We start from the raw sequence: 54413 nt of genomic DNA, 5'->3' as shown, positions 1-54413 counted from the left end.
CGACCCCATATGGCTCTGGGCGGCTTGACGCCCCGAGCCTTCGCCAACCAAGCTGTCACTGCCCGAGAACTTGCATAGGCCGTGGACCACAAACGGGGTCAACTCCAGACCGACGATGCACTAACTTCGAACTTGGGCCACCGCATGGGGGCAGGCCAAAGGAAGCGTTTAGGCCCCACAAACGGACAGGGAAGCCCTACATCAATGGGAACGAGCCAAAGGGGTACATGCAACGTATAAAGCGATCCCGAACCCGACCCCTACGGTTCAGGCGTAGCGTTGTACGGGACTTGCGCAACCGGATCCGGTTCGCATTGGTGGGCCTGCTAATTTTGGTGGGTTTGCACGTCGTTTCGATGATGGTGTTTGAACACCTCAGCCTAGGAGAAGCAATCTGGCTGACCTTTACGACGATCACGACGACCGGCTACGGCGACTTCTCAGCAAAGACGGCAGCGGGTCGCGCCTCCACCATCGTGCTGATCTACCTAAGCGGCATCTTCCTGCTAACACAGGCGGCAAGCGCCTTCTTCGAGTTCAGGATCCTCCGGCGGGAGCGCAAGCGACGCGGTGAGTGGAGATGGGACATGCAAAACCACATCGTCTTCGTGAATGCTCCGGCCGACGAGCCTGGCGACTACCTGCGACGTCTTCTCGACCAACTTCACCGCTCGCATGCTCATTTCGCGACCGTGCCTGCATTAATCCTGACAGAGGCATTCCCGGATGGGCTTCCCCCCGACCTGGAGGATGACCCGCTTATCGTCCAACTGAAGGGGCGGTTCGATGATCCGGCTGCCCTGGAGGCAGCGGGCGTGGATCAGGCACAGGTCCTCGTCGTTCTAGCTGAGAACGAAGGCGACCGTCTCTCGGATAGCCGCACGTTCGACATCATCCACCGACTGCGTGAACGTGGCGTCACAGCCCGCATCATCGCCGAGTGCGTGGATGATGTGAACCGGGAGCGCCTTACGCGCGCCGGTGCTTCAGCCATCGTTAGGCCGCTGCGTGGCTATCCCGAGATGATCGTTCGTGCGATCGTTGCACCTGGGACGGAGTGGATCATCGAACGTCTGTTCTCTAGCGAGGGAGACGAGTGCCTTCGCTTCGACGTGGCGGTATACGGGCTCACTTGGTCCCAGGTGGTTGCCTCAGTGCTGGAGGCGAACTTCGGGACACCAGTCGGCTACGTAGATGCGGAGAGTCAGTTGCATAGCAACCCTCCCCCACAAACGCCGATCGTAGCAACGGCTCTGTTCATCCTCGTAGACGAAACGCAAAAGCCAACGAACAGCACCCTTCAAAGGCTGCTCCACTAAATTGGATGATCAATCTAGACCTACGAGTAGAAAAAACTATCTGAGGCAAAGTCCACAATATTGTGGCTCGGCTTCCGCCGGCAGTCTAAGACTTTAAAATCGGTAGGTTCCTACCTCTACCGGCTCGCCTCCTTCGCGATGCCGGCCAAACCCTGTTCGTAGACGCCCTCGATGTCGGCCTTCGCCTCCGCATCGGTCATCCCTGCTGCATCAAAAGTAGAGGTCCAGGTCACGATCGACCCACTGCCATTGGGATGCACGGCGATCGTCGCATTGTAGGCCTTCACGGGTAGCGGCCCTCTGACGTAGGCGTAGCTGTAGGTCATCGTCTTTTCGTTCCGGCTCGTCTCGACCTCGACAATGGTCCCCAGGTTGCCGGCTGCGACGAGACTCCGGGTTGCGACCGCCCTGACTTCGTCGCTGTCGTCGTTCGATAGGGTGCAGCTCTCGACCATCGAATGCCATTTCTCAATGGCGCAAAAGTCACCCACGAGCGCCCAGACAGCTGCAGACGAAGTTTGGATCTCAACGCTGCGGGAGACCTCCAACGCGAAGCCAGGACCAGTGTGTGCGGTCAGGGCCACCAGGAACCCGATCAGCCTGACAACTGCTCGCTTCATTTTGTGTCTACCCCCACGAAGCGACAAACCTCAGCCGTCCGGCGTGTAAGCTGCGGTGCCTAGTTCATGGAACGGTAGGGAGAAGCCAGCACGACCCGGATTTTACGGGCGGGAGTTGTCTCGGAGGTAGCCACCTGCTGCGACGACTGCGTGGCTGCAAGGGTTGAGGCGGGGATCGTGATGGAGCTGGTGCCCGAGTAAACCGTAACCTGTCGATCCTCGGCGGAAGCGGGGACGAGCGAAGCGAACACAGTGGCAACGGTGAGAGAGAGAACCAGGGAAATCTTCATGACGGTGGCCCGAGACGGAGCGAAATATTGCTTCCATAATGGTCAAGCTACGTCCCTGTTCCAAAAATAATGGCCTGCCTGTCAGCGGAACCTTCCTGAGGCCAGCTATGCGGCCTGAATTCAGCGGCGGTTAGCGAATGGGGACCTAGCGCGACCTCCTCCCAGCAGTTTTTGAAACTTCCCGGAAGCCTTCTCCGTAAGGAGCGGCATGTGCCCATTCTCAGGGTAAAGGCGCGACGGCATCGCCTCGACGCTCTCGTAGTTATGCGCGCTACGTTCACAAGCGGAATTATCTATTTATTTCAGGAACTTACGGAATGATTTTCTACTTTTATGAAGATCCCTAATACGGTTCTTCTAGGAGACGGAAAATGAGAAAGACCACCCTCGCGCTTGCCGCCATGACCATTCTTAGTGGGCTCGCGCTCGGTGCAGGCTCGGCATCAGCTGCTCCTCTGGCTGCCAACGGCCTTCAGTCTGAAACCGGCGTCACCCAGGTCCGCATGATGCGGAATGAGCGGATGATGATGAAGAAGCGCATGATGCGGAAGCAGATGATGAAGCGCCGTATGATGAAAAGCCGGATGATGAACCGCGGTATGTGATTCTAAGGGAAGCTCGGAATAGGGCTTCCCACCTTCGCCTACCAACGATGCGGGGTGGGAAGACTTCGTCTGCTCACCACCTCGCTTTTGATGAAACGGCCTACAGACCTTCGGCATGCAGCCCCCTTCACATCCAAGCCCTGGAGCTTTGTATGGTCCACGCTCGCGCTCTAAGCTTGATAGCCTGTCTAATGACTGTTGCTATCTCACCAGTGAATGCCGCTACGAAGAAGGTCCGGATCCCGAACCAGTACGACGGTTCATGGAGCATTGTGGCTTCGACAGCCGAAGGGCCATGCTCAGCGACCACGACCTATCGAGTTCGGATTATGAACAGCGATGCCTCGGTCCCAGGAGAGGATATCGACGTCGACGGCGGTGTATCGGCTGTCGGAGCTGTGCAGGCCACGATCACGCAGGGCTCGAATAGAGTGCCGATTTCGGGCAAGCTCACCCTTCGGGGCAACGGCAGCGGGACGTGGCGCACAAGCGGTGGCCTAATCGAATGCAGCGGTAGCTGGATGGCTAAGCGCACAGGGTAAGGTCGTTTCCTCTTCAACGGGATCCCGTTTCTTTCCAGGGCCATAGCGTGACGGGCGCCTCTGACGCGTCACGCTTAGACGTATCAAGCTCACTCCACCGGCACTCACGCATACGGCCCGCGGAACAGGTCTCCCATGGCCTTCCTGCGGAACAGGGTCCGCCAGCGCCTCCGCTGATGCTCTGGACGATCGTAAATCATGTGGCAGCGCTGGCAGAAGGCCGCGAGGTTCGAGCCGGCATTGTTCGCGGTGTCGTGGTCCCGGTGGGCGGTCGCCAGGACCACCCGCGTGGTGCGGACCGTCCCGAGCACGTCGTTGTCGCCTACGGCCAGGCAGACGATCCGCCCTGCTCCATTCCGCCAGGTTCCCGCGTCAGCGTCCCACCAACGCCCGTCGCCAAGGTGATAGACCGTCCGGCCGTGCGGACGCCGGCAGACCTCACAGCGCCCCCCTGCCCTACGGAAGCGGATCACCGCCGAGAGCTGAGGCCAGTCGATGGGGTAGAAGAAGCGATGCTCGCGCCGGATGGGCATGGCCGCAAAAGGCCATGGCTATAGAGGCGATTGCAAGCAGTTTGGGCCTGCTAGATGCTCGTTGCAGAACGGTCACACTGACGGATCCAGTGAGTTGGCCATCTTGTATACGAAGCCCCGGAGCGATAGCGGAGGAGCAAGAAAGCCAGCGAAAACAGTAGTTTAGCATTATTATAAACTACGGCTCACCGTGTCGGTGGCCTCTGTTGGCTTGCATATTCAAGGCACCGACATGCAGATCACTCACTCTAAGGATTCCCGGCGTTTGCGCAGTGCTGTCGCGAGGATTGCGCTGACAGGCGTGTCTCTCGCCACTCTCATCGTGAGCGCTGCGGCTCAGGAAGCGGCTACATCGCCTCGTGGTGCTGCAAGCTCCTCAGCCCAGGCGAGTGTTCAGCTTCAAGAGCTTAGCGTTGAGGGAACGGGGCGGCCTGGAGGCGTGGGTGTTGGGGGAGGTGCAGTTGCACGGGCTGTCGAGAGTCCGACAGGCCCGGTTCCTGGCTACGTAGCTACCCGTTCGGCGACCGCCACGAAAACCAACACTCCGCTGATCGAAACACCCCAATCGATCACAGTCGTTGGACGGGAGCAGATCGATGCGCAGAAGGCGCAGACCCTAACCCAGGCGACGCAGTACACTGCGGGCGTCTATTCCGGCACCTTCGGCGCAGATACCCGCGTCGACTACTTCTCCCTGCGCGGTTTTATCGCCAGTGATTACGGCATCTACCGCGATGGTCTCCAGGTGCTGAACTACGGCTTCGGCACCTTTAAGGTTGAAACCTTTGGCCTTGAACGGATCGAGGTACTGCGTGGGCCGGCAGCGGTGCTGTTCGGCGCCGGCAACCCCGGCGGCATCATCAACCAGATCACCAAGCGTCCGACTACACAGCCCTTCGGCTACGTCGAAGTTGGTGGCGGTTCGTTCGGGCAAGTCTATGGCGCCTTCGACATCGGAGGGCCGGCCGATGATTCCGGTCACTGGTTCTACCGTCTTACTGGCTTCGGTAAGCAGGGCGGCACCCAGGTGGACGGCGCCCCGGATGATCGCGTCTACATCGCGCCTGCTTTGACCTACCGGCCAAACGGCGGCACGTCACTCACGTTCCTGACGAGCTACCAGCGGGACTCGACTGCTGTTACAGCGAACTTTCTGCCCTACTACGGCACAGTACGGCCGAATGTGAATGGCCTCCGGATCCAGCGGTCGCTGAACGTTGGCGACCCTGCGATCAACACCTTCCAGCGCGAGCAAGTCTTCGCTGGTTACGAATTCGAGCACGCTATCGATCAGACTTGGACGATCCGGCAGAACCTCCGCTACTCGTTCAGCGACGCATTTCAAAATTCGTATCTTAATCAATTGGGCTATGCCGATCCCGCCACCCAGACAACACTCTCCCGCTACCAATTTTTGACTAGCTCTAAAGTCGGAATATTCCAGGTCGATAACCAAGCCGAAGCGCGGTTCTTCGATGGCTACTTCGCTCACGATTTGCTGCTTGGGGTGGACTACAAGCGTTATGATCTGCACGACAACCAGGGTACAAATTTCGCCGCTGGCTATGCGGTGCCTGGCCTGAGCTTCACCAATCCAATCTACGGCCAAGTCATTGGAAGGCCGTCACCTTACCTCGTCAACGCTGATACCTTCCAACAGATTGGTATCTATGCTCAGGACCAGATTAAGCTCACTGACCGGCTGACCCTGGTGCTCGGTGGCCGGCAGGATTTCGCCGAAAACGTGGTGCGCGATCGGCTCAACCCCGGCAACAGCAGCCAGCGCAGCGACGAGGCTTTCAGCGGCCGTGCCGCCGTGATCTATAACTTTATCGACGGGCTCGCACCATACGTCAGCTACTCGACCTCGTTCCAACCGCAGATCGGTTCAGATGCTAGCGGCCGCAGCTATGTTCCCGAGTACGGCGAACAGGTTGAGGTTGGCGTTAAGTTCGAGCCGATCGGCTACGGCTTCTTCTTGACCGCTGCGGCTTTCGACCTCGTACGCCAGAACGTGCTGCAACCAGTTCCAGGTACATTCTTCAGCGCTCCCCTCGGCGAAGTTCGCTCGCGCGGTGTTGAGGTTCAGGCTGTTGCCAACCTCGCAGAGGGATTAAACCTCGTTGGTGCCTTCACCGCTTACGACCTTCAGACCATCAAGGGCAACGCTGACCAAGTCGGCCTTACGCCGACCCGCATCCCTGAAGTTCTGGCCTCGGTGTTCGCCGACTACACGATACCGATCGGAGATTGGCGTGGCTTTGGTTTCGGCGGTGGTGTCCGTTATATTGGGCGCTCTTTCGCAGACGTTGCCAACACTTTGACGGTGCCGGAATATGTCCTGTTCGACGCACAGGTGCATTATTCGTGGGATAAATGGCGCGCCGCAGTCAACGTGACTAATATTGCAGACCGGCGTTATGTTAGTTCCTGTATCTCTGGAAATGAGTGCTTCTACGGTGATGCACGCCGCGTACTAGCAAGCCTTGCGTACAAGTGGTAATTAATTTTACGTAAATTAGAGAGGGCGGCCATTCGATTGGCGGCCCTTTTTATTTATCTAATATATACATTGTTCGATCGGATAGCTTTGTGCGATTTGTTCGGCGCCAGCGTTCGTCAATCTTTTTCCCGTGTCGAGCAGGTCGAGACAATGTCATTGCCAGTGGATCAAGGGCATGGGCCTCTTCAATCCATCCCTCTTCCGCTAGTGCTAAGAGCATCTCTGTCCAAAAAGGACGGTGCCGCCAGTTGCGGAATGCCTGGCTTATTGTTCCCGACCTACCATACCTTTTAGGGCAATCTTTCCACGCATAGTTGCTCAGTAACACATGCAATATGCCGGACATAACGCTTCGTACATCAGTGTTATTGAGCGATTTTTCTGGAAAATGCTTAGATACTATATGCCCTTGAGCATCACTTAGCCAAAAATCTTCGTAGGTCATCGATATCTGATCTAGTTTTGCAGCACGTAGGTTGGGCACCGAAATCAGACCCTATGTCTATGCGGTCTACATCTTATGATCATTGATACCTTACAACTCCTCGAGCGCTAGAGGAACCCGCTCCCCGAGTGATCCTTGAAGGCGTTCGCTCTGCGGATGTAGCCTAGCACCGTCCGTGGATCGCGGTGGCCCGACTGATCCATGATGCGAGCTAGATCCGCGCCCCGCTCGGCCGCCGTCGTGATGTAGCCAGCGCGGAGGCTATGCACCTCAAAAGTCGAGGCATCGAGCCCGGCCGCTTCGATGTAGCGTTTCAGGATGTCCGCAACGGCCTGCGTCGTCAGACGCGGAGCGATGGCGGATTTTTCGGTGCCGGGCACCTTTTGTTCTCCAGTGAGCGAAAATCGCTCACCCTGAGAAACATTCTAGTCCGGAATATTATGGGCAGCGCCCACATTTGGACCCCGCACCCTCCCCGACCGCGAGACCGGCCGGAACACCGGCCCTTCCGTGATCCCGGCCGAGTCCAGCCAATCCCGCACCAGGGCGACCGGCTTCACGAACCGCCCGAAAGGAATCGCCTTCTCGACGCCCTTGCCCTCTTGGTCCGTCTTCGAGCGCCGAACTAGCACCCGCAGGCCCTCGGCATCCTCGCGGAGATCCGCCACGTCGAGGGCGACCAGCTCGGAGCGACGGAACGCGCCAGCGAAGCCCAACGCCAGTAGCGCCTTGTCCCGCTTGCCTGCCAGTCCCGGCGGGACATTCATCAGCATGGCCGTGAGAATGTCGACGGTCGCCGCGGCCTTGGGCGTCACCGCCATGTCGCCCCGCCGCCGGATGCCCTTCATCACGGCGTGGACCGCCTCGTCCTCAGTCGGATCGTCCACACCCGCCAATTTGTGCGCATAACGGATCGCGGCGAGGCGCCGGCCAATCGTCGACGTGGCCCGGCCCGTTTCGGCCTCGTGGCTCAGGAACGCCGCCACCGCCTGCGCCGTGGCCGGCAGTGACCGGAACCCGTACCCAGCGCATCCACGACTGAAACACGCGCGCATCCGTGGTGTAGGCCCTCACCGTCGAGCTGGCCTTGCTCGCGCGCTGGTAGGTTTGGACGATAGACGCGAGTTCTGCCGGCAGAGTTTCCGCGCGGGGTGGCGAGTGGTGCTCCGACAGGATGTCTTCAGCGTCGGAAACGACCTTAACGCTGAATGCCGGGGATTCAGGCCTCATCATCACGCCCGAAGTTCTTGTCGTTGCGGGTCAGGCGACCAGCTCGCACGTCAATGACGGCATCCTCAATCCTGCGATACTCCGTGAGGAGCTGCTGGAGATCTCCCTTCGCGGGGACAGGCGCAGATAGCTCCCCCACAACCCCGTCCCATGCCTCGATCGCATCGTCGGTTTCACCATCAAGGCGGTCGCGGTCGACGTCAGACAGGTCTGCCGGTGCGCCCATTCCTAATGCCGTCGATATGTAGGCTGTGATCTCCTCACGCTTCTCGGCGAGAGCCTTCAATGCCTCTGCGTCCGTCATCCGCTTCACCTTCGTTTGATCCTATCGAACGCGCCGTACGTCATAGGCAACATCTAACTATGAAATTTTCGAGAATAACCTTTATCGAAAGTAATGCGCATTCACATCGCACACAACCATGAAACGCGTATTGCCTGCATCCCTGCATCCCTTATTTACGGTTCGGCGGGTTCGCGCTTTCCCGTTCGTCAGCGTTGCCTTAACCACGGCAGGCAGGATGCCGCCAAGCCTCGACACCGCGCGCCAGGGAACCCGGAATGCATGTGATCCTCGTGGCGACGCAGAAGGGCGGTTCGGGCAAGTCCACCCTCGCCGCTCACTTCGGCGCCCTCGCCCAGCTCGCCGGCCCCACGCTCCTCATCGACGCGGACCCGCAGGGCTCCTTGTCGTTCTGGTACAAGCGCCGCGAGGCCGAGACGCCCCTACTCGCGAAGGCAGACGGCAACACCATCGCCGCCACCCTGGACGCGGCCGAGGCGGACGGGATTGAATGGGCCGTGATCGACAGCCCGCCCCACAATGCCGCGCTCACCGCCTCGATGATGTCCCGCGCCACCGTGACCGTCGTCCCCGTCCGGCCCGGCCCGTTCGACCTCGATGCAGTCGCCGCTACGCTGGCAATGGCACGGAGCCTCAAAGCCCCCATCGCCTGCATCATCAACGCGGCTCCGCCGATTACCCGGGGAGAGACCGAGACCACGATCGTCGCCGAGGCCCGCGCCATCCTCGTCGGGATGGGCGCCCCGGTCCTGCCCGACCAAGTGTCTCAGCGCGCTAGCCTGTCTCACGCCCTCATCAGCGGCCAGTCCGTCAGCGAGTACGACCCCGACAGCCGGGCAGCCGCTGAGATCGGCGTCATGTGGTTGGCCGTGTCCTCCCTCGCCCGTGAGTTCCCGCGCCGGACGTAGAGTCAGCCGAGATTTCGGCATACCCGGCAACCCCGCATCCCTTCACACCGCTAACCCTGAAAGCCGCGATTTATGGCACCTCAGAAGCGCCCTGCCCTCTCATCCATGGTCGAGCAGAAGTCCCGACCGGCCGAGCCCCAGGCCGAGGCATTGGCTACCGCCCCGCGCGAGGTGGCTCCGGCACCCTCGACCCCTAGCGACCTCAAGACGATGCAGGTTCGCGTCAACCGCGCCGGCTGGCTGGAAATGACCCGCCTCGCCCAGGATCTCGACAAGCCCCTAGAGACGCTGATGGTCGAGGCGTTCAACGACATCCTCGTGAAGCACAGCAAGCCGCCTGTCGCCAAGCGTCGGCAGCCGATCAAGAAGTGAACCCACTGCAACGCGGAAGCCCGGCACTCCTGAGAGCAGGAGGACCGGGCTTGCGGATTGCAGCGTTGCAGGGTTTCAGCGGACGCGGTAAGGAGCCTTGCAGGAGAGGCGGGAAGCCTCAAGGTCGTCGCAGGCTTTGAGCCCCCGTGCGAGCCAGCGAGAGAACCCCGCCTCGTCGCCGCGAGCCTTGGCCCGCTCTAGCCCGGCCGAGATCCGGCGCAGGCGCCAGAGGTTCAGCCGGAGACGCAGGATTGCCGGGATTGAGGGCGCCGGTACGCGCGGGCGAATGGCGGGCGTCACCGGCAGGAAATCGAGATGCAGCGAGCGGGCGAGGTCGTTGGCACGAGCGAGGACCGCGGCGTCCGTGATGCCGTCGTGCTGGATGTGCCAGCGCAGATGCCGGAGGAGCGTAAGGGAGCCGAACCGGGTCGCGCAGGGCGTCACCAGCAGACGGTCGAGGGCGGCGATCATCTCGGCTAGGGCACCGGCCACGCGAGCCTCGGGAGCGGCCTGCCAGACGGACCAAGCCTCGTCGTGGGCGTCGATGGCAGCCAGCACCGGGTCGGCGTGGAAGGGGACGCGCTCGACAACGGTCGTCGGGACGAGGGAGACGGAGAAATCAGGGATCTGGGCATAGGACATCGTTCGAGCTCCAAAGGGCGCGTTGCAGGGTTTCAGGCTTGAAGGGGTGCCGGCTTACCCGCTGGAAGGGATGCAGGCTGCTAGGCGGTCGCTTGGGCCATGGCGACGCTGCGGAGGCGGGCCGCGTTGTGACGGGCGGCAACCTCGTCCGCGCGCTCGCTGTAGGAGGTGGGGAGACCGACGCGGACACGGGGCTCGATGGCGTCAGCGGCCTTCAGCGCCTCGACGCCGAGACCGGCAAGGCGAACCGTCTCGCGAGCCTCAGCCCATGCCCGCTTGAGAGCCCAGGTGAAGCAGTCGCGGCCGATCGAAAGGAAGGGCACCTGCGGATAGGCGTAGGAGGCGCGGAAGATGGCCCAGGCGCGGGCCAGGACACCGCGACGGAGGACGGCAGGCATCGGAGCCACGGGGGTGCCGGCCGGGACGACGAGGCGGCGAGCAGCGGCGGCGCAGCCCCAGGCCCAACGGAGAGCACGAGAGAGAGCGGCGCCCCAGGTCAGGGCCTGGTCGTTCTGGCGGTACTTACGAGCCTCGCCAATGGCGTAGGACATGATGGTCGGGACGTTGAAGGTGGAGCCGGTGACGAGACCACGATCCATGCCGACCTTGGCGCTGCCGGCTTCGCGCTTGGCGTCGTTCTCAGCCTGAATGGCAGCGATGAACTCAGCCTTGGTCGGGCCAGAGTTGCGGATGTCGCTGAGGACCATGGACCAGGAGATAGTGCGGTAGTGGAAGGGCATGGTTTAACCATTACCCTATGGTCTAGCGATAGGATAAGGGTTCAATGGGGGGCGTCAATAGACCTATGGGTGAGCCATTGAATTTAGTTCGAGGCTGGGCTATGTTCTGGCATGGAGAGATGCCGCCTCAATGCCTGACAAGCCAATCCGTCTGACGCCCCGCCTTTGCCGAGCGGGCCGCGCCATGCTGGGGTGGCGGCAAGCCGACCTCGCTGAAGCATCGACGATCCCCAACCCCAACATCGAAGCGTTCGAGGCCAAGCCCGAGACGGCGAAGATGATGGGCGCCAACATGAGGGCGCTGGTCGAGGCATTCGAGAAGGCCGGGCTGGAGTTCATTCCCGCGAACGGTGGCGGCGCTGGCATTCGGTTCAGGGACAACACGTCTGCCGACCCGGCGTTGGGCGCTCCTTAAAAGGGGCCGCATTTTTTAAGCGGAATGGGGGCGGCCGAAGGGAAACGCCCTCCGACTCGCGTGCCCTACAAGCCCCTTTTCTTGGACGCGAAGGCGGATCTAAGCCGCGGGCGGGGGCGCGTACCGACAACCGCCGACATCTGCAATGTCGCGCAGTCTTTGGGCTGTCGTCTTCCAGGATTTCTCGGGATTGCCGTTGTAATCAGCCAAGCTATGTGCCGGGTTGGCTGGAATATCTCCATCAGCATCGAGTGCGTCAGCTTCACATTCGATAGAGTGTGCAGCAAAATCCTCGACCTTGAGGCCATAAACGCAAGCGGATTTCTTCTTCATATGTTGCGTGTAATGATCGAATGCAGCCTGAGGGGACGTCAGACTAGCTCGATCGGTTGACATTTTACCCGCATCGCCCGAGTTGGGCTTAAAAGCCCGACTTCCGAGGATGCCGTTCTGATAGAACTCTGGGTGCACTTGGCGTAAAAGGAGTTCTTCCCCTGAAAGCTTATCACCCATCTTTCGAAAACCGCCCTATCCTGCCGTCCAACTGATCCCAGAAAGCTTGATCACTAATCTGGAAAAGCGTGGGTTCAATGGAGTCTGGCCCACCGCGCTCGGTAGCGAACCACTCAACGGCATTCGCCGGCATCATTTCGAGAGCGTGGTTCCACCCGTCTCTATGAAACTCGAAGGTCAATCCGCCCTCTTCGGTCGGGAAGATGCCAAGCCGCAGCTTCGCGATGTCGGGCCGCCTATGCAACACCGCGCGAGCGGTTTTAATTGCTCCTTGAGATATGGCTTCACCATCCCCGTCGAGCCACCCTTTTTCCAACTTTCTCAGTTCGGCAATGCGAGTCATTGCATCTCTAAACTCTTGGTCATCGCTCGCGTCAACAATTGTAACATCGAGGCATTCCTGTACAGCGCGAAACTTGTCGCTCACGTCGAGTACGATCATTAGATCGAACTGAACATCTGACCCCAAGTTCCCATCGTAATGTTCGAGGACGATTTCACTCGGAATCGTAAGAATTATTCTGCCGAGTTCATTTGTGTCAAGCGCAATAAAGCCATCCGACGAAGTGGTGACTAATGTTCCAGACCCAGCATATCTTTGTGTATAGGTCTCTCCAACCTTGGTAAGCAAGTTTTTCCGTCGATCAAAATCAACGTAGATTACCTCGCCCCGGTTGTCATTCTGACCCTTTAATTCGATTTTTTCGCCTGGGCGAAGCGCAGACCCGAACCGGTTGAGCGCATGGAGTTGATCTCGCGGCAGGACGTTTGGGAATCTACCCTGCGCAGCGCCGCTGAACAGGAGGGCCGTTTCCGCGTATGCCTGCTCCAGAAGTGTGCCTATCTCATTGGCTAACTCAGGCGAACCGCGGGCAGCAGCGTCACGGTCCCACTTGATTTGCGGCCCGGCACTTTCGTCGGTTATGCCGACGAGGTCGAAGAGAAGGCTGTGGTTGAAGCCTCGTGGAAGCCGCAGGCGACCGGGGTTTTCCCTTAGCCACTGCTCTTTAGCCCGCGCGATAATCAAGTCGCGAAACGCGAACAGGTCTGGGAGCACGTCGAGCGGAAGGTGCCCCCCGTCGAAGCGGGCTCCCACATATCTCAGTTCGAAGGTGTCACTCCCATCAGGCATAGGTTTTCCTTAGAACCCTCACGCTCTGGGCGCTAGGGCAAGGGGCGGTCGCGATTGTCGCCCGTAGCAATATGCTCAGCTTCCCTTTCAATCTCGTTGAAGCACTGGCTGAGACCCTCCACAGAGAGTGGCCGGCGCCCCAGTCCCAATGTGGGCCTTCGCATCTACATCCTGTTTGTCCGCCCGCTAACCGATGCGGACCATCCTCTCCGTCGAGCTAAGTTGCGTACCGGCTCAGCGTGAGATGGACGACCCGCCCCGCCGCCCCCGTGAACCGAGGATGAGCACGCCTTCTGGCGCGCAACTTAAAAGCCGATCAAACGAGACCTTGGGCTGCCTTGAGCGTTGCGTCTGCGCGGCGCATTGGGTGGGTCGCCCTTAGGAGTCCGAAATGGGCATTTTCCAAGATCTCGTCGAAAGCGTCACGGCCTATATGGGCGACAAGACGCTTATGCAGGCGGCCGTGTCGGCGGCCTCGAACGTGGTTGTGGCCGACAGCGAGGTGGATGAGGGGGAGGTCGAGGTCGCCCTCGCGGCCATGCGCGCCAATCCGATCATTGAAAAGGGCTACGACACGCTGATGCTGGAAGCAGAGCTGTTCGACGGGATCGCGAGGGCTCGGACCCGCGTCGGACGGGCGGACAACCTGAGCCGCGTGGCCGCCATCGCGGACCGATCCCTCGAACAGCGGAACGGGGTATTCCTCATCGCTGCCGATGCCGCAGACCATGAGGGAATCAGCGAAGTCGAGCATAAATCACTCGAAGAGATCGCCGCCGCATTGGTGGTCGACAAGGGATCACTGCTCCAGCAGACTCGCGTGAAGCCGTCCATCGCATCGTAACGAAGCCGGAAGATTTGGATCTAATGGATCTATTCAGCCAGAGAACCAATAGCGAACTTATAGGGAAACAGGTTTTCCGCGGAAACGCGACTGGGGCGAATATCGGAAATTATCTTACAAGCCGCTGAACCAAGCTGCTTTTCGGCGATTAAGCTCGTTCGCGGGTAGATGGGCTACTCGTCAGCGAACCGGCGCCGCAGCCGTCAGTTTTTTGTATGAACAAGTCGCTCCAGACACGGCATTTCCTTAGCGGAGCTGGGTGGCCGTCGCCCTTTATGGTCGGGGTAGATTGTGCGGTATCGGAGGCCTTTCCTCTGGTAGAGGGTGAGATCCCCGAACGTATTGCAATGGCTTTACAGGCCTTGGAAGCGGCTATGGGCGAAAGGCTTTCACCGCAGCGTGTGCCCAGCGGCACTGCCAGAAATGCAGCGCATTGGCATCTAAAGACACGATGGCTGCAATGACTAGCGAGGCGTTCCTGCCGCATAGTGTCCGCCATGGACTTCTGCATCCCATTGAGATCGGCATCCGACCATAGGCGATAAGTGGACGATCCTCCCCGCCGGCCTCGTGACCAGATCGGGGCGGCGGGACTGCTGCGGACAGCTTTCCAGTCCACACCTTGGCGCAATCCGCGTATATATTTTGCATGCTCGCTCAACTTTCGAGGAGGGCTGTCGATGCCGGAGCCACTCACGCGCTTCTACGCTTACGTGCTGTACCGCCTCGCCAAGCGCGATGTCGTTTCGGCGGACCGTGCTGCGGCCAGCGGTGACGGCGATCGATCTGCTCAGCTCGTCGCCAGAGCCGATGCACGGCTCAAGCGGGCCTGCGGATTGAATGGGTGGCCGTGTCACCGACGCGCAACGTCGCCAGCGAGCCATTCCTCGACCTGAGCAGCGGCGCGAACGGGCAAGGCCTTAGCGGTCTCGAATCCAGAGAGAACAGTTCGAATGGCGCATGCGTTCAAGTTCGGCATCGAGGAGGAGATGTTCCTCGCCAGCGCACGGTCGCGCGGCGCGCCGACTCGCTCCGTCGAGCGCTTCCACAAGGAGGTGGCCAAGCGGTTTGATAGCGTCGAGCGCGAACTGCTTCAGAACCAGATCGAAATTTGCACCAAGCCCTCGGAACGTTTCGAGGAAGCTCGTAGCGTTTTGTCAGGGCTACGGACCGGCCTGGCGGAGATAGGTCTGAAGCACGGATTGCTCGTTTTCGCTGCTGGCACGCACCCCACAGCTCTCTGGCCGGCACAACAGGAAACCGCGAAATCCCGCTACGTCGATATGATGGACGACCTCCAGATCGTCGGTCGCCGCTCGGTGGTGTGCGGCCTCCATATCCACGTCGAGGTCCCCCGCCCGGAGGCGCGGGTGGATCTCATGAACCGCCTGCTGCCATTCCTGCCGGTTCTGCTGGCCCTATCCACGTCCTCGCCGTTCTGGGAGAAGCGCCGGACCGGCCTCGCCGGCTATCGGATGCGGGCCTATGCTGAGCTGCCGCGCACCGGCCTGCCCGAACGCTTCGACGATGCTGCCGATTACGACCGCTACGTCGAAGGCATGACGACATCGGGGGCGGTGAAGGATGCCACCTATTTCTGGTGGCACATCCGTCCCTCGATCCGGTTCCCGACTTTGGAATTGCGCGTGGCTGACAGTTGCACCCGCCTCGACGACACGCTTGCCATCGCCGCGCTCTATCGCTGTCTCGTGCGCCTCGTCGATCACAGGCCTGACATCCATGCCGGGCTGACCGGGGCGTCCCGCGGGTTCGTCATGGAGAACCTGTGGCGGGCAGAGCGTTCCGGCATCCACGGCACGTTCATCGACGAGGCGACGCTGAAGGGCGTCCGCCTACCGAAGCTCGTCGACTCTCTCCTCGATCTCGTGGCCGAAGATGCCGCCGCCCTGGGTTGCGAAGCCGAGTGCCGCCATGCCCGCACGATTGCCCGCAAAGGATCCAGCGCCGACGGGCAGATCGAAGCCTATGAAGCCAGCTTGAAGGCGGGGCGAAGCGAGCGGCAGGCGCTGAGCGCGGTTATAGACTGGCTTGCTGCCGAAACAGTCAGCCCTATCGCTATCTAAGGAAGCCTGCTTCAAGTTTGCACGCTCAAGTTCACTGGAGCGACCCTAGGGAACGGCGTTAGGAACCTGCTAACTATCCAGGTTCAACCTGGGGGCCATGTCAAAACGTACCGTAAGAACAGCGAGAGGCGCCCTCTGGCTGGCATCCCTAGCTCTATGCTGCATCTGCGCCTTCCAACTGATGAAGATCCCGAAGACCGCCCCACAGCCGGCTGACCATGCCTCGCTGAGCCGTGACCCAGAGACAACGGGGGCGGTGGATCCACGACCTGTGAAGGTGTGCAAGCCGAGCATTTGTTGATGGCTCCTCCCACCATGTGTAGACCGATCACCAATCGTTAACCAAGACCCTGCATTAATGCCCTTGGCTCAACAGGCTCGTTCGATCGGCATCGAGGACTTCGACCACGGTTGCCCCATTTCCGAGGACAAGCTTGGGAGGATCTACCGCGCTCACGCGGACGCCATCCCCGACTTGGTTGCAGGCATCCCCGAGCGTACCCGGGCGCGATTGGCTGCCTTTCTCTACGCCCGAACCCATACCCGGGAACTTGGGACACGGGTCGCGGCGACATGCGATCAGGCAACCCTACACCATGTTGCTGGCGAGCTCGGGAAGGCGATCCATCGGCAGTCCTGTCAAGGGTACCGCGGTGGGCCCTATGGTAATGGAAGCCGCCTTTCAAGGAGAAGTGTCAGCCTAGCTCGATCATCGATAGTTAGAGATCAACACCCATGATTTGAGAGCATCGGTTTTAGCTTAGTTGGAAGTACCGCTTCACGGTTGAGCTACCCGCGCCATCTTTGTCATCGTCTTAAAGAAGGAGGGCGACTACCTCTAACCGATTGATGGACTGCTGTTATTTGCGCTGGCCCGTACTTGATTCCGCCCACCTGCCTTAGCCTCATAAAGCGCCTGATCCGCGGCCGCTATCAAAGTTGTTGGGTCAACGACGTTTGTTTCGAGAATATGAGCTAAACCACCACTGATGGTCAGCAAGGCATGAGGGTTCACCGCATGCGGAACTTTCCAGCCTAAGACAGACATGCGGATACGTTCAGCTACAACTATTGCACCAGCGGGATCCGTGTCTGGCAGTACCACCGCGAACTCTTCTCCGCCAATCCGACACGCAATATCATGGCTGCGGTCGATAGCGGCCTCGATTGAGCGGGCGATCAACTGTAGCGCTTCATCTCCTTTCTGATGTCCGTAACGGTCATTGAAGCCCTTAAAATAATCAGCATCTAGAATAAGCAATGAGAGCTGATGTTGATTTCGTACTGCTCGACGCCATTCCTTTGAAAGGGATATATCGAACTGCCTCCGGTTAAAAAGGCCCGTTAATGCATCCGTGGTAGCCAGTTTATTCAATTCGATATTGAGAGCCGCGGTAATCTGCTCAGCTTGCGTCCTATGGAAAAGCTCCCGGCCAAGTCGCCATATGAGCGCAATGATCGTTGCACTGAGGGCGAGTACGACAAACCCAAGCGCCAAAGCTTTCCACCACCATCCGGCGTAGATATCATGTAAGGGCAGCGCTACGCTCAGATAGAGCGGTAAATCCTGGATCTGCGTGAAGACGAAGAGCCTGTCACCTGTGCCGAGCATCGCAGGTCCGGTAAAGCTGCCGCTCTTCATCTCCACGATGCTCTCATAGCTTACGGTTTGGGATATGCTCGTGCCAATTTGTTTTGGTTCATAAGGCTCCCGCATTACAATCGTTCCACCAGGCCCAGATAGGGTAACTGTTCCTGGATTATTGACATCGACACTAGAGAAAAGGCTATGAAAATAGCTGAGATAGATGCCGCCTGTAACAACACCCTGAAAAGCGCCCTCGGCATTCGAGATCCGCCGGCTTAGTGTAAGCATCCATTGTCCACTGACTCGCGAAATCACCGGAGCGCTCACATGCAAGTTGTCGTCCGCATTGGCAGCGAAGTACTGAAAATATTCGCGATCGGCCACATTGATTGAGGTTGGACCAAGAGTCTGTGAATTCGCGATGACGTTCCCATTTTGATCTAGTACTAAGATGTACCCAAATCCTGGAGCAGTTGTGATACGATCGAAAAGCAGCATATGCCGTAATTGAGGAGCGGCATCCATGACCTCTGGGCGCTGAATGCCCTCAATCACGGTGCGAAGCGCAATGTTGTATAGATCAATATTGCGATCAATATCGCGGGATAGTACTTGCACCAGACTGCGTGAGGTAATCTCTGCTTTCCGTGCTGTGTCCCAGCGCATCTGCCAGAGCATGAGGGCAGAAATTGCGCATAAGCCAACCACTGACAGAATACCAAAAGCGCTTAGCCAAGCTGAGGAGCGGCTCCACTTCGACAGCTTTCCAATGGAAGCCATCTCTACCATTAAGATTGGTGGTCCTCGTGATTTTTGAGAAGAATTACCATTGTCATAATAGGGCTCTCTACTCTTTACGAGGAAATCTAAAATTTACTGTTGGCAGTTGGTTGTCTTCATTCTTGCTTTTAAATATGAAAGGAATGATAATTGCTAATCTGCTTGCTTCAGGAAGCCGCCCCAGGCGGTAGCCCAGTTGCAATGCCGAGAAATTTTCGGGCTGGCATAGGTTTGCCAAAGAGGTATCCCTGGGCTTCGCGGCACCCATAAGAAGCCAGCAATGCTGCCTGTCCGCCAGTCTCAATCCCTTCGGCAATAACCTCAAGGTCGAGACTGACCCCAAGGGCCAAAACCGCTTTGACGATCGCCGCATCGTCTGGATCAGTTTCGAGATCGCGGACGAATTCGCGGTCGATCTTAAGGCGCGTGAGTGGATAACGCTTCAGCAGACTCAGAGAGGCGAAGCCGGTGCCATAATCATCGAAAGCGATGCCGACGCCCATCTCTCGGATCTGGCGCAGCGGCGCTAAAATGCTTTCGTCGTGGCCTAGTACGGTGGTTTCGGTGATTTCCAGCTCAAGCTGCGTTGCACGAAGCCCGAAGGTGGTCAGCACATCCGCAATCTTCTCACATAATAAGGTGTCCCGCAGCTGTGCTGCGAACAGGTTTACGCCGATGCGGAGCGGAGTGCCTGACGTAGCCGCTTCAGCGGCAAAGGCACAGGCGGTACGTAAGATCCAGTCACCGACCGGGATCGCGATAGCGCTGCTTTCAAGTACCGGAAGGAAGATAGCAGGTGATAAGAGGCCCTGCTTCGGATGCCGCCACCTCAATAGGGCCTCAGCACCGACGATGCGATGATCCGGGAGCTGCACCTGAGGCTGGAAATAAAGTTCGAACTCTTCCCGTTCCAAGGCATTTCTGAGCTCTTCCTCGATCCGGTGGCGCTCGTCCGCGAGTTCACCAAGTTCGGACCGAAACAATCCATATTGCCTCCCGCCTGCAAGCTTGGCCTGCTGAAGAGCCAGCAAGGCCCCTTTCAGGATTGCGTCTGGCTCATCGAATTGTGATGTCTCGGAGCAGAGAACGATACCAACGCTAGCGCTAATGTGGCAGGCAATTCCTTGTATTGTAAAAGCCAAACTGAGACCTGCGAGGATACGATTGGCGATGGCCTCTGCTTGAACTAGATCATTGCTTCCGAGGACGAGGATGCCGAACTCGTCTCCTCCCAGGCGCGCTACGAATGCTTCTGGTCCCACGATATTGATGATCCGCTCACTGGCGGCAATGAGGATATTATCTCCGGCTGCCATTCCCATGGAACCGTTGATGGTCTTGAACTGGTCGAGACCGACTTTGAGAACGGTGTATTGGCCGGCCTGCTTCAGAGCATGCGCGATCTTCTCCAGAAAGCTTACCCGATTTGGCAGACCGGTCATCCGATCGAATTGCGTGAGGTACCGCAGATACTTCTGGCTCTGATGTCTCTCTGAGATATCTCGGATGATCGAACCGAACTCTGTCCGAGGACCATCCTGCCAGCGTGCGAGGGAGATCTCTACGGGGAACGACGTTCCGTCCTTTCTCAAACCGCTGATTTCAAAGGTTGTCCCGGCCAGGTCGCCTCCCCCCCCTGTTCGCAGGCGCTCGATCTCAGCGTGATAGGCTTGTCGATGCTTCGGAGGAACGATCAAATCGATATGACGGCCCATTGCCTCCCTGCGAGAGAAACCGAATAGGTGTTCGGCCGCTGCATTCCAGAACGTAATCACGCCGTTCTCATGGGAGCATGCGATTGCATCTGGGGTAGCAGCTGCCATCTTCATGGCAGCATTCTTCAGCACGTTCAGGCGCCGTTGCTCCAGATGATCCATGACGATTCTGCCGAGGCTTTGCAGAAGCTCCTTCTCATGGTCACTCAAGGATGGACGAGGTTTATCATCGATGATGCAGATTGAGCCGATCCTCTGCCCAGTTGGCGTGCGGAGGGGGGCTCCGGCATAGAAGCGGATGAAGGGCGAGCCGGTAACGAGTGGGTTGAGCCGAAATCGGACATCCGCCTGCGCATCTGGGATGACGAGTACCTCGTCACTTACGAGTCCATGTGCGCAAAATGAATTGGCGCGTGAAGTCTCACAGGCTTGAAAACCTAGGCGTGCCTTGAAGAACTGACGATCCTCTCCGACGAAAGAAACCAGGGCAGTCGGAACACGAAACAGGTCGGCGGCGAGCTTCGCCACATGGTCGAACTCAACCTCGGGAGGCGTGTCCATCACCTTGTAGCGTTTCAGGGCCTCCAGGCGCTGGGGCTCATTGAGTAGGACGGGATACTCGCGATGTGGCATGGCCGTCGCTGTTTTGAGGTGCGAAGAACAACGCGCTCAAAATACTACCAATTCGTTGTAAGCAAAAACGGATTTTGATGTCACGGCAAGTTTGACGCATTTCCGTACCCTAGAGGCTGTGATGGACCTTGGCGATCTGGGATCCAGATGAAGAGGCATGACCTCTTCGCGCCAAGCCTACCCGTCCGACGTTTCCGATGATGAATGGGCGCTGGTCGCGCCGTACCTGACGCTGCTGCGCGAGGATGCGGGGCAGCGTGAGTATTCGCTTCGCGAGGCATTCAACGGATTGCGCTACGTGGTGAAGACGGGGGCACCCTGGCGGTGGATGCCCCATGACCTCCCGCCCTGGGAAGCCGTCTACCAGCAGGCGCAGCGCTGGCTGGCGGCAGGCTGCTTCGAGCAACTCGCCGACGATCTGAGGGCGCTCCTGCGCCTGGCTTCCGGGCGTTCTCCTGAGCCGAGCGCGGCCATCCTCGACAGCCGAACCTTGCGCTCGACGCCCGAGAGCGGCGAGCGGGCCGGCTACGATGGGGCCAAGCGTAAGAAGGGCTCGAAGGTCCATCTGGCCGTCGACACCCTGGGCCATCTCCTGGCCCTGCACGTCACGCCCGCCGATGCCGACGACCGGGCCCAGGTCGGGCATCTGGCGCAAGCCGTGCAGGCCGCCACCGGGGATAGCGTCGATCTGGCTTATGTCGACCAGGGCTACACCGGTGAGAAGCCAGCCAAGGCCGCCCGCGAACACGGCATCGAACTGGAGGTCGTCAAACTCCCGGAGGCTAAGCGCGGCTTCGTCTTGCTGCCGCGCCGCTGGGTCGTGGAGCGTTCCTTCGCCTGGGCGACGCGCTTCCGCCGCCTCGTCAAGGACTACGAGCGCTATCCCAGCACACTCGCCGATCTCCACGTCGTCGCCTTCGTCTGCCTCATGCTCAAACACGCCGCTCAACTGGCCGGCGGTTCATAACAGCCTCTAGACGCTCCTGACTGGGCTCGTTGTTGCCTCACACTCGCTCGATGATTTGGATTGAGTCGGCTTTGAGCGTCATTCAGTGGCACTTCGGGGCGTGCTTGGCAGCCTGTGGACGATTGCAAGGCAATGCCTGGGTTGTCCTAAATTCTGGAGGCAGGGCCAAACAAATACCCCGCTCCAGCTTTCGCCGGGCAGGGCAAGGTATTCCGTCCATGAAGTTGAGAGAACTTGGCAGGGTATCGACAGTTCCTCGAATCCCACTGGGTCTGTCTTAAGCGTTGGGGACGGACTGCCCGTCCTGCATCCCGCTCAGCACGCAACTCCGCCAACTTCCACCGCAGCGCCTCGACCTCGGCATGGCGCTCCCCTGCATCCACCGCCAACTCGACGCACTGGGCTTGAACCTCCGCCAGCTGGGCACGCAACTCGGCGTTCTCGGTCGCCAGGACGAGCAGGAGCAGGGTGTTGGAAACGGCTGGCCTCCCATGGATCGAGCAGGCCGTGGGCGTCGCCGATGAGGGTTAGCGTTGACTTAACCCTCCCGCCCGGCCGACATGCCATGTCCGGCCGCGTATCGCCCAAGCGAGTCGTGAGCCGGCATCAGGAGAGATCACCGCCGCGAGATAGACCCTGAAACGACTACGGCCCCCCTGTCGCCAAACAGGAGGGCCGCGAAATCGAAAAGGCCTGTGGTGGCCGGTTGCAATCCCCCACAGGCCATATGACCCCCTCGGGAGTCAAGCGGGAACGCCAATTCCCGCATCGAGAAGTCGTGCCTTGTGCCTGCCGCGGCCCGAAAGGGTTGGGGACGATGTTTCACGCGACCATGGCCGCCGCCATCGACGGCGCGCGGACGCTTACGCAGATGGACGAGCTGTCCCGCCAGGTCTGGCAGGGACACGGGTCAGGCGCTTTGGCCGACGAGGAGGCCCAGGCGCTCGCCGAGCGGCTCCACGGGCGACGCAGCGCGATCCGTGAGGGCATCGTGCCCGTTGGCATCCCCGTAGGCCGTGCGAGCCTGTTCCCGCCGCGCAGGAGCGTCACCAGCCCCGATAAGGCTATGTCGCGGGACCGTCGCCGCCTCTTGGCCTGTTCCGGCCCCATGCCGCCCGCGTTGGCCTCGCGGTTCACTGGCCTGCCCCTATTCGGTGGCCCAGGTTCGAAGTTAGTGCATCGTCGGTCTGGAGTTGACCCCGTTTGTGGTCCACGGCCTATGCAAGTTCTCGGGCAGTGACAGCTTGGTTGGCGAAGGCTCGGGGCGTCAAGCCGCCCAGAGCCATATGGGGTCGATCTTCGTTGTAGTGGCACCTCCAGTCCTCGATGCGCTCACGGGCATCGGCCAGCGACAGGAACCACGAGGCGTTCAGGCATTCTGCTCGTAGACGGCCGTTGAACGACTCGATGTAAGCGTTGTCGGTCGGCTTGCCCGGTCGGGAGAAGTCGATCTCGACCCCGTTCAGGTAGGCCCACTGGTCGAGTATGCGCCCGGCGAACTCCGGTCCATTATCCACCCGGAGACTCTTGGGCCGACCTCGCAGCCGGACCAAGGCGTCCAGAGCCTCGGTCACCTGGAAGGCGCGGAAGTTGGCTCTCGGTGTCAGTGAGAGCGCCTCTCGCGTGTGGCAATCGACGACGGTCAGGATCCGGAACGGACGCCCGTCGAACAGGCGGTCGGACATGAAGTCCATGGCCCAGACCTCGTTGGGTCCAACGATCGCCGGTCGTCCCTGGCGATAACGCCAGGCTCGTTTGCGCTTGGGCAGCTTGGACCTGATCGACAGTCCCTCGTCGCGGTAGATCCGGTAGGTGCGCTTATGGTTCACCTCCCAGCCCTCCCGTCGTAACAGGATGTGCAGCCGCCGGTAGCCGTAGCGCACCCGTGCGGCAGCCAACTCCTTCAATCGCATCCGCAGCGCGACCTGAGGGTCCGAGCGCTTCCTGTAGCGCTGGGACGAGCAGCCGAAGCCGGTAGCCAGACAGGCCTGACGCTCGCTGATCCCATAGGCAACCTGCAGGTGACCAGCGACCTCACGGCGAACGGCGGGCCTCACCACTTTCGCTTGAGCACGTCCTGCAGCATCGAGCGGTCCAGCGTCAGGTCTGCGACCAACCGCTTGAGCTTGCCGTTCTCGTCCTCCAACTGCTTCAACCGCCGGATCTCAGGCACGCCCATGCCGACGAACTGCTTCTTCCAACGGTAAAACGTCGGCTCGGATACACCCATCTTCCGGCAGACCTCGTCCACCGTCGCACCATTCTCCGCCTGCCGCAGGGCAAAGGCGATCTGTTCATTCGTGAAGCGTTTGCGAGGCATGGCATCCACCCTCCTTCAGGGTTCAGGATGCCCGAAAAACTTGCGCTCAGCGCGGACCACTTTGCTGGGTCAGGGTCAGGTCTCGTGACGATGGTGGGGTGAGCGAGCGGCGCTGATCCGGTCGGTTCCGTTGGCCAGATGACGACCTCCGGTGCGGGCGGCTGGTAGCCGAGCGACGAGTGCGGGCGGATGCTGTTGTAGTGCCTGCGCCATTGCTCGATCACGACGCTGGCCTCCTTGAGGGTGTAGAACACCTCGCCGTTGAGGAGTTCATCCCGCAGCTTGGCGTTGAAGCTCTCGCAGTACCCGTTCTCCCACGGACTGCCCGGCTCGATGTAGGCGGTCTGCGAGCCAACCGCCGCGATCCAGTCCTGAACGGCCTTGGCGATGAACTCCGGACCATTGTCGGAGCGGATATGACTGGGCACTCCACGTAGGCTGAACAGGTCCGAGAGTACGTCGATCACGTCGAGGGCCTTCAGCTTGCGGGATACACGGATCGACAGGCACTCGCGCGTGAACTCATCGATCACGTTCAGCATTCGGTACTTCCTGCCGTTGTGTGTGCGGTGCTCGACGAAGTCGTAGGACCAGACATGGTCGGGACGCTCCGGCCGTAAGCGAAGGCAGGAGCCGTCGTGGGAAACATCAGCTCGGATGGCCGAGACAGCGACTTTTGAGAGTTTCAGGAGGAAATCCTTCTACTTGCATCAGCCCGAGACGTGTTTTCACACAGCCTCCACCCTTCTCGGACTCTGCCGCAATCAGCCGTAGGTGTCGGAAATACCGTCGGATATCCGACATGAACGGAGATAGGTTCGTTGTTTGGCGTGGATAGGTAGAAGTCGTCTCACCCCGCGGTGTAGATAGACGAACAGGACATACTCTAAGGCGCAGGTTGACGAACGCGGCAGGACGCACGCCAAGCCATCCTCTCAGGTGGAAGCTGCGACCGTGTCGGCCACCTTCGCCTTGCGCGCACCAAGTTCCTCAGGCCGGCCCGTGGTCGTATCTGCGGCCGTCTGATGTTCCATCTCGGCGTTCAACTCTGCCCCGAGCAGCACGATCGTGGTCGAGATCCAGATCCAGGTCATGAAGCCGATGATGGCGCCAAGAGAGCCGTAGGTTTCATTGTAGTTGCCGAAGCTCGACACGTACCACGAGAACAGCGCCGACACGACGACCCAGAGGAGGCCTGCGACAGCGCTCCCCCAGGTCACCCATCGCCATTTCGCAGCTTCCCGGCTTGGACCGTACCGGTACAGGAGGGCCAGACTGCCTAGGACAACAAAGAGCAGGATCGGCCACCGTGCCAAGGCGATGACCCACTCCATCGAGCCCAGATTTAAGAAAGCCAGCGCGGCCGGAACGACGACAATGCCAATGAGGGCTAGAACCACGAACAGAAGCGCCCCTGCCGTGAAGGTAAGGGAACGCAAGTTCAACCAGAAAAAATTTCGCTTTTCTTTCTCGTCGTAGACGATGTTGAGCGCGTCGAAGATGGCCTTCATACCGCCGTTGGCGCTCCAGATCGACACGAGTATGCCGAAGGCCGCCGTGAAGCCAAGCGTGCCGCCCCCCTTTGCGGCGATGCGCTTTACCTGCTCGCCGACAATGTCAAGGGCACCGCCCGGCATGACGCCCTGAAGGGCGGCCAATTGCTCATTGATGGTCGCGGGATCGGCAACGAGGCCATAAATCGAAACGAGCGCGCCGATGGCCGGAAACAGAGCCAGGATTGCGTAGAATGTGACACCCGCCGCGACCAACAGCACACGGTCGTTACCAAACTCCTGGAACAGGCGCTTGCCGATATCCAGCCAGCCCTTGGCGGGGATCTCGGATGGGTTCGCTGCCTTGCGACCTCGGTCAGCCTCGGTGTTCGCAACCTGGGCCGCACTCATCCCGCTATGGATTTTTGGACCGTCCTCGGCTCCAAGTTGGTTTGAACCGCCTTCGATTCGCGAACCAGATGCCCGACGCGGTAGGGCCACCAGCCCCAGAAGTGCGGTCCCCAAAAAAATGGTCCAGATCGCCGGCGAGGTCTGAGTCCGCGGTTGCGGCGTGGATGTTGGGATGCGGTCGGTCATCGGGTATCTCAGGAAGCAAGCTCAGTTAGTGAGCCTCGGCGTTGACCAACGTACGCACATCTGCGTCAACCTTACGACTCTTTACTGTCGCCGCGACACAGATATCGACTGCTGCGAATAGGGTCGGATCCAGACTGCACGATGTTAGAGCATGAGAGAGCGCCAGATCATCGCGAAACCGCTAAGGATCAGTGCTCCCAGGATCAATCTTGCAGACGCAGTCGTGCGGAATTTGCCTGACCGCGCGATGAAAATGCCAACGAGGAGGTTGAGAGCAACCACGAGGCAAACTTGCTCGACGGTCATGCAAGGCCCCTAGCACCTTCACCGGAACGCGATGGTCATGCGAGTAGGAGGGGCGATGTCGGCCCCTCCTGGATCTCGGTTCAGACCGGCTTGCGCGGCGTCGTCCCAGTCGGGGTACCCGTCGCATCCGTACGGCTCACAGTTCCACGTCCGTCCTCGACCTCGACTTCGGTGCGACGCACAGTGTCAGAGACGGTCTCGGTGCGCTGGGTCGCATCCTTACGGATACCAACTTCACCGACAACGCGAGCGTCCTTCGACACCACTGCCTGCTCACGCGTCTCGGTCGCTTCGATCACCTTCTCGGCGAACAGGGCTTCGTCCCCCGGCGCCACGGCACGATCGACAACGCGGCGATCGACGCTCACGGTCTCGTCGTGAAGGGTCACGTTCTCGCTGACGGCCTCCTCGACCGCGTAGGAGCGTACCCGCACTCGGCCGCTATCGACCATGCGCTTGCCGACGTTGAGGCGCTCCTCGACCACCGGGATGTAGTCGGTCCCCGTCTGAGCAGCACTGTGGGCGGCAACGGCCTCTGTGGCGCCTTCGGCCCGGGTGGCCGTAGCGCCAGCGGTCGATCCGACGGCACCGACAGTCGAGGAACCGGTTGCCCCCTCGTAACCGCTCCAGCCTTCCTTGCGCCAGCTTGCCTCGCGCTCATCGAGGTCGACGGAGCCGTGCTCTTCGAGAATATCGTAGGCCTTCTCGGTGTGCGCCTCATCGACGGTCACGCTCAGCATCGTGCCGCCGCGGCGGAGACCCTCGTTGTAAGCGTAGCGATCCTCCTCAGGCATGAAGAGATCCTTGAGCGAGCCCCAGAAGCCTTCGTCTGGCTTTGTGCCCGAGGTCGTGGTGGTCTGAGCGGTTTGAGTGCCCGACAGGATCTTGATCGATGCGGCAGGGATGCCCAGCGCCAGGAGCTTGTTCTGGGCAGCAGTGGCGTCGGTGTAGGTATCGTACATCGCAGTGATGGTCTGGCTCATGGCTTCGTCTCCGGAGTGGTGGGCAAGGGATCGTTCTGTTGGCCGTCCGGGCCGATACGCTCGACCACGGCGCGCTGCCGGCGCAGCATCACCGGAACCTCGACATCCTCGCCTGACGTCGTCTGGCGGACATGCACCTCCTCCTTGAGGACGAGGCGCTTCTCAACGACGAGGATCTCCTCCAGGACGGGAATGATGGTCACGCCATTCTCCGTTCGGATCTGTGGGACGGCCTCGCCCTCGGCGAGCGTCCGATTGAGCGGAACCCGGGTTACCCCGACCATGTCGCTGCGCAGGGTCTCGCGAAGGACCTGGTCGATGGTCTCGGTGCGGGTCGAGACCCGCACCCGTCCAGTCTCGACGGCGCGCTTATCGATGCGCGCAGTTTCTTCGATCAGGGGAAGGACGATTTCCTCGCCCAAGGCGACCTCCGCCGCATCGCTTGGGAGCGTACCAAGACCGTGGATCTCGGACGCGGCGGGGTCGCGGGTGCTCATGACCGACGTGCACCGAGCGTGTTCGGAGCCGTGCGGGTGATCGTCGGATCGACTGCCGAGCCGCGACCCGCGAAGAAGGCAGCCAAGGCTCCGAAGATCAGAGCCAGCGCCCCGAAGAGGGAAGCCTGAGACACACGACGCGCAGTTGCGTCGGCGATGTGCTTGGCCTGCTCCTTGGCCGTGGCAACCGTCTCCTTGAACTGCTGGGTGTACTGGGCAACCTGCGCCTTGGCCTGCTCGACCGAGATATTCTGAGCCTTGGCGAGAGCCTGGGCGGCCTTCTCCTGGGCAGCGGCCTGCTGGGCACCGTCACCGGTGACAGCTGCACGCATGGCGGTCACGGCGGCATCCTTAAGCGCAGCGGGATCGGAGCCGGTACCATTGCGGACGTTGGCCTCGATGCCGGAGAACGGGTCCGTGATCTTCGTAAGTGATGGCGCCGCTGCCTGAGCGGCAGTCTGCACGGACCCGCCGACAACGTTACCGACTCCACCGATGGCAGACGAGGCAGTACCGAGCGCACCACCGACGATGCCGCTGGCAGCCGAGGAGAGGAGATAAAGGATCACCAGGGTCGAGACGGCCCAGGCAATCAGGCCGTGATAGCCAGCCGTCGAGGAGGAGGGCTTGCCCGAGAGACGACCAGCCAGAAACCCGCCGGCAATCGCAGCAAGGACCCCGGAGACAACGAACCACAGGCCGGCACCGATGCCGAGGGAGCTGGCTTCCGGCGTTCCGTTGCCCATCGGATCGACCGTCGACAAACCAATGCCGAGGCCGAGCATGTTGAGAATGACCTGGGTGATCAGCGAGGCGACCGCCCCGGCGAACACAGCGCCCCAGGAGACGGAATGCAGCATCATCGTGCGCATGTCCTCGGCCGGCGTGACGATGCTCGTATCTGGTAGGTCGCGGTTGATCGCAGGTGGGGTTGTATCCGGGGCCAGAGCCATGGTGTTGAGTCTTTCTGGTTGGTCTTCAGGGCCGGGATCGGCGCAAGCGAGATCGGGCGACGGGCTCAGAGGAGCCGGCGACGACCCATGAGGGCGTGGTAGAGCCACAGCACGACGACCGCTCCGACGATGGCGACGAGCAGGCTGTAGAGATTGAGGCCGGACACGCCGGGCTGGCCAAACTGGTTGAACAGGAAGCCACCGACGACGGCGCCGACGACGCCGAGCAGGATGTCGACGATCAGCCCCTGGCCAGTGTTGTTGACGATCTTGCTGCCAATGAAGCCGGCGATCAGGCCAAGAACGATCCAGGCGAGGAGGGACATGGTGTGCTCCAGTGTTGAGACGTGCGTCGGGGGGGCGACGCAGAGCCTGCGCGAGGGAGAGCCGAGAGACGATGGAATGTTGATTGCTCACGCCTTTGGAGGACGTGGGGCTTTCACTGGTTTGTGACGGGCCGTGGCATGCCTCGACTCGATGGCTGCAATCTCGGTTGTGGCTTCCGCCTCAACCTGCGTGTCCCCAAAGATCATCCCGATGGCCTGCTTGATCAGGGCTCGAGCGTGATCATCCGACAGAACCTTTCGGCCCTTGCCCATCGTCACACCTCGTATTGGCCCTGGAGCCACTTCCCGAGATGCTGGCTTCGAGCAGAGCTACTGCCGCTCAAGACAGTCAACGGGGCGATGTTCCGAGAATTTACATATTAATATTTTAGACTAATCGAGTTAGTGTTTTCGACCCTGTTTTGACGACGTTCCCGCGCCATTCGTTGGGGTTCCGCCAATCCCGCGCTCCCTGGCCCAGACGATCACGGCGCTGCGGCGGTTCACACCGATCTTGCGATAGAGCCGGGTAACGTGGTTGCGCACCGTGCTGAGGGATACGCCGAGATCCCCTGCGATCTCTTCGTCAGTCGCACCACGGCAGATGCCCTCCAGCATGTCGCTCTCACGGGCTGTGAGCTTTTCGGCCGTCACCGGTGCCTTGCCGGAGCGGGGAGGATTGCGCAGGAGAGCAAGCTTCTCGATCACCCCGTGGCTGAACCATGAGGCGTCCGCCATTACGGCCTCGATGGCTGAGATCAATTCCGCCTCGGTACGTTTTCGAGATGAGATGTCCTGCACGGCGCAAAGCAGGCCAGAGCTGCCGTTCACCGTGATCGGCTCGGCGGAGACGAGGCAATCGAGGATGTCGCCCTGCCGGGTCCGTAAACGTCCCTCAAAGGCTCGGACCCGACCGTAGCGCTGCAGTTCGCGCTTGAAGCGTGTCCGCTCGGTTTCCTCGACCCAGGGTACGGATGTGACATCGGCTGCATCACCGAAGGCTGCGGCATAAGCCTCATTGATGCTGGTCGACACCTCCGCTTCCGAACTCAGAAGAGCGGTCGGGATCGGACTGAGTTCGAACGCCTTGGCGAACCGTTCTTCGCTCAAGCGCAACTCCGCCTCCGCCTTCCGGCGATCCTCCAAATCGGCAAAGGTAAACAGCATGCAGCGCTCGCCGCCCGGCATCTCGATAGGATGCCCGGCAACGATCACGTACTTCTCGCAGTCGGCTGGGACACAAAGGCACGCTTCTCCCTGCAGGATCGGAGTGCCGGCATGGAGATGGGCTACGGCAGCAGCGCGGTGCTCGCACTGGCCTAGCAGATCGATCTCCGTGAACGTCCGACCGAGCACCTGATCGCGCGTGAAGCCTGTCAGGTCGATGAAGCCCTGATTGACCTTCACGTAGCGGAGGTCGGAGAGCCGGCACACTACGGCTGGGGCTGGGTTTGCCCGGAACATGCTCTCAAAGCGTTCCTCCGCCTCGTAGTGATCGCTCACGTCCTGCATGATGAGGGCAAGGCCCGTCGGACGACCCTCCGCCTCAGTCACGACAAGGCTGCGAATACGATGCATCCAGATCTTTTTCGGATCCCGTGCATGGTGCACTTCGACCACAGCATCACGGAACGTCTCGCCAGCGAGCCCCCGCTCCACTGGATGCTGCAGCGGTCCGATCTCCCGATGGTTGCGGTAGCGCAGCACGAAGTTAGCACGATATTCGGAGATGGTAGCGCCAAGGTCGTCCAGCTCGGCAACGCCATGCATCGTGAGCGCCGCCTCGTTGGCGTAGGACAGCGTATGATCGGCCTCGATCAGGATCACCCCTTCACTGAGGCCAGCGACGACTTGCGCCAGCTGGGCTTGAGTATGACTGCTACGCATCGGAAAAACCTCCGTCCGACGGGCAACGCAGAGCATGGACAGGTCGATGCCATGAGTTGGCCTACCAGTCCGTCGATCGTCATGGATCCATCGCTCGGCATAGTCCGATATGAACGGATACCCAACATCGTCGAGCTATGCCGTTGACGCAGACGAGGGCGGGGCGAGCCTGGGCCCTGTCCCTAAATGATAATGCTTCCGAATGACTGAGTCGGGTGGTTCTGCGACCCACCCCTTCCGCACGGCTATGCCATTGAAGCTGACGAGGCGACCTCGCCTGCTCAAGGGCCTACACATTAGTTAGGAACGCTGCCCTGCCGTAGTTCGCGATCGAGTAAGGCCAGCATCGCCCGCCATCCTCGTTCGGCGGCGGCCGCGTCGAAAACCGGGAAGTCGGGTTTCATCCAGCCGTGGGCGGCGGGGTAGGTCTCGGCCTCAAACGAAACGCCGGCCCCGCGCAGCGCCGTTTCTAAGCGCCCGGCCATCTCCGGCGGGTAGCTGTCATCGTTGGTCGCCGCCGCGATGTAGAGCCGTGCCTTGATCAGCAGCGCGACGGTATGCGGACTGTCCGACGCGTCGGTGGCAAGGTTGCCGCCGTGGAAGCTTGCCACGGCTGCGAACCGGTCCGAGTGGGTTCCGGCTGCGATGATCGCCATGCCGCCGCCCATGCAGAAGCCGATGGCGCCGACTTGACACCCCACGACGTCCCGGCGGGTGTCGAGGTAGGCCAGAAGCGCCGTCGTGTCCTGCGCGGCCTTCGCGTTGCCGGTCGTCGCCATCAGGGGACCGAGCACCGCGCGGAAGTCGCTCCTCATCACCTCCACAGGATCGAAGTGGCCGTAGGGACCATAGCGGTAAAAGAGGTCCGGTACCAGCACGAGGTAACCAGCGTCGGCCAGCCGCTGCGTCATCTCGAATACGGCCGGGCGGATGCCGCCTGCATTCATGAAGAAGATGAGGGCTGGCCCGTCCGTCCATCCCTCGGGGGTGGCTATGGTGACTGGGCAACGGCCGTCGGGGGTGGTGACCGTAACGCTCTCGCGGGGCATACCGTTGGCCTTCAATGAATGGCGCCAGGCAGCGGTTGAGCGCGTACAAGGCAGTCGATACATATGCACGTATGCATTAGTAGCCAATCGTGGAGGTTAAGGTAAGGGCAATGAGCGAACATCGTGACGTACTGTCGACGCCGGGGCATCTCGTCAGCCTTGTTGCCCGTGGCTTCGCCCGCCTCAGCGAGGCACGGCTGAAGCCGTTCGGCTTCGGCGTCGGCCACCTGCCGGTCCTGGTCGCGTTGCGGGACGGAAAGGCCGGCACGCAACGCGATCTCGCGCGTTTCGCGCGGGTCGAGCAGCCGCCCATGGCGCAAATGTTGGCGCGAATGGAACGGGACGGTCTCGTCCGTCGGACGCCGGATCCGGCCGATGGCCGCAGCCATCGTGTGGCTCTGACGGAGATGGCCCTCTCGTGCCTGCCGGAAGCAACCGCCGTGCTGATGCAGGGCAACCGCGATGCCCTCGCCGGCTTCACGGAGGCGGAAGCCGAGCAGTTCGTCGACCTGCTTGCTCGGCTCCTCGCCAACCTCGATCGGCTTGCCGCCAAGGGTCCGGGGCGACGATGGTCTTCAGCCGTACCGTGATGTCCCGTTCAACGTCCGCTTTGCGGCGCCGAGATTTGAAACTCGAAGGACGAGATCGGGTCGAGAGCAGCATGTCCGCTTCACCATAGGGTCATACTGACGTCGGCGATGCTGATTGTCGGAAATACCGTCGATTTTTCCATACATAATCAGTTACCCTTTTTTGGTCTGAGTCCGGGCTGGTTGGTTCATTCGGACTTCCGCGTCGACCATTGCCTAGACCAGGGTCTGCACGCCTGTAGCCTCCTGCCTTATCCGCTTTGCAAAGCGGGCACGCCGTGACACTCCTCCCAGATGAGAAGCTTGCACGGACTGATCGGAACCCTTGCCCTACGACGTCCTCCGCCGGGTATCTGCTACGGCGTGACCCTACTTCTCATCGGCGCCATGACGCTCCTGCGCTTCCTGGCTCCGGCGTATGTCGCGCCCTTCCTGCTCTACATCCCGGTTCTTCTAGCAGCGAGCTTGGCTTTCGGCTGGGGGGCTGGGACGCTGACTCTATCGTTATCGACTCTCATTGCCACGTGGTTCTACACGCGGGATGGGTCGCTCAGCGGCGTCGATATCTCTCTTTTGTGCCAGTACGTACTGGTCGGCACCGTCATGGTTTGGATCTGCGATGCCCTGCGCCGGTCTGTCGTACAGAATGAGGCGACGTTGGAGCGCCTCGACGGTGCGAACCGGATCCTGGTGAGCAATCAAGAAGCGTTGACTGACGCCAATGCCCGGGCGGAGGCCGCAAAGGACGTCGCCGAGCAAGCGAACCTTGCCAAGAGCGCCTTCATCGCCAACATGAGTCATGAGTTGCGCACTCCCCTCGCTGCCATCATCGGGTACAGCGAAATGCTGCAGGAAGAGATGGCAGATGGGGTTTCCTCAGAGGAACTCGAGCCAGACGTGCGCAAAATCGAGGGAAGTGCACGTCACCTGCTTGGGCTCATCAACGACGTCCTAGACCTCAGCAAGGTCGAGAGCGGCAAGATGGATGTCTACCCAGAGGCATTCGAATTGGACCCCGTCATCCAGGATGTCGTGACGACGGCACGGACGCTGGTCGATAAGAAGGGCAACAGGGTCGAGCTCCAGGTCTCGCCGGGCCTTGGACGCATGGTATCGGACCTGACGAAGGTGCGGCAGATCCTGCTCAATCTTCTCAGCAACGCGGCCAAGTTCACCGAGGGGGGCGTCATCACGGTGTCCGTCGCTCGTGAGTCGCAGAACGATGGCGAGCGCATCGTCTTCCAGGTCGCCGACACCGGCATCGGCATGACAGAGGAGCAGGTTTCCAAGCTGTTCCAGAGATTCGTTCAGGCTGATGCCTCAACGACGCGCAAATACGGTGGCACTGGCTTAGGTCTCTCGCTCACGAAAGCCTTGAGCGAGATCCTAGGCGGCTCGGTCTCGGTCAGCAGTGTGCCGGGCCAAGGTACGACTTTTACCGTCAAGCTGTTGGCGAACTACCGGGTACAGGAGGTCGACGCGTTATCAGAACCTGAGGACCTGAGTGCGCGAGGCGGCGAGGTGGTGCTCGTCATCGACGACGATGCCGATCAACGCAGTCTGATGACGAAGTTCTTGCATCGAGAGGGCTTCAAAGTTCGCTTGGCACCCGACGGTACCTCCGGCTTGGCACTCGCACGCGAGCTCAAACCGCATGCCATCCTGCTCGACGTCATGATGCCCGGTATCGACGGCTGGTCGGTTCTGAGTGCTCTGAAAGCCGATCCCGATCTGACCGATATCCCGGTAATCATGATAACCTTCGTCGAGCAACGTGCCCTCGCAGCCTCGCTGGGCGCGTCTGATTACGTGATGAAGCCGGTGCGCTGGGATAGGTTCAAGAATGTGATGGACCGCTACCGTCCGCCTGAGAATGCTGCCCTAATCATCGACGACGATCCTGATACGCGCATGCGGATCCGGAAGGTCCTCGAACGCGACGGCTGGACCGTGAACGAGGCTGAGAATGGTCGCGATGGCCTCGATCAGCTTGCCGCCGCTCCGCCTGGGATCGTGCTGCTCGACCTCACCATGCCGGTGATGGACGGCTTCGAGTTTTTGGAAGCCATGCGGGCCAAACCTGAATGCACCGCGATCCCGGTTGTGGTGCTTACAGCACTCGACCTAAGTTGGGAGGATCGGCGACGGCTGCGTGGTGCCAGCCAGATCCTGAACAAAGGCGACGTGAGCATGCAGGCGCTAGCCGAGCGTCTTCGGCAGTTGGGCACTGAGGCAAGCGGCCTAGGCACTTGACGGTGGAAGTTTCTAGGCTTCACAGCGCCATCTGCGGATCTCAGTAACGGGGCCAACGATGCCGAATTCATTTGGCCTCAACCGCTCGCTAGGCGGCGCGATCGGCATCATTGCGGTGGTATCGGTTCTCAGCAGTGGCGCGACGTTCCTTACCCTCAACCACTTGCATGAGGCGACGGAGACACGCGGTCGTTCCAGCCAGGTTATCCGCGCCCTTGGTGAGTTCCAGGCAGCCATGCTCAACCAAGAGACTGGGCTGCGCGGCTACCTGATCACCGGGCGCGTGAGTAGCCTTGAGCCGTATCAGTCGGGACGGCCAGCTTTAGATGACGCGATCAACCATCTCAGCGACCTGATTGGTCACGATGCCGAGCCGTCACGCTTGCTCGCGGAAGCCATAGCAGCCGCCCGCGCTTGGCAAGCAGATATTGCAGAGCCAGCGATCCGAAATGCTACTTCTGCGGCGACGCGACCCGAGGCGATCCGGCTGGAGAGCGATGGATCAGGCAAACAGCTGTTCGATACTTTTCGGGGAAAGCTCGCTGCGATCGAGGGCGTGGAAGAGCGGATCCGCGTAACGCAAAACGAGCGTCTCATTCAGGCGGAGCGTAACGCGAGCCTTGCGCTATGGCTGGGTACTCTGCTCACGCTCCTGATTTGTGCCGGGATCGGCGTCGCCATCAACCGCCTGATCGTCAGGCCACTCCTGGGCGTGATGGCTTTCGTCGAACAAATCGGTGCTGGTGATCTGACTGGCCGTATAGGGGTAAGGGGGCGCGACGAGATCGGTCGCCTTAGTGCGACGCTGAACACGATGGTAACCGGGCTCACCAACCTGGCTCTGACCAATCGCTCGGCTACGAACGATCTCAACGCCGCCGCCGCAGAGATTCGCGCTTCCGCGCAGGAACAAGCCGCCAGCGTCGAGGAGCAATTCGCCGCAGTGCAGGAGACCGCTGCAACCGTTGACGAGATTGCACATTCAGGGGCCGGGATCGTCAAGCGTGCTAATGAGATCATTGCCACGGCACAGGCCTCTGCCCAGACGGCGCGCGCCGGATTGCGGGCGGCCACCGACACTGCCAGGGCCATGGACGCGATCCGTGAGCAGGGCGAAGCGGTGGCTGGCAACATCGTCGCTCTGAGCGAGAAGACCCAAGTCATCGGCGACATCATCGCCACGGTCGACGATATCTCGGAACGCACGCACCTGCTGGCTCTGAACGCCGCGATCGAAGCTGCCGCTGCTGGCGAGGCCGGGCGCAGCTTCGCGGTCGTCGCCACCGAGATGAAACGGCTCGCCGATCAGGCCAAAGCCGCCACCGTTCAGGTGCGTGGCCTCCTGGGGGAGATCCAGCGTGGCATCAACTCGTCGGTCATGCTCACGGAGGAAGCAGTCAAACGCGCTGCCACCGGGAAGACCCGAACGGACGCGACCGTGCGCACGATCGAGGAAATGGCTGCACGTGTGGAAGAGGGCGCGCAAACATTCCAGCAGATTGTTGCATCAACGAACCAGCAGCAGCTTGGCATCGAGCAGGTGACGGGTGCCCTTCGAAATATCCGTGAGGCCAGCCAGCAGACTGCGGCTGGCACGCGCGAAGCCGAGAAGGCTTCAGCCAACCTCAGTGAGCTGGCACAAGGGCTATTGATGCTCGCGGGCCGCTACCAGCTTTGAAGTGTATGGTCCTGGAGCGAACCCGCCCCTCGGACCCGGGTATCCCGCCGCGCAGACGCATGGCTATACCCGTCACGGCACCACGACGCTGTTTGCGGCCCTCGTTTTCCTGGAAGACCAGCCGTGACCTCGAACGTGATCGATCTCCGCCTCGGCAAGCTGGAAAAGGCAAGGGAGGCCAATCGCTTCGACGACATGTCGGAGGAGCAGCTGAACGAGGAAATCAACCTCTACCTCAGCGAGGTCTGCGCCCTCTACGGCACCGTGAATGCGACGGCCGAGGCCCTGAAGGCGTCGCCCGATCGCCTGGACCAGGAGGTCGCCGGGCACCTCGAATGGTACATCGGCTATGTGGGTGAGGAGCGGGCTGCTGGGCGGATGGGGTGAGTGACCGGACGCTTAGTACCTCAACGGCGCCGCACACGGTTTAGTGCAAGCGCTACAAGCGTACATACCGCGCACGAGAAAAGATAAACGCCCACCGACCGGAGGCCAAAGGTGCTTGCCAGTAGGAGAGCAACAAGCGGTGCGAACCCAGCGCCGATGAACCAAGCTGCCGTCGCGGTCGTACCCGCGCCCGTGTAACGGTGCTTGGATGAGAAGCTGCCGTTTAGCGCGCCCGACGATTGACCAAAGGCGAACCCAAGCAGTCCAAAGCCGAGCAGCACGTAGGTCCATTCGCCGGCAGGTCCTTCACCGAGCAGCTGCGGCGCGAAGCTGCTGTAAGCTCCAATCAGGACAGCCGATACGGCAAGCACCGTTCGGCCGCCAATGCGATCTGCAATCACGCCCGACAGCGCCACGGTCACGAGACCTATAGCTGCTCCGACCAGTTCGATGACCAAAAAGCGTAAGGGAGCGTCGCTTTTTGTGAGTACGACCCATGATAGCGGGAACACGGTGACGAGGTGAAAGAGCGCGAAGCTTGCCAATGGGGCGAACGCGCCGAGCACGACCGTCCGTCCCTCATCGCGGATGAGGTCCGACAGCGGAGAAGGCTGCAACTCTCGGCTTTCGTAAAGCCGTGTGAACTCAGGGGTCGAGATTAGGCGCAGCCGGGCAAACAGCGCCACGACGTTGATGACGAACGCAACGAAGAACGGGTAACGCCAGCCCCAGTCAAGGAAATCCGCAGGCTTCAGCGTCGACAGCAGAAACGCGAACAAGGCGCTGGCGACGAACATGCCAATTGGCGCGCCGAGCTGCGGGATCATTCTGAACCAGCCGCGCCGCTCCCGCGGCGCGCTGAGCGACAGCAGTGCGGGTAGCCCATCCCAGGTTCCACCCTGCGCAAAGCCCTGCCCGATGCGCAGGACAGCCAGACAGATCGCGGCGAGACTACCAACCTGTTCGTGACCCGGCAGGAACGCCATGGCGGCCGTCGATCCACCGAGCAGGAAGAGCGCCGCCGTCAGCTTGACGCCCCGTCCATGCCGACGGTCGATCCGCATGAAGAGGAGTGCGCCGAAGGGCCGGGCGACAAAGGCAAGCGAGAAGATGGCGAAGGAGTAGAGGGTTCCGGTCAGGGCGTCGGTGTAGGGAAAGATTAGCGACGGAAACACCAGCGCCGAGGCGATCGCGTAGACGAAGAAGTCGAAAAACTCCGACGATCGTCCGATGATGACGCCCACCGCAATTTCACCAGGCCGGATCCGGTGCTCCCGCGCATTGATGAGACGGGCGTCGCGCTCCAGCGGTGTCGAGCTAGCGGCTCCGGCGGGTGTGACTGCCATGCGTTCTTTCCTTTTGTCCAATCCGAACCGGGCGTTTCGGTCTGGGCGGCCGCGCGGCCATCGAACCTGCAAAGGGCCATAGCGGCTCATGAACTGAGGCGGTTTGATCGCGGTCAAAGTCGGCGGAGCCGGGGGCGGCTATTCCGGCGGCCATGTCCCAGCCATGCCCAGCCCAGGATCGCGCCTCATGAAACGGGCCTACGGCCTCCCCGTGCTCTTGCCGCTCGCCGTCCTGCCGTTCCTGCTCGGCGGCTGCAACATGGTGGTGATGAACCCAACTGGAGACATCGCCCTCCAGCAACGCAACCTGATCCTGTTCTCCGTCGGCGTCATGCTGCTCATCATCGTTCCGGTGATGGTTCTGACGGTGGTGTTCGCCTGGAGGTACAGACGCGGCAACCCGAACAAGGTCTACGACCCAGACTTCGACCATTCGACGACGCTCGAACTGGTGATCTGGTCCTGCCCGCTCCTCATTATCATCGCGCTAAGCGCAGTGACCTGGACCAGCACCCACCTGCTCGATCCGTTCCGGCCGCTGGACCGTATCGCATCAGGTGTACCCGTTCCGGCCGGCACCAAGCCACTGAACGTCCAGGTCGTGGCGCTCGATTGGAAATGGCTGTTCATCTACCCGGACCTTGGCGTCGCTACGGTCAACGAACTCGCGCTACCCGTGAACGTGCCGGTACGCTTCTCGATCACCTCGACGGACCAGTTCAACACGTTCTATGCGCCGACACTCGCCGGCATGATCTACGCCATGCCGACCATGCGCTCGGAGCTGAACGCGGTGCTCAACAAGCCCGGCGACAGTTGGGGGTATTCGGGCAATTACTCGGGCCGCGGCTATTCCGACATGCGCTTCAAGCTGCGTGGCGTCGAAGAAGCTGAATTTAACAATTGGGTAACGCAGGTGAAGGCAGGCGGCGGCAGCCTGGCCCTCTCGGACCTCGTCGCGTTGATCAAGCCGAGCGAGCGGGTGCCGGCGATGCGCTTTGCCTCCGTTGAGGAGGGGCTGTTCGACCGCGCCGTCAACCGCTGCATCGAGCCGGGCAAGCCATGCATGATCGATGTCATGCGTCGCGACATGGCAACGGGCGCCGGCCACGCGCATCCGCATGCGGTACCAACCATGCCCCCTGGCCGCGCCGCAGAGCCGCTCATCGGCGGCAAACCCAAGCCTGCGCTCCAGAAGGCGCCGGAGGAGAAGGGCTCCGGCCCGAACGTCACCAAGCCCGCGCAGCCCAATCCCCCCGGCGGACTCGAACCAGGCAGCGTGCACAACCGCGACCACCAATAATCCTTTCCCACGCCGCCTCCCCAGCAGGTCCGGCGTGAGTGGCAAGACCGATTCTTCCCATTGGGACCGTCATGACCGACATCCATCTTAAGACGATCTTCGGCCGTTTGACCTGGGAATCCTTCCCGATCCACGAGCCTATCCTGTTCGGCACGTTCGTCGTCGTCGTGCTGCTCGGGCTCGCCATCGTCGGCGCAGTGACGTGGTACCGGCTCTGGGGCTATCTCTGGCACGAATGGTTCACGAGCGTCGATCACAAGCGGATCGGCATCATGTACGTCATCCTCGGCATCATCATGCTGCTACGGGGCTTTGCCGACGCACTGATGATGCGTGCGCAGCAGGCGATCGCCTTCGGAGCGAACGAGGGCTATCTGCCTGCGCACCATTACGATCAGATCTTCACCGCCCATGGGACGATCATGATCTTCTTCGTGGCGATCCCCTTGGTGGTGGGCATCATCAACTACGTGATGCCGCTCCAGATCGGGGCACGAGACGTCGCCTTCCCCTTCCTGAACAACCTGAGCTTCTGGCTCACCGCCGCCGGGGCAGCGCTCACCATGATCTCGCTGTTCGTGGGTGAGTTCGCGCGCACGGGCTGGCTGTCCTACGCGCCGCTGGCTGGGCTCGCCTACAGCCCAGATACGGGCGTCGATTACTATCTCTGGTCGCTTCAGATCGCAGGCGTCGGGACGACGCTGTCGGCGATCAACATGGTCGCCACCATCATTAAGATGCGTGCGCCCGGCATGACCATGATGAAGCTGCCGGTCTTCTGCTGGACCGCGCTCTGCTCGAACGTGCTGGCAATCGCGATCTTCCCCGCACTCACTGCGGCCTTCTTCCTACTGATGCTCGATCGCTACGTCGGCACCAACTTCTTCACCAATGACCTCGGCGGTGCGCCGATGATGTACTGGAACATGGTCTGGATCTGGGGTCACCCGGAAGTCTACGTCCTCGTGCTGCCCGCGTTCGGCATCTATTCCGAGATCACTTCGACGTTCTCCGGCAAGCGTCTCTTTGGCTACTCCTCGATGGTCTACGCCACCGTCGTCATCACGATCCTGTCCTACCTCGTCTGGCTGCACCACTTCTTCACCATGGGGGCTGGGCCTGCAGTAAATAGCTTCTTCGGCATCGCTACGATGGTGATCTCGATCCCCACGGGCGCCAAAATCTTCAACTGGCTGTTCACGATGTATCGCGGCGATATCCGGTTCGAACTGCCTATGATGTGGGTCGTCGCCTTCATGCTGACCTTCGTAGTCGGCGGCATGACCGGCGTTCTGCTTGCGATCCCGCCCGCGGATTTCGTACTCCACAACTCGCTCTTCCTCGTGGCGCACTTCCACAACGTGATCATCGGCGGCGTCGTGTTCGGCCTATTCGCCGCCATAGTCTACTGGTTCCCCAAGGCCTTCGGTTTCAAACTCGATCCGTTCTGGGGCAAGGTTGCCTTCTGGGGCTGGGTCGTCGGCTACTGGGTCGCCTGGACGCCGATCTACGTCGTGGGGCTGATGGGCACCGCCCGCCGCGTCCGGCACTTCGACGATCCGAGTCTTCAGCCCTACTTCGTCATCGCAGCTATCGGCGGCCTCATCATCCTCGTCGGCATCCTCGGCTTCGTGATGAGCATCGTCATGGGCTTCGTGAAGCGCGCCGAGTTGCGCGACACTACGGGCGATCCCTGGAACGGCCGGACCCTTGAATGGTCCACCACCTCGCCGCCGCCCGCCTACAACTTCGCATTTCTACCCGTCGTGCACGATCTTGACGCCTGGTACGACATGAAATCCCGCAGCTACCAGCGGCCCGCGGACGGCTTCCGCCCGATCCACATGCCGAAGAACACCGGCACGGGCGTGATCCTCTCTGCCCTCGCGTTCACCCTCGGCTTCGGCATGGTCTGGTACATCTGGTGGCTCGCACTCCTGAGCTTCGTCGCCCTGCTCGCGGTCTTGATCGGCCACACCTTCAACCTCAACCGCGACACCTTCATCCCCGCCGACGAGGTTGCCTCGACGGAGGACAGGCGGCAGCCGCAACTGGGCATGGGGGCCTGACATGACCGATCGCATGGGCGACATCCGCGAGACCGACATCCGCTGGCACCCGACGGAGATGGAGGAGCACGACCACAGCGGAGGCGCCACGGTCCTGGGGTTCTGGATCTACCTAATGAGCGACGCGCTCATTTTTGCCTCGCTGTTCGCGATGTTCGGCGTAGTCAGCAGCAGCTATGCCGGCGGCCCCGGTCCACGGCAGCTCTTCGACTTGCCGCTGGTGGCTCTCAACACCGCGCTACTGCTCGCCTCGTCGATCACGTTCGGGCAGGCCATCCCGCATATGGAGGCTGGCCGGGTCGGCCCGACGAGGGCTTGGCTCGCTGTCACCGGGCTCCTCGGGGCAGCCTTCGTCGGGGTGGAGCTCTACGAGTTCGCGAGTCTCATCCAGGAGGGGGCCGGTCCGCAGCGCAGCGCGTTCTTGTCGGCCTTCTTCACTTTGGTCGGTACTCATGGTGCGCATGTCACCGTCGGGCTGATCTGGATCGTCATGATGCTGGTCCAGACCGGACAGCATGGGCTCACGGGCGAGATGAAGCGCCGGATCATCTGCCTGTCGATGTTCTGGCACTTCCTCGACATCATCTGGATCGGCGTCTTCAACTTCGTCTACCTTTTTGGAGTGATCCGGTGAGCACCCATTCCCTCAACACGCCGCGCGACACCGATATTGGGACGCCCGGTGCTGCTCATGGGCACGACAGCCGCCGCAGCTACCGGATCGGCGTCGCGCTCTCGATCCTGCTCACCGTGGTTCCGTTCTGGCTGGTCATGTCGAAGGCTCTGCCGAACCCGACGGCGACGGCGGCGATCATCTTCGTGCTCGCGCTGATCCAGATCGTCGTCCACGTCGTCAGCTTCCTCCACCTCGACACACGCTCCGAGGGTGGCTGGACGCTGCTCGCCTTCCTTTTCACGGCGGTGATCGTGGTGCTGACCATCGGCGGGTCCGTCTGGGTGATGTACCATCTCAACGCGAACATGATGCCGATGCCAGACGCCGCCATGGGGCCAATGCACTGACGGCGACGGTTCGGATACGGGGTACCGCTGTCGCTCCTCCGTACCCGGCACCAATGTGATCAACGAACGTTTCGCAATCAGGATCACCCCATGATCTCGCTGGAGCCTTCCGTCCTCCCCGCGCCTGCCGCGGATCCTTCCGGACTCATCGCTGAGGCGGAGCTCCTCCGGCTCATGGCGCGGCACGAGCGCCTAGCCTGCCTGTGCGACCACCTGGAAGCCTGTGCCGACATACTCCCCACTTGGCCGGTCGAAGGCCAGGCCAAGCGGCTCCGCGCGGCACTCAGCGACTTCATCATGCATGAGGCGCAAAGCAGTGCCTTCGTCGCCGAAATGTTCGGCCCAGGGCTCCAAAATTCACTGGCAGCTGTTCTGCTTCGCCACGTCGAAGCGCGCCGAACCGACGATCTCGTCCATGCCGAAGACCTGATGGCGGTGCTCGACGTGAAGCCGGGTGCGGCCGGCAGGATCTCTGCCGACACGCTCGCCTACATGCTCCGCTGCTTCTTCGCGGCATGCCGACAGAGGATGGCTTTCGAGATACTGGCGCTCCTGATGCTCGCCCAGCACCGCCTGACGGCGGGCGGCAGATCCCTGCTTGTCGACAGCCTGAGCCGCCGGGCGGCGTGATTTACGCCGCCATAGCCCGCTTCTTGAGCGCGTTCCCATCGACAATCGTGATGGTTCGGGCGCCGGATAGGACGACGACCTCGGCGCTCTTCAGCTTCGTCAATTGTCGACTAACTGTCTCGATCGTCATTCCCAACACGTCTGCCATGTGTCCGCGCGTCATTGGCAGGTCGAACGTCACCGGCTCGGACTGGTCCGGCAGGTAGCTATGCCGGCCCGCCCGGACGGCCATGTCGAGTAGGAGGCCAGCTACTTTTTCTCCAGCGGAAAGACGGGCCAGGGTCAGCATGCGTGTGCGCGCGTCCTTCAACGCTCCGAGTGTGCGCTGGAGCAGAAGATTCCCCATTCGCGCATGCTCCTCTAGGAAGCGTTCGAATAAGAGTCGCGGGAATGTGCACAGCTCAGCGTCTGACAAGGCCGTGACCGTGAAAGCGATCTCAGTTGTGTAGGGCTCGCCGACGAAATCGGCCGGGTAGACCAGGCTGACGATCTGCTCGCGCCCGTCTGTCGTTGCAGCAACGACCTTCAGGACACCAGACTGAAGGTTAGCGCAGATCCGGCTCTCATCGCCCGCCCACATCACAGTCTCACCAGCCATGAGGCGGCGGCGCTGAGAGAGACTGCTGAGGATAATGCGTTCCTCATCGTTGAGACAGCTGCATAAGGCGTGTTCGCGCACGGGACAGAGTTCGCACGCATCGATCGACATTGATCCGTTCCTTGGTCTCTCAGCACAGTCGCGCATCGTCCGCGGACTGTGCGGCCTCGATCGCCAGAGCTCTGGAGTGGTCACCCCGCCCGACGGGTCGCACCCTGGCGCGTACGAACAGCATCAGGGGCTTCCGGATCGACGCCCCCTAACTGGTCCCGTCGACATTGCAGATCCTTGATCCAGATCAAGGCGGTTCCGCATGGCTGGAAGACGGGCTCCCTCACCCTCCGAGACGTTCGAGCCGAGGCAGATCGAGCAGGCGCACACCGCCCGGCACGATGAGGATAGCCTTCTCCCGGTCGAGTCGCGTCAGCGTGCGGCTCACCGTCTCGACCGTGAGGCCGAGATGATCCGCGATGTCCTGCCGCCCCATCGGCAGCTCCAGCGTCACGGAGGTTAGGCCGATCCGTACGTAGCGCCCACGCAGCGTGAGCAGAAAGCTCGCGACCTTTTCCTCAGCCCCGCGGCGGCCAAGCAGGAGCATTTGATCTTGCGCGAGGCCAAGTTCATAGCCCGCACGCTCATGCAGACGCTGCAGTAGATGAGGCTTTCGTGCCACCAGTTCCTGGAACGCCCGGCGCTCGAAGCGGCAGACCGTGACGGGCGATAGGGCCTCGGCGGTGATGGTGTGCCGCTCGGGCATGGCAAGGCCAAGAAAGTCGCCGACAAGGGCAAACCCCATGACGTGCCGCCGCCCGTCCGGCAGCAGACGTAAGAGGCGAACCGCTCCTTCGGTGATGTTGTAGACTGCGCTCGCCTCCTCGTCCTGTGCGAACAGGGTCCCGCGTGGATTGTAAGCGACGCGACGGCTCAGGGATTCGAGTTCGGCAAGCTCGTCGCTCGTAAGCGCAGCGCAAACGCTGACGAGGCGGACTTTGCACTCGGCACAGCCGCCTTCGGACCGACCGTGCCGGCAGGACTGCCCATTAGGGGCGCAGGTCTCGCTCGACATTAGGCAGGCCTCATATTCCCATTCTGGATGAGAACCTTACTCATTCAGAACGGGAACGCCCACCCGCCGCATTCTGCGCGCTGCCTCCTAAGTGCCGACCGTTTGTCGATTCTTCCTGTCGGGGGATCGCAGGACGATCGATGGCAGGCGGAGGAACGTGCCAGCTCGACGGCCTCGCAAGTATCGGCGCGAAGCCGCCAATCCGCGATGTTCGCGATCTCGCGAAAAAGGGCCTTGGCCTCGTAGAGCGCCCCCACTTCGGAATTCGCGCGCACGACCGTCCGATGCTGCAAGACGCGACGGTCGTGGCCGGCGCCATCCGTGATCACTTTGTGGAACATGACTATGTATCGGTGCATCCGGGGCTTCCGGTCGGTTGCTGAAATGGCGAAGCCTCTGAACTGAAACGCGGATTTGGTCAGAAGTCGTATTCATAGAGCCCGAATCCGCGCGACCCCGGCGGTTCGGGCGCCTCCATCGGGTCGATTCCGTCAGAGCACGATCCAGAGCAAACCAGTCACCATGACGGAGGCCCCGATGGCGAGGCCGAGGGCCTGAAAGCTGCCGATGGCCCGATAGCGATATCCGTCCTCGGCGACGGGCCGCGTATCCGCGAGCCTCGACGCCGACCGCCCGGCCATGCCTCTCGGCATCCCGACACTGCGCACCGCCGGCCCAAATGCCGTTCCTATCACCACGCTCATGGCCGTCTCCCGTCCTGGTTACGGAGGTCATGATGCCCGGGCCTTGGGGGCGATCCTTGATCCATTCAAATGAAGAGTTTGATTGTATGTGGGGGAACCCTCAGACCTGACGTCCCCCCATCGCTTTGGTCCGGCTTGAGTGCGAGTTTTCCGGTTTTGTGAGACCCTGATGGGAGGAGCGGAACCGTGAAGAAGAGCAGGTTCACCGAAGAGCAGATCGCCTTCGCGCTGAAGCAGGCCGAAACTGGGACGCCGGTCGCGGAGGTGCTGCGCCGGATGGGCATCTCCGAGCAGACATTCTATCGCTGGAAGAAGCTCTACGGCGGTTTGGGCACGGGCGAACTGCGGCGGCTGAAGCAGCTCGAGGAGGAGAACCGCAAGCTCAAGCAGCTCGTGGCCGATCTGAGCCTCGACAAGCACATCTTGCAGGACGTGCTCGCAAAAAAGCTCTGACGCCTGCTCGGCGACGCGACCTCGTGCACCAGGTTCAAGAGGCACACGGGGTGAGTGAGCGGCGCGGCTGCGTCGCGCTCGGCGTCGGCCGGTCGAGCATCCGCTACCGCTCGACCAAGCCCGATCAGGCACCGCTGCGGATGCGCATCTGCGATCTGGCCAAGAGCCGGGTGCGCTACGGCTACTACCGGATCTACATCCTGCTGCGCCGGGAAGGTTGGCGAGTGAACCATAAGAGGGTTCACCGTCTCTACCGGGACGAGGGGCTGAGCCTGCGGCTCAAGCGGCCGCGCCGGCACGTCAGCGGGGCACACCGGGAGCGTCAGCCTGCCGCGCTCCGGCCGAACGAGCGGTGGTCGATGGACTTCGTCACCGACGCGCTGTTCGCCGGCTGCCGGCCCTGACGGTCGTCGATGCGTTCACGCGGGAGGCTCTGGCGATCGAGGTCGACCAAGGCATCGAAGGCGAGCAGGTCGTGGCTGTCGTCGGACGCTTGGCACTGCTGCGCGGAGCACCGAGCGCGATTCAGGTCGATAACGGGCCTGAACCGAAGGACCGCGTAGCGAGTTCGTCTCGAAAGCACTCGACCGCTGGGCCTACGAGAACGGTGTTACGTTGGACTTCTCGCGCCCTGGCAAGCCGACCGACAATGCGCTGGTCGAGTCGTTCAACGGCCGCCTGCGCGACGAGTGCCTGAACGCAAACTGGTTCTTGTCGTTGGCCGACGCGAGGAGCAAGATCGAGACGTGGCGGCGGCACTACAACGAGAGCCGTCCTCACACAGCCCTGGGGTGGCGAACGCCCCAGGAATTTGCCTTGGCGGCGGCCCTGCAGGCCGCAGAATGAGACCCGGAAGCTCACCTTCCGGCCGGACCAAAATCCGGGGGACCCTCACACAGCCCGAGAACTTGCATAGGCCTTGGACCACAAACGGGGTCAACTCCAACATGGCTCAAAGCCATACCTTAGAGAGGACCACTTTTCAGGGGGCAGGCCAGATCCGCTCGCGCTCGTCCGTGGTCGGGCCGCCCCGCATGCCCTGATCACGCTCGGACTGCCGGATCCAGTTCCGGAGCGTCTCCCCTGAACAGCCGATCTTGGCCGCGATCGAATTGATCGCCGCCCATTGTGAGTCATGCTCGCCTTGATGATCCAGGACCATCCGCACCGCGCGGGCACGGACCTCAGGGGAATAGGGTGGGGTTCGCTTCGTCATGGCTCCATCCTCTCAAGAGTTGGAGCCTCCGAGAAACCAGGTGCGGTGCACTCTCGCTGATGCCGACGGCGTTGAGGTTGCGGATATCACCGGACGCCAGGTCATCACCCCAGCATTCCCGTTTGGGAGGCCCGCCGATGATCCCCGCCGCCGCTGCATAGGGGCCGTGCGCGCCCAACCTCAACCCGGCCGAGTGCCAGAGCGCCGGAGGCGAGGGCGAAGTTCTAGGTCAATCGCAGAGCTTGGCGGGTTTCCAGTACGCACGGTCAAGCCGGAATGAATGGATGTCTGTCATACACACGCAACGGTGCAACGAAACCATCCGTGTCATTGGGGATTGATCATTAACATGGGTGAAAAGGCTGCCCGTCAGCGAACAGTCAATTTTACCATGATCTACACCCGCAACCGTTTCCTCATCTGGGCTCCCCGTCCTGGAAAGCGTCACTTGACCCCGTTCAAGATCGGAGTCGACTATGCGATGGGGGACGCTTTCCCCCTCATCGAGGGCGACTTCCCGGAGCGGATTGCGCTGGCTATGGAGGCCCTCGAGGCATCCGAGACCAGGGCGGGTGGGATCGTCACTTAGATCGGCGGGAAGTGCCCGATCAAACGCACGCCGTCCCACAGGTCCACGCCCTGGGCATCCACCATAGCTTTGGCTTTGTACTTCGCCTCGCGATCATCAAGGGCGAAGAACAGGACTGTGAGCGATACCGCTCCGCCCGGGTCCACGAAGTTGGCCCAGTAGGTCGTGCAATCTTTCTCGGCAGGTGCAGCCAAGCTGGTACCTCCTATAGCCCAGCTTATACGTTTCCGAACGGGGATTGTTGCGTTGCATTCAGTTCTCGCGACCTTTTGGATCCCCGGAGGGCATCCAGTGGCCTGCCCCCCATGAGGCACAGAGGTTGCACCGTCACCTTCTGGATTGGTCCGGAGGGCTCAATGGCTGAAGCAGATCCTGCTGCGCCGTTTTGGCTTGGTTTTGAAGCGTTTAACCAGGGTGATACCTTGGATGAATGTCCCTACCCACGGGGTTCAGACGATAGAGATATGTGGTCTGAAGGGTTTGATCTCGCCAGATGTCTTGTTTTGGGCTCGCCAAGCCAACCGAACGCTCCAGCGCCGCAAAACGCTTGAGGAAAGCCGAATTGCCTCCTCGATCCATCCAACGCTCCGATCAGATCTCGCCATGCTCCACCCGTAGGGCCGCCGCCTGACCCTGAAGCTCGAGCGCCTTGATCCGGTGGGATCTAGCCAATTGTTGGAACGCCTTCGCGTACTTCGGCCGATCCGTGTGTCCCGCCAACTCGGCCAACAGGCTGAATTCCTCGGCACGATCCGAGTTCTTATCGATGGCTTCCTGCAAGGCCTCTAGGGCTTTCAAGACCTCCGGGCTCATCAGGCAGCCCACCGAGCAAGGGCAGCCTCGGCCTGGCCCCGGTTGTCACGGATGCGGTAGATGGTGCCGCGCGAGATGCCAGTGGCCTTGTGGATCGCAGCGACGGCCTCGCCCCGATTGAAAGCATCCACCACGGAGTCGAACTGCTTGCGGGTGTAGCTGGGCTTCCGGCCGAGATAGGCGTCCTCGCGGCCCTTGGCGTGCTCGATGCCGGCCTTCTGCGCTTCCTTCGTGGCCTCGGTCTGCGCCTGGGCCGTGGCGGCCATGAACAAGATCAGCGCGTCCCGCACGGCCATCAGCATCGGGTCCGTGGTGGCGCCGTCGAAGACCATACCGTTGATGACCGTCTTCACGATCACGCCCCGGCGCATGAACTCGCGAATGGTCTCGGTCACGTCCGCGTAGTTGCGGCCGAGCCGGTCCACCCACCGGACCACCAGTACGTCGTCCCGTCGCAACATGTCGAAGAGACGGCGACCCTGGGGGCGATCCGCGAGCGCGGTGGAGACACCGGACACGCCCTCGTCAGCTACCACCACGTCGATCTCGAAACCGGCGGCCTTGGCCTGCTTGGCCTGGTGCGCTGCGGTTTGCTCGTCAGTGGACACACGAGCGTAGAAAACGATCTGCATATGCTCGGCTCCATGTCCGCAAGGACTATGTCCACATAAATATATGTCCACAAGGCGAAAGCAACCCTTGCGGACACATCTTCCATCCCCCTTCCATAAGTCCTCTGGGGTATACTCATATGGACATCAAGAGCCATGCACAGTGCGCATGCTCGTTCCAATGTGCCGAGCAGCCGAGTTCAGGTCAGCTCTTATTTCACTGAGAGCAAAGAACATTTCATGAGCATAGCAGGACGTTTGAACCAGCACGATGTAGTTGAATAAGGTACACAATTTGCGAGAAATTTACCATTCGCCTCGCTTGTGTCCCTGGGGCAAATGTCGCCCTCGCGAGAACGGTCGATGCACTCTCACTTCCAACAAGCCGACGTAGGTCGTGGGCAGATCAACACCTCAGTACGGACAGGCCGACTGACGTTGCGAACCAAGCTCGTTGCCTTGCTGCTCGTCTTCGGCCTCGTCCCCGCTGGCGTGATCTACGGCGCAGTGTGGATGCAGGCCGATCACTTTCGCTCAATGTTGAGCCAGCGCATGGCTGATAGTGCCGCCACCATCAACGATCTCATCGACCGCAACCTGTTCGAGCGCTACGGCGATGTCCAAGCCTTCGGTATGAATGTCGCCGCACATAGCCCTGCCAATTGGCACCGGCCAGGTGCTGAGAACCCGCTCGTGCATGTCATGAACGACTATGTGGCGGCTTATGGTTTGTACAAGCTCAGCGTCCTTGTCAGCCCCTAAGGCGAAGTGCTGGCTGTCAACTCGGCCGATGCCAAAAGACAGACGATCGACACCAAGTGGCTCTATGGGCATTCCTTTGCCCAGGAGCCGTGGCTGCAGAAGGCGCTCAGGGGCGAGTTTCTAAAAGGTGCAAACGGCTTCACCGGCACGGTCGTCACGCAACCCGCTGCCTCACCGATCGTGGCTAAGGTCTACGATAACGATGGCTACAGCATCACCTTCGCTGCCCCTGTAAAGGACCAGAACAGCAAGCTCGTTGGCGTGTGGGCGAACTTCGCCACTTTTGATTTCGTCGAGCAGATCGTAGGCGACGCCTACAGGCCGCTGGCGAACAGTGGCATGACAGGCGCAGAGATCACGGTCCTCAGCCCCAAGGGCGTGGTGCTCGTAGACTATGACCCGACGCCACAGGGAGCCGGACCGTACAAACGCAATTTCAGCGTCGTTGGGAAGCTCAATCTCGTTGAGAAGGGCGTGGAAGCGGCCGTTTCAGCTGTGCGAGGTGAGCAAGGGGCTATGGTCTCAGTGCACGCCCGCAAGGGCATAGAGCAGGCGAGCGGCTACGCGCACAGTGTGGGTGCCTACGACTATCCGGGCCTGGGCTGGTCCGTTCTGGTACGCACGCCGTCAGGCGAAGCGTTCGCCAGCATCAACAGCGTCTTGAAGCAGATCGGGATCGTGCTCGGCTGTACGCTTGTCGTAATCCTGGCACTTGGCTGGTTGATTGGCAGCGGTGTCGCCCGCCCTCTGCGTGGGCTGAACGCAGCGATGGCACGGCTAGCAGGCGGTGATCTCGCCGTCACTGTTCCGGCGCAGGAGCGGTCAGACGAGATCGGCGACATGGCCAAAGCCGTCGATGTGTTCAAGGACAGTTTGATCCGCACGCGTGAGCTGGAGGAGGAGACGGCTCTGGCCCGCGCTGGCGCCGAGGCGCAACGCAAGGCCACGATGCACGAGATGGCTGCCACTTTCGAGGCAGCCGTGGGCGGTATCGTCGGCATAGTCACCTCGGCAGCTACGGAGTTGCAGGCCACAGCTCAGAGCATGTCTGGCACAGCTGCCGAGACAGCTAGCCAGTCTACCAGCGTTGCAGCTGCCGCTGAGGAGGCTGCTACCAACATCGGCACCGTCGCCGCAGCCGCTGAGGAGCTGGGTTCCTCGGTGCAGGTGATCGGCCGGCAGGTGAGTGGATCTGCTCAGCTCGCCCAAACCGCAGTCAATGAGGCAGCTCAGACCACAAGCCTCGTACAAGAGCTGAACGGAGCGGTATCGAAGATTGGGGACGTGGTCACGATGATCTCGGCAATCGCTGGGCAGACGAACCTGCTGGCGCTCAACGCCACCATTGAGGCAGCCCGAGCTGGCGAGGCGGGGCGGGGCTTCGCCGTGGTTGCGGCCGAGGTGAAGGAGCTTGCCGCCCAGACGGCGCGGGCCACCGACGAAATCAGTGGCCAGATCAGCCAGATCCAGGGTGTGACGGGTCAGGCCGTCTCAGCTATCGGCAACATCACCTCACGTATCCAGGAGATCAGCGGTGTGGCCACGGCCATTGCAGCGGCCGTTGAGGAGCAGGGTGTGGCCACGCAGGAGATCGTGCGCAACGTGGCTCAGGCGGCAGTGGGTACGGGCGAGATGACGAGCAACATCGCAGGTGTGGCGGGTGCCGCTGAGGAGACTGGTGCGGCGGCCAGTCAGGTGCTCGCCTCAGCCTCTGAGCTATCGCGTCAGTCTGAGAGCTTGAGCACCGAGGTGGATCGCTTCCTCGCCACGGTCCGCGCCGCTTAAGGCCGCTCCTCCACCTCTCACACACGAACCAGCTTTTGAATTTCGAGTATGAGTGAGCCACCGTCGTTCATGCTTCTCCGATGAAGCGGGAACGACCTGCCAGCGTTGCAAAGACCGTCACCAGCAGACTGGCCGCAACCAGAAGGGACATCGGCACCGACCAATCACCGGTGACCTCGTGCAGCAGGCCAACCAGGAGCGGACCAGCTGCGGCGCCCACGTATCCGATAAACTGTGCCATGCCGGATAAGGCGGCGGCCTGCTGATGGTCATGGGTCCGTAGCGCGAGCAGGGACAGGCTTGTTACCATGGCGACGCCTGCGCCAAGCCCGGCGCAGGTGAGCCAGAGCAGCGACAACCCCGGCCACAACAGCAAGCCTGTCGACCCCGTCAGCAGTAGCAGGCCGCATCCGAAGCCAAGCATCGTCTGATCCTCAAACCGCCGGATGAGCGATGCAGTGCCAAGATTGGTGATGATAGCAATGACTTGGTAGACGAGCAGGTAGAGCCCCGCCGTCGCCTGCGGCAAGCCGGCGCTGAGCGCGTAGGAAGCGAACCAGTCCACGACCGCGTAGAAGACGAAGGAGTGAAGTGCGAAGAACAGCGACACTTGCCAGCCGACCGGGTGCCGCCAGGGCGAGACGGCTGGCTTCGCGAGACTGCTTGACACGGGAAGGTGATGCTGGACGCCTCGCAACTGCGGCATCCAAAGGATGAGCGTCACCAGCGAGAGCAGCGCGCAGGCACCTAGCGACCAGCGCCAATCCGAGCCCGGTAGGCGGGCGATCGGAACCGCAAGTCCTGCCGCGAGCCCTGCCGCGCCCGCCATCGCCGCCGCGTAGAGGCCAATCAACCCAGGCGCGCTTTCGGGGAAGTCACGCTTGACCAGGCCGGGCAGGAGGACATTGCCGAACGCGATGCCGATGCTCAGCAGCGCCGTGCCAAGCCAGATCGCTCCGGGCACGGCAAGGGAGCGCAAGAGCGTTCCCGTCAGGATAGCGAAGACGGCGGACCCCAAGATACGCTCAAGGCCGTAGCGTCGCCCGATAGCAGGCGCCCCCAGCGAGAGGACCGCGAAGATCAGCAGCGGCAGCGCGTTGAGGATGCCCGCGCCGGTGTCAGTTAGACCAATGCTTCTCTGGATGTCCGGAAGCACCGGTCCCAGACCGGTGATGGGCGCTCGGAGATTAGCCCCGATCAGGACGATGCCGGCGCCGAGTGTCACCCGGGATCTGCCCAGGGGGGCACTCGTGCTTGAGATGGAAGACATGTTTCAACCTTTGCACCAGCGACACGCCCCAATGGGCACGATCTGCTGTGGTGCGTTGGTTGACGTTAACGCTTACGCGAAAGGCACCTTCTGCCTGTCGTCTGTGTCGGCAATTAGCCCGCCTGTCAGGCTCCGTCAACTGACGACCCATAGGGCTTAGGTCGAGTAAAGGATCCGCACCAGCCGGACTGTGATGTTCGATTTGTCTGGTCTCGCCAACGGACGTTGCTACTATGATCTTGTTCATCTCATGCTGAGTGCTAAACATCCGATTTATCAATCCTACGCCTGCAAGCGGCCGGTCCGAAAACCACCCGTCTTCGACATTTAGGGATGGGTGCCAAGCGTCGGATTTCAATCACTACCAGCCCAGTCCCAGCGTTCGGGTGCTTTCGCTCGGCTCGATCGAACGCAGTTTATCCGCCATCTTTACCAACGCTGCCAAAGCCGTAGCGCGCAGTTCAGCGGTCTCTGCGTTCCTATGGTCGAGAGCTGCGGCCAGGAGTGCCGAAACCGCAACCGCTTCAGCAATTGCAAGATCGAGTTCAGGCGTCACCTTCACCCGTCGTTTCAGGCTGCTCGCCGAGTTGGATGCCTCGGCGGTCACGATCTCCCCCATCCCGAGGGATGCTGTCTCTACAGCGCTCGCCCACGGCCGCAGGATCGTAGCGACCAACGCCGGTAGTTCTGCACCGTCATCAAGCATTCTCACTCACTCCACCCTGCGGACGTCCTGGCCAAGCGTGATCCGTACCACAGGCCGGTGAGTGCCAACGATCGAATGAGCCCTATCAACATCTTTACTCGTGAAACCTATTAGCTCATGCTATATTTGTTCATTAAGTGATTGAGCTGGCTGATCTACGACTGATCGGATGTGCCAGCATCTGTGAGAACAGGGCTGATGCGAGGACGAGGAAAGCCATTCCAGAAGGGTCAGACCGGCAATCCCGCCGGCCGTCCCAAAGGCAGCCGCAGCAAGTCAGCGCTCGCCTTGGAAGCGATCCTGGAGGGCGATGCCGAGAGCATCGTCCGGAAAGCCATCGAGCTCGCCACCGACGGCGACACGCAGGCCCTGCGGATGTGCCTAGATCGCCTCATGCCGGCCAGGAAAGACCGCCCGGTGCAGTTC

52 protein-coding genes and 3 pseudogenes are annotated in these 54413 nt (G+C 61.1%); 23 read left to right on the top strand and 32 right to left on the bottom strand.

Annotated features, from left to right (window positions below; genetic code table 11):
- Window positions 1-290 precede the first annotated feature (290 nt).
- A complete protein-coding gene (locus FPV16_RS19260) occupies window positions 291-1319 on the top strand; it encodes a potassium channel family protein (protein ID WP_227439988.1) in 1029 nt (342 codons plus the stop codon).
- A gap of 116 nt (window positions 1320-1435) precedes the next feature.
- On the opposite strand, the gene FPV16_RS19255 is transcribed toward FPV16_RS19260, so the two are convergent.
- Window positions 1436-1939, bottom strand: a complete 504-nt coding sequence (locus tag FPV16_RS19255) for an SRPBCC family protein (protein ID WP_227439987.1) — start codon at window positions 1937-1939, stop codon at window positions 1436-1438.
- Window positions 1940-2600: 661 nt separating this feature from the next.
- On the opposite strand from FPV16_RS19255, the gene FPV16_RS19250 reads away from it, so the two are divergent.
- A complete protein-coding gene (locus FPV16_RS19250) occupies window positions 2601-2834 on the top strand; it encodes a hypothetical protein (RefSeq protein WP_227439986.1) in 234 nt (77 codons plus the stop codon).
- A gap of 646 nt (window positions 2835-3480) precedes the next feature.
- Here the strand turns inward: FPV16_RS19250 and FPV16_RS19245 are convergent.
- Window positions 3481-3909: a hypothetical protein gene (locus tag FPV16_RS19245; protein ID WP_227439985.1), complete on the bottom strand. Its 429-nt coding sequence runs from the start codon at window positions 3907-3909 to the stop codon at window positions 3481-3483.
- A 232-nt stretch (window positions 3910-4141) separates the two neighbouring features.
- Here FPV16_RS19245 and FPV16_RS19240 point away from each other — a divergent pair, with 232 nt between their 5' ends.
- Entirely contained in the window at window positions 4142-6412 is a 2271-nt protein-coding gene (locus FPV16_RS19240) for a TonB-dependent siderophore receptor (protein WP_227439984.1), read from the top strand.
- A gap of 49 nt (window positions 6413-6461) precedes the next feature.
- Here FPV16_RS19240 and FPV16_RS26450 read toward each other — a convergent pair whose 3' ends face one another.
- The 4 genes from FPV16_RS26450 to FPV16_RS19220 all read right to left on the bottom strand — a co-directional run bounded on the left by FPV16_RS26450 (window position 6462) and on the right by FPV16_RS19220 (window position 8391).
- Window positions 6462-6857: a transposase gene (locus FPV16_RS26450; RefSeq protein ID WP_227439983.1), complete on the bottom strand. Its 396-nt coding sequence runs from the start codon at window positions 6855-6857 to the stop codon at window positions 6462-6464.
- Window positions 6858-6964: 107 nt separating this feature from the next.
- Complete coding sequence (locus FPV16_RS19230) at window positions 6965-7237, bottom strand: tyrosine-type recombinase/integrase (protein ID WP_227439982.1); 273 nt, start codon at window positions 7235-7237, stop codon at window positions 6965-6967.
- A gap of 45 nt (window positions 7238-7282) precedes the next feature.
- Window positions 7283-7843 (bottom strand): hypothetical protein, encoded by a 561-nt coding sequence (locus tag FPV16_RS19225; RefSeq protein WP_227439981.1) that lies wholly within the window; start codon window positions 7841-7843, stop codon window positions 7283-7285.
- Window positions 7844-8076: 233 nt separating this feature from the next.
- The gene (locus FPV16_RS19220; protein WP_227439980.1) at window positions 8077-8391 is read right to left on the bottom strand and encodes a hypothetical protein; all 315 of its coding nucleotides are present in this window, start codon (window positions 8389-8391) and stop codon (window positions 8077-8079) included.
- A gap of 257 nt (window positions 8392-8648) precedes the next feature.
- Between FPV16_RS19220 and FPV16_RS19215 the strand changes: the two genes are divergently transcribed.
- Together FPV16_RS19215 and FPV16_RS19210 are read left to right on the top strand one after the other, a co-directional pair.
- Window positions 8649-9299, top strand: coding sequence for a ParA family protein (locus tag FPV16_RS19215; protein WP_227439979.1), 651 nt, complete (start codon window positions 8649-8651; stop codon window positions 9297-9299).
- Window positions 9300-9371: 72 nt separating this feature from the next.
- On the top strand, window positions 9372-9671 hold the full coding sequence (locus FPV16_RS19210; RefSeq protein ID WP_227439978.1) for a hypothetical protein: 300 nt from the start codon (window positions 9372-9374) through the stop codon (window positions 9669-9671).
- Window positions 9672-9746: 75 nt separating this feature from the next.
- Here FPV16_RS19210 and FPV16_RS19205 read toward each other — a convergent pair whose 3' ends face one another.
- Both FPV16_RS19205 and FPV16_RS19200 read right to left on the bottom strand, forming a co-directional pair.
- Complete coding sequence (locus FPV16_RS19205) at window positions 9747-10313, bottom strand: hypothetical protein (protein WP_227439977.1); 567 nt, start codon at window positions 10311-10313, stop codon at window positions 9747-9749.
- An 80-nt stretch (window positions 10314-10393) separates the two neighbouring features.
- A complete protein-coding gene (locus FPV16_RS19200; protein WP_227439976.1) occupies window positions 10394-11053 on the bottom strand; it encodes a hypothetical protein in 660 nt (219 codons plus the stop codon).
- A 130-nt stretch (window positions 11054-11183) separates the two neighbouring features.
- Here FPV16_RS19200 and FPV16_RS19195 point away from each other — a divergent pair, with 130 nt between their 5' ends.
- Window positions 11184-11468, top strand: a complete 285-nt coding sequence (locus FPV16_RS19195; RefSeq protein WP_227439975.1) for an XRE family transcriptional regulator — start codon at window positions 11184-11186, stop codon at window positions 11466-11468.
- 99 nt (window positions 11469-11567) lie between these two features.
- On the opposite strand, the gene FPV16_RS19190 is transcribed toward FPV16_RS19195, so the two are convergent.
- A complete protein-coding gene (locus FPV16_RS19190) occupies window positions 11568-11981 on the bottom strand; it encodes a hypothetical protein (RefSeq protein WP_227439974.1) in 414 nt (137 codons plus the stop codon).
- On the bottom strand, window positions 11974-13113 hold the full coding sequence (locus FPV16_RS19185; protein ID WP_227439973.1) for a hypothetical protein: 1140 nt from the start codon (window positions 13111-13113) through the stop codon (window positions 11974-11976). Before FPV16_RS19185 ends, FPV16_RS19190 begins: the two co-directional genes overlap by 8 nt.
- Window positions 13114-13504: 391 nt before the next feature.
- On the opposite strand from FPV16_RS19185, the gene FPV16_RS19180 reads away from it, so the two are divergent.
- A complete protein-coding gene (locus tag FPV16_RS19180; RefSeq protein ID WP_227439972.1) occupies window positions 13505-13957 on the top strand; it encodes a tellurite resistance TerB family protein in 453 nt (150 codons plus the stop codon).
- 953 nt (window positions 13958-14910) lie between these two features.
- Window positions 14911-16041: a carboxylate-amine ligase gene (locus tag FPV16_RS19175; protein ID WP_227439971.1), complete on the top strand. Its 1131-nt coding sequence runs from the start codon at window positions 14911-14913 to the stop codon at window positions 16039-16041.
- A gap of 838 nt (window positions 16042-16879) precedes the next feature.
- On the opposite strand, the gene FPV16_RS19170 is transcribed toward FPV16_RS19175, so the two are convergent.
- Window positions 16880-18418, bottom strand: coding sequence for a sensor domain-containing diguanylate cyclase (locus FPV16_RS19170; RefSeq protein WP_227439970.1), 1539 nt, complete (start codon window positions 18416-18418; stop codon window positions 16880-16882).
- Window positions 18419-18576: 158 nt separating this feature from the next.
- Window positions 18577-20757 carry a putative bifunctional diguanylate cyclase/phosphodiesterase gene (locus FPV16_RS19165; protein WP_227439969.1) on the bottom strand — a complete coding sequence of 727 codons (2181 nt, stop codon included), beginning with the start codon at window positions 20755-20757 and terminating at the stop codon, window positions 18577-18579.
- A 157-nt stretch (window positions 20758-20914) separates the two neighbouring features.
- On the opposite strand from FPV16_RS19165, the gene FPV16_RS19160 reads away from it, so the two are divergent.
- The gene (locus FPV16_RS19160) at window positions 20915-21724 is read left to right on the top strand and encodes an IS5 family transposase (RefSeq protein ID WP_227439968.1); all 810 of its coding nucleotides are present in this window, start codon (window positions 20915-20917) and stop codon (window positions 21722-21724) included.
- Window positions 21725-22941: 1217 nt separating this feature from the next.
- Here the strand turns inward: FPV16_RS19160 and FPV16_RS19155 are convergent.
- From FPV16_RS19155 to FPV16_RS19115, 9 genes and pseudogenes are all read right to left on the bottom strand, one after another.
- A protein-coding gene (locus FPV16_RS19155; protein ID WP_227439967.1) for an IS3 family transposase occupies window positions 22942-24044 on the bottom strand; the annotation gives its coding sequence in 2 pieces (ribosomal slippage) (window positions 22942-23783 and window positions 23783-24044; 1104 coding nt in all).
- Between the two features lie 77 nt (window positions 24045-24121).
- A pseudogene (locus tag FPV16_RS19150) lies at window positions 24122-24685 on the bottom strand (IS3 family transposase); the annotation flags it as partial.
- A 294-nt stretch (window positions 24686-24979) separates the two neighbouring features.
- Window positions 24980-26134, bottom strand: coding sequence for a YihY/virulence factor BrkB family protein (locus tag FPV16_RS19145; protein WP_227439966.1), 1155 nt, complete (start codon window positions 26132-26134; stop codon window positions 24980-24982).
- A gap of 386 nt (window positions 26135-26520) precedes the next feature.
- Complete coding sequence (locus FPV16_RS19140) at window positions 26521-27423, bottom strand: YsnF/AvaK domain-containing protein (protein ID WP_227439965.1); 903 nt, start codon at window positions 27421-27423, stop codon at window positions 26521-26523.
- The gene (locus FPV16_RS19135; RefSeq protein ID WP_227439964.1) at window positions 27420-27920 is read right to left on the bottom strand and encodes a YsnF/AvaK domain-containing protein; all 501 of its coding nucleotides are present in this window, start codon (window positions 27918-27920) and stop codon (window positions 27420-27422) included. Before FPV16_RS19135 ends, FPV16_RS19140 begins: the two co-directional genes overlap by 4 nt.
- Complete coding sequence (locus tag FPV16_RS19130; protein WP_227439963.1) at window positions 27917-28873, bottom strand: PhnA-like protein; 957 nt, start codon at window positions 28871-28873, stop codon at window positions 27917-27919. Before FPV16_RS19130 ends, FPV16_RS19135 begins: the two co-directional genes overlap by 4 nt.
- Before the next feature lie 65 nt (window positions 28874-28938).
- On the bottom strand, window positions 28939-29199 hold the full coding sequence (locus FPV16_RS19125) for a GlsB/YeaQ/YmgE family stress response membrane protein (protein WP_227439962.1): 261 nt from the start codon (window positions 29197-29199) through the stop codon (window positions 28939-28941).
- A gap of 402 nt (window positions 29200-29601) precedes the next feature.
- Window positions 29602-31086 carry a PAS domain S-box protein gene (locus tag FPV16_RS19120; RefSeq protein WP_227439961.1) on the bottom strand — a complete coding sequence of 495 codons (1485 nt, stop codon included), beginning with the start codon at window positions 31084-31086 and terminating at the stop codon, window positions 29602-29604.
- A 296-nt stretch (window positions 31087-31382) separates the two neighbouring features.
- On the bottom strand, window positions 31383-32135 hold the full coding sequence (locus FPV16_RS19115) for a dienelactone hydrolase family protein (protein WP_227439960.1): 753 nt from the start codon (window positions 32133-32135) through the stop codon (window positions 31383-31385).
- 110 nt (window positions 32136-32245) lie between these two features.
- Here FPV16_RS19115 and FPV16_RS19110 point away from each other — a divergent pair, with 110 nt between their 5' ends.
- The 4 genes from FPV16_RS19110 to FPV16_RS19095 all read left to right on the top strand — a co-directional run bounded on the left by FPV16_RS19110 (window position 32246) and on the right by FPV16_RS19095 (window position 37043).
- Window positions 32246-32725 carry a MarR family winged helix-turn-helix transcriptional regulator gene (locus tag FPV16_RS19110; RefSeq protein WP_227439959.1) on the top strand — a complete coding sequence of 160 codons (480 nt, stop codon included), beginning with the start codon at window positions 32246-32248 and terminating at the stop codon, window positions 32723-32725.
- Window positions 32726-33088: 363 nt separating this feature from the next.
- Window positions 33089-34978: a response regulator gene (locus FPV16_RS19105; RefSeq protein ID WP_227439958.1), complete on the top strand. Its 1890-nt coding sequence runs from the start codon at window positions 33089-33091 to the stop codon at window positions 34976-34978.
- 58 nt (window positions 34979-35036) lie between these two features.
- The gene (locus tag FPV16_RS19100; protein ID WP_227439957.1) at window positions 35037-36656 is read left to right on the top strand and encodes a methyl-accepting chemotaxis protein; all 1620 of its coding nucleotides are present in this window, start codon (window positions 35037-35039) and stop codon (window positions 36654-36656) included.
- A 123-nt stretch (window positions 36657-36779) separates the two neighbouring features.
- Entirely contained in the window at window positions 36780-37043 is a 264-nt protein-coding gene (locus FPV16_RS19095; RefSeq protein WP_227439956.1) for a hypothetical protein, read from the top strand.
- 20 nt (window positions 37044-37063) lie between these two features.
- Here the strand turns inward: FPV16_RS19095 and FPV16_RS19090 are convergent, their stop codons facing one another.
- The gene (locus tag FPV16_RS19090; protein WP_227439955.1) at window positions 37064-38389 is read right to left on the bottom strand and encodes an MFS transporter; all 1326 of its coding nucleotides are present in this window, start codon (window positions 38387-38389) and stop codon (window positions 37064-37066) included.
- Between the two features lie 187 nt (window positions 38390-38576).
- Here FPV16_RS19090 and cyoA point away from each other — a divergent pair, with 187 nt between their 5' ends.
- From cyoA to FPV16_RS19065, 5 genes are all read left to right on the top strand, one after another.
- Complete coding sequence (gene cyoA / locus FPV16_RS19085; RefSeq protein WP_227439954.1) at window positions 38577-39692, top strand: ubiquinol oxidase subunit II; 1116 nt, start codon at window positions 38577-38579, stop codon at window positions 39690-39692.
- 71 nt (window positions 39693-39763) lie between these two features.
- Window positions 39764-41761, top strand: coding sequence for a cytochrome o ubiquinol oxidase subunit I (gene cyoB / locus FPV16_RS19080; RefSeq protein WP_227439953.1), 1998 nt, complete (start codon window positions 39764-39766; stop codon window positions 41759-41761).
- A 1-nt stretch (window position 41762) separates the two neighbouring features.
- Complete coding sequence (gene cyoC, locus FPV16_RS19075; protein ID WP_227439952.1) at window positions 41763-42395, top strand: cytochrome o ubiquinol oxidase subunit III; 633 nt, start codon at window positions 41763-41765, stop codon at window positions 42393-42395.
- Window positions 42392-42784: a cytochrome o ubiquinol oxidase subunit IV gene (gene cyoD, locus FPV16_RS19070; RefSeq protein WP_227439951.1), complete on the top strand. Its 393-nt coding sequence runs from the start codon at window positions 42392-42394 to the stop codon at window positions 42782-42784. The genes cyoC and cyoD overlap by 4 nt, the downstream gene beginning before the upstream one ends.
- Window positions 42785-42874: 90 nt before the next feature.
- A complete protein-coding gene (locus FPV16_RS19065; RefSeq protein ID WP_227439950.1) occupies window positions 42875-43414 on the top strand; it encodes a hypothetical protein in 540 nt (179 codons plus the stop codon).
- 1 nt (window position 43415) lies between these two features.
- Here the strand turns inward: FPV16_RS19065 and FPV16_RS19060 are convergent, their stop codons facing one another.
- The 4 genes from FPV16_RS19060 to FPV16_RS19045 all read right to left on the bottom strand — a co-directional run bounded on the left by FPV16_RS19060 (window position 43416) and on the right by FPV16_RS19045 (window position 45782).
- Window positions 43416-44123, bottom strand: coding sequence for a Crp/Fnr family transcriptional regulator (locus FPV16_RS19060; RefSeq protein WP_227439949.1), 708 nt, complete (start codon window positions 44121-44123; stop codon window positions 43416-43418).
- A gap of 223 nt (window positions 44124-44346) precedes the next feature.
- Entirely contained in the window at window positions 44347-45078 is a 732-nt protein-coding gene (locus FPV16_RS19055) for a Crp/Fnr family transcriptional regulator (RefSeq protein WP_227439948.1), read from the bottom strand.
- 44 nt (window positions 45079-45122) lie between these two features.
- Window positions 45123-45419, bottom strand: a complete 297-nt coding sequence (locus FPV16_RS19050) for a hypothetical protein (protein WP_319802254.1) — start codon at window positions 45417-45419, stop codon at window positions 45123-45125.
- A 150-nt stretch (window positions 45420-45569) separates the two neighbouring features.
- The gene (locus tag FPV16_RS19045; protein WP_227439947.1) at window positions 45570-45782 is read right to left on the bottom strand and encodes a hypothetical protein; all 213 of its coding nucleotides are present in this window, start codon (window positions 45780-45782) and stop codon (window positions 45570-45572) included.
- 186 nt (window positions 45783-45968) lie between these two features.
- Between FPV16_RS19045 and FPV16_RS19040 the strand changes: the two are divergent.
- Window positions 45969-47081: pseudogene (locus FPV16_RS19040) on the top strand (IS3 family transposase).
- Window positions 47082-47232: 151 nt separating this feature from the next.
- Here the strand turns inward: FPV16_RS19040 and FPV16_RS19035 are convergent.
- Window positions 47233-47451: pseudogene (locus FPV16_RS19035) on the bottom strand (transposase); the annotation flags it as partial.
- Between the two features lie 448 nt (window positions 47452-47899).
- Here FPV16_RS19035 and FPV16_RS19030 point away from each other — a divergent pair.
- Window positions 47900-48040, top strand: a complete 141-nt coding sequence (locus FPV16_RS19030) for a hypothetical protein (protein ID WP_227439946.1) — start codon at window positions 47900-47902, stop codon at window positions 48038-48040.
- On the opposite strand, the gene FPV16_RS19025 is transcribed toward FPV16_RS19030, so the two are convergent.
- The 3 genes from FPV16_RS19025 to FPV16_RS19015 all read right to left on the bottom strand — a co-directional run bounded on the left by FPV16_RS19025 (window position 48037) and on the right by FPV16_RS19015 (window position 49485).
- Window positions 48037-48234, bottom strand: coding sequence for a hypothetical protein (locus FPV16_RS19025; protein ID WP_227439945.1), 198 nt, complete (start codon window positions 48232-48234; stop codon window positions 48037-48039). The two genes, FPV16_RS19030 and FPV16_RS19025, sit on opposite strands and share 4 nt — an antisense overlap.
- Before the next feature lie 397 nt (window positions 48235-48631).
- Window positions 48632-48853, bottom strand: a complete 222-nt coding sequence (locus tag FPV16_RS19020) for a hypothetical protein (RefSeq protein WP_227439944.1) — start codon at window positions 48851-48853, stop codon at window positions 48632-48634.
- Complete coding sequence (locus tag FPV16_RS19015) at window positions 48853-49485, bottom strand: recombinase family protein (protein ID WP_227439943.1); 633 nt, start codon at window positions 49483-49485, stop codon at window positions 48853-48855. The genes FPV16_RS19020 and FPV16_RS19015 overlap by 1 nt, the downstream gene beginning before the upstream one ends.
- Before the next feature lie 342 nt (window positions 49486-49827).
- Here FPV16_RS19015 and FPV16_RS19010 point away from each other — a divergent pair, with 342 nt between their 5' ends.
- Both FPV16_RS19010 and FPV16_RS19005 read left to right on the top strand, forming a co-directional pair.
- Window positions 49828-50226 (top strand): hypothetical protein, encoded by a 399-nt coding sequence (locus FPV16_RS19010; RefSeq protein WP_227439942.1) that lies wholly within the window; start codon window positions 49828-49830, stop codon window positions 50224-50226.
- A 6-nt stretch (window positions 50227-50232) separates the two neighbouring features.
- Window positions 50233-52011, top strand: coding sequence for a methyl-accepting chemotaxis protein (locus tag FPV16_RS19005; protein WP_227439941.1), 1779 nt, complete (start codon window positions 50233-50235; stop codon window positions 52009-52011).
- Between the two features lie 67 nt (window positions 52012-52078).
- Here FPV16_RS19005 and FPV16_RS19000 read toward each other — a convergent pair whose 3' ends face one another.
- The gene (locus tag FPV16_RS19000; protein WP_227439940.1) at window positions 52079-53236 is read right to left on the bottom strand and encodes an MFS transporter; all 1158 of its coding nucleotides are present in this window, start codon (window positions 53234-53236) and stop codon (window positions 52079-52081) included.
- A gap of 406 nt (window positions 53237-53642) precedes the next feature.
- Window positions 53643-53987, bottom strand: coding sequence for a hypothetical protein (locus tag FPV16_RS18995; RefSeq protein ID WP_227439939.1), 345 nt, complete (start codon window positions 53985-53987; stop codon window positions 53643-53645).
- 198 nt (window positions 53988-54185) lie between these two features.
- Between FPV16_RS18995 and FPV16_RS18990 the strand changes: the two genes are divergently transcribed.
- A partial coding sequence (locus tag FPV16_RS18990) for a DUF5681 domain-containing protein (protein ID WP_227439938.1) occupies window positions 54186-54413 on the top strand: 228 nt, incomplete at its 3' end.

The organism is Methylobacterium sp. W2, from assembly GCF_020662345.1.
GTDB lineage: Bacteria > Pseudomonadota > Alphaproteobacteria > Rhizobiales > Beijerinckiaceae > Methylobacterium.
This window is presented reverse-complemented; position numbering and strand designations above follow the sequence as displayed.

Coding starts and splice junctions, on each gene's coding strand:
- FPV16_RS19255 (WP_227439987.1), bottom strand. CDS start 1,939: ATGAAGCGAGCAGTTGTCAGGCTGATCGGGTTCCTGGTGGCCCTGACC.
- FPV16_RS19250 (WP_227439986.1), top strand. CDS start 2,601: ATGAGAAAGACCACCCTCGCGCTTGCCGCCATGACCATTCTTAGTGGG.
- FPV16_RS19245 (WP_227439985.1), bottom strand. CDS start 3,909: ATGCCCATCCGGCGCGAGCATCGCTTCTTCTACCCCATCGACTGGCCT.
- FPV16_RS19240 (WP_227439984.1), top strand. CDS start 4,142: ATGCAGATCACTCACTCTAAGGATTCCCGGCGTTTGCGCAGTGCTGTC.
- FPV16_RS26450 (WP_227439983.1), bottom strand. CDS start 6,857: ATGACCTACGAAGATTTTTGGCTAAGTGATGCTCAAGGGCATATAGTA.
- FPV16_RS19220 (WP_227439980.1), bottom strand. CDS start 8,391: ATGACGGACGCAGAGGCATTGAAGGCTCTCGCCGAGAAGCGTGAGGAG.
- FPV16_RS19215 (WP_227439979.1), top strand. CDS start 8,649: ATGCATGTGATCCTCGTGGCGACGCAGAAGGGCGGTTCGGGCAAGTCC.
- FPV16_RS19210 (WP_227439978.1), top strand. CDS start 9,372: ATGGCACCTCAGAAGCGCCCTGCCCTCTCATCCATGGTCGAGCAGAAG.
- FPV16_RS19205 (WP_227439977.1), bottom strand. CDS start 10,313: ATGTCCTATGCCCAGATCCCTGATTTCTCCGTCTCCCTCGTCCCGACG.
- FPV16_RS19200 (WP_227439976.1), bottom strand. CDS start 11,053: ATGCCCTTCCACTACCGCACTATCTCCTGGTCCATGGTCCTCAGCGAC.
- FPV16_RS19195 (WP_227439975.1), top strand. CDS start 11,184: ATGCCTGACAAGCCAATCCGTCTGACGCCCCGCCTTTGCCGAGCGGGC.
- FPV16_RS19190 (WP_227439974.1), bottom strand. CDS start 11,981: ATGGGTGATAAGCTTTCAGGGGAAGAACTCCTTTTACGCCAAGTGCAC.
- FPV16_RS19185 (WP_227439973.1), bottom strand. CDS start 13,113: ATGCCTGATGGGAGTGACACCTTCGAACTGAGATATGTGGGAGCCCGC.
- FPV16_RS19180 (WP_227439972.1), top strand. CDS start 13,505: ATGGGCATTTTCCAAGATCTCGTCGAAAGCGTCACGGCCTATATGGGC.
- FPV16_RS19175 (WP_227439971.1), top strand. CDS start 14,911: ATGGCGCATGCGTTCAAGTTCGGCATCGAGGAGGAGATGTTCCTCGCC.
- FPV16_RS19170 (WP_227439970.1), bottom strand. CDS start 18,418: ATGGTAGAGATGGCTTCCATTGGAAAGCTGTCGAAGTGGAGCCGCTCC.
- FPV16_RS19165 (WP_227439969.1), bottom strand. CDS start 20,757: ATGCCACATCGCGAGTATCCCGTCCTACTCAATGAGCCCCAGCGCCTG.
- FPV16_RS19160 (WP_227439968.1), top strand. CDS start 20,915: ATGACCTCTTCGCGCCAAGCCTACCCGTCCGACGTTTCCGATGATGAA.
- FPV16_RS19145 (WP_227439966.1), bottom strand. CDS start 26,134: ATGACCGACCGCATCCCAACATCCACGCCGCAACCGCGGACTCAGACC.
- FPV16_RS19140 (WP_227439965.1), bottom strand. CDS start 27,423: ATGAGCCAGACCATCACTGCGATGTACGATACCTACACCGACGCCACT.
- FPV16_RS19135 (WP_227439964.1), bottom strand. CDS start 27,920: ATGAGCACCCGCGACCCCGCCGCGTCCGAGATCCACGGTCTTGGTACG.
- FPV16_RS19130 (WP_227439963.1), bottom strand. CDS start 28,873: ATGGCTCTGGCCCCGGATACAACCCCACCTGCGATCAACCGCGACCTA.
- FPV16_RS19125 (WP_227439962.1), bottom strand. CDS start 29,199: ATGTCCCTCCTCGCCTGGATCGTTCTTGGCCTGATCGCCGGCTTCATT.
- FPV16_RS19120 (WP_227439961.1), bottom strand. CDS start 31,086: ATGCGTAGCAGTCATACTCAAGCCCAGCTGGCGCAAGTCGTCGCTGGC.
- FPV16_RS19115 (WP_227439960.1), bottom strand. CDS start 32,135: ATGCCCCGCGAGAGCGTTACGGTCACCACCCCCGACGGCCGTTGCCCA.
- FPV16_RS19110 (WP_227439959.1), top strand. CDS start 32,246: ATGAGCGAACATCGTGACGTACTGTCGACGCCGGGGCATCTCGTCAGC.
- FPV16_RS19100 (WP_227439957.1), top strand. CDS start 35,037: ATGCCGAATTCATTTGGCCTCAACCGCTCGCTAGGCGGCGCGATCGGC.
- FPV16_RS19090 (WP_227439955.1), bottom strand. CDS start 38,389: ATGGCAGTCACACCCGCCGGAGCCGCTAGCTCGACACCGCTGGAGCGC.
- cyoA (WP_227439954.1), top strand. CDS start 38,577: ATGAAACGGGCCTACGGCCTCCCCGTGCTCTTGCCGCTCGCCGTCCTG.
- cyoB (WP_227439953.1), top strand. CDS start 39,764: ATGACCGACATCCATCTTAAGACGATCTTCGGCCGTTTGACCTGGGAA.
- cyoC (WP_227439952.1), top strand. CDS start 41,763: ATGACCGATCGCATGGGCGACATCCGCGAGACCGACATCCGCTGGCAC.
- FPV16_RS19065 (WP_227439950.1), top strand. CDS start 42,875: ATGATCTCGCTGGAGCCTTCCGTCCTCCCCGCGCCTGCCGCGGATCCT.
- FPV16_RS19060 (WP_227439949.1), bottom strand. CDS start 44,123: ATGTCGATCGATGCGTGCGAACTCTGTCCCGTGCGCGAACACGCCTTA.
- FPV16_RS19055 (WP_227439948.1), bottom strand. CDS start 45,078: ATGTCGAGCGAGACCTGCGCCCCTAATGGGCAGTCCTGCCGGCACGGT.
- FPV16_RS19050 (WP_319802254.1), bottom strand. CDS start 45,419: ATGTTCCACAAAGTGATCACGGATGGCGCCGGCCACGACCGTCGCGTC.
- FPV16_RS19045 (WP_227439947.1), bottom strand. CDS start 45,782: ATGAGCGTGGTGATAGGAACGGCATTTGGGCCGGCGGTGCGCAGTGTC.
- FPV16_RS19020 (WP_227439944.1), bottom strand. CDS start 48,853: ATGAGCCCGGAGGTCTTGAAAGCCCTAGAGGCCTTGCAGGAAGCCATC.
- FPV16_RS19015 (WP_227439943.1), bottom strand. CDS start 49,485: ATGCAGATCGTTTTCTACGCTCGTGTGTCCACTGACGAGCAAACCGCA.
- FPV16_RS19010 (WP_227439942.1), top strand. CDS start 49,828: ATGCACTCTCACTTCCAACAAGCCGACGTAGGTCGTGGGCAGATCAAC.
- FPV16_RS18995 (WP_227439939.1), bottom strand. CDS start 53,987: ATGCTTGATGACGGTGCAGAACTACCGGCGTTGGTCGCTACGATCCTG.